The 46,525-nt window shown below is 42.6% G+C and carries 26 protein-coding genes (1 of these 26 only partly in view); 16 read left to right on the top strand and 10 right to left on the bottom strand.

Annotated elements, in window-relative coordinates:
* Window positions 1–30 precede the first annotated feature (30 nt).
* The 4 genes from G563_RS0106895 (at window position 31) to G563_RS0106875 (ending at window position 12,028) form a co-directional block, all read left to right on the top strand.
* Complete coding sequence (locus tag G563_RS0106895) at window positions 31–7,515, top strand: Ig-like domain-containing protein (protein ID WP_037326043.1); 7,485 nt, start codon at window positions 31–33, stop codon at window positions 7,513–7,515.
* 5 nt (window positions 7,516–7,520) lie between these two features.
* The gene (locus G563_RS0106890) at window positions 7,521–8,528 is read left to right on the top strand and encodes a PorP/SprF family type IX secretion system membrane protein (RefSeq protein WP_028664670.1); all 1,008 of its coding nucleotides are present in this window, start codon (window positions 7,521–7,523) and stop codon (window positions 8,526–8,528) included.
* A 96-nt stretch (window positions 8,529–8,624) separates the two neighbouring features.
* Window positions 8,625–11,012, top strand: coding sequence for an OmpA family protein (locus G563_RS0106885; RefSeq protein ID WP_028664669.1), 2,388 nt, complete (start codon window positions 8,625–8,627; stop codon window positions 11,010–11,012).
* 182 nt (window positions 11,013–11,194) lie between these two features.
* On the top strand, window positions 11,195–12,028 hold the full coding sequence (locus tag G563_RS0106875) for a 1,4-dihydroxy-2-naphthoyl-CoA synthase (RefSeq protein ID WP_028664668.1): 834 nt from the start codon (window positions 11,195–11,197) through the stop codon (window positions 12,026–12,028).
* Window positions 12,029–12,157: 129 nt separating this feature from the next.
* Here the strand turns inward: G563_RS0106875 and G563_RS0106870 are convergent, their stop codons facing one another.
* The 3 genes from G563_RS0106870 to G563_RS0106860 form a co-directional block, all read right to left on the bottom strand.
* A complete protein-coding gene (locus G563_RS0106870; protein ID WP_037326041.1) occupies window positions 12,158–12,709 on the bottom strand; it encodes an HPP family protein in 552 nt (183 codons plus the stop codon).
* A 445-nt stretch (window positions 12,710–13,154) separates the two neighbouring features.
* On the bottom strand, window positions 13,155–14,390 hold the full coding sequence (locus G563_RS39130; protein WP_051210803.1) for a LuxR C-terminal-related transcriptional regulator: 1,236 nt from the start codon (window positions 14,388–14,390) through the stop codon (window positions 13,155–13,157).
* Between the two features lie 270 nt (window positions 14,391–14,660).
* Window positions 14,661–19,520, bottom strand: a complete 4,860-nt coding sequence (locus tag G563_RS0106860) for an SdrD B-like domain-containing protein (protein ID WP_157585123.1) — start codon at window positions 19,518–19,520, stop codon at window positions 14,661–14,663.
* 624 nt (window positions 19,521–20,144) lie between these two features.
* Between G563_RS0106860 and porU2 the strand changes: the two genes are divergently transcribed.
* Entirely contained in the window at window positions 20,145–25,088 is a 4,944-nt protein-coding gene (gene porU2, locus G563_RS0106855; protein WP_169579728.1) for a putative type IX secretion system sortase PorU2, read from the top strand.
* On the opposite strand, the gene G563_RS0106850 is transcribed toward porU2, so the two are convergent.
* From G563_RS0106850 to G563_RS0106840, 3 genes are all read right to left on the bottom strand, one after another.
* Window positions 25,077–26,132, bottom strand: a complete 1,056-nt coding sequence (locus G563_RS0106850) for an acyltransferase family protein (RefSeq protein ID WP_169579727.1) — start codon at window positions 26,130–26,132, stop codon at window positions 25,077–25,079. The two genes, porU2 and G563_RS0106850, sit on opposite strands and share 12 nt — an antisense overlap.
* Window positions 26,133–26,173: 41 nt before the next feature.
* On the bottom strand, window positions 26,174–27,907 hold the full coding sequence (locus tag G563_RS0106845) for a T9SS type B sorting domain-containing protein (RefSeq protein ID WP_051210802.1): 1,734 nt from the start codon (window positions 27,905–27,907) through the stop codon (window positions 26,174–26,176).
* Window positions 27,908–28,002: 95 nt separating this feature from the next.
* Window positions 28,003–28,734: an esterase family protein gene (locus G563_RS0106840; protein WP_028664661.1), complete on the bottom strand. Its 732-nt coding sequence runs from the start codon at window positions 28,732–28,734 to the stop codon at window positions 28,003–28,005.
* Window positions 28,735–28,868: 134 nt separating this feature from the next.
* On the opposite strand from G563_RS0106840, the gene G563_RS0106835 reads away from it, so the two are divergent.
* Together G563_RS0106835 and G563_RS0106830 are read left to right on the top strand one after the other, a co-directional pair.
* A complete protein-coding gene (locus G563_RS0106835) occupies window positions 28,869–30,278 on the top strand; it encodes a high affinity choline transporter 1 (RefSeq protein ID WP_028664660.1) in 1,410 nt (469 codons plus the stop codon).
* Between the two features lie 246 nt (window positions 30,279–30,524).
* Window positions 30,525–31,154, top strand: coding sequence for a hypothetical protein (locus G563_RS0106830; RefSeq protein WP_028664659.1), 630 nt, complete (start codon window positions 30,525–30,527; stop codon window positions 31,152–31,154).
* Here G563_RS0106830 and G563_RS0106825 read toward each other — a convergent pair whose 3' ends face one another.
* Window positions 31,155–33,431, bottom strand: coding sequence for a tetratricopeptide repeat protein (locus G563_RS0106825; RefSeq protein WP_028664658.1), 2,277 nt, complete (start codon window positions 33,429–33,431; stop codon window positions 31,155–31,157).
* A gap of 712 nt (window positions 33,432–34,143) precedes the next feature.
* Between G563_RS0106825 and G563_RS0106815 the strand changes: the two genes are divergently transcribed.
* Window positions 34,144–35,559: a DASH family cryptochrome gene (locus G563_RS0106815; protein WP_028664657.1), complete on the top strand. Its 1,416-nt coding sequence runs from the start codon at window positions 34,144–34,146 to the stop codon at window positions 35,557–35,559.
* 54 nt (window positions 35,560–35,613) lie between these two features.
* Here the strand turns inward: G563_RS0106815 and rocD are convergent, their stop codons facing one another.
* Window positions 35,614–36,858, bottom strand: coding sequence for an ornithine--oxo-acid transaminase (gene rocD, locus G563_RS0106810; RefSeq protein ID WP_037326038.1), 1,245 nt, complete (start codon window positions 36,856–36,858; stop codon window positions 35,614–35,616).
* A 174-nt stretch (window positions 36,859–37,032) separates the two neighbouring features.
* Here rocD and G563_RS0106805 point away from each other — a divergent pair, with 174 nt between their 5' ends.
* The 5 genes from G563_RS0106805 (at window position 37,033) to G563_RS0106780 (ending at window position 42,161) form a co-directional block, all read left to right on the top strand.
* The gene (locus G563_RS0106805) at window positions 37,033–37,494 is read left to right on the top strand and encodes an Lrp/AsnC family transcriptional regulator (RefSeq protein WP_028664655.1); all 462 of its coding nucleotides are present in this window, start codon (window positions 37,033–37,035) and stop codon (window positions 37,492–37,494) included.
* A gap of 165 nt (window positions 37,495–37,659) precedes the next feature.
* Window positions 37,660–39,120 (top strand): gluconokinase, encoded by a 1,461-nt coding sequence (locus G563_RS0106800; protein ID WP_028664654.1) that lies wholly within the window; start codon window positions 37,660–37,662, stop codon window positions 39,118–39,120.
* A gap of 91 nt (window positions 39,121–39,211) precedes the next feature.
* Window positions 39,212–39,736 carry a thioredoxin family protein gene (locus G563_RS0106795; RefSeq protein ID WP_028664653.1) on the top strand — a complete coding sequence of 175 codons (525 nt, stop codon included), beginning with the start codon at window positions 39,212–39,214 and terminating at the stop codon, window positions 39,734–39,736.
* A 112-nt stretch (window positions 39,737–39,848) separates the two neighbouring features.
* The gene (locus G563_RS0106790) at window positions 39,849–40,643 is read left to right on the top strand and encodes a PhzF family protein (RefSeq protein WP_028664652.1); all 795 of its coding nucleotides are present in this window, start codon (window positions 39,849–39,851) and stop codon (window positions 40,641–40,643) included.
* 339 nt (window positions 40,644–40,982) lie between these two features.
* Window positions 40,983–42,161 (top strand): acetyl-CoA C-acyltransferase, encoded by a 1,179-nt coding sequence (locus tag G563_RS0106780; protein ID WP_028664651.1) that lies wholly within the window; start codon window positions 40,983–40,985, stop codon window positions 42,159–42,161.
* Between the two features lie 181 nt (window positions 42,162–42,342).
* On the opposite strand, the gene G563_RS0106775 is transcribed toward G563_RS0106780, so the two are convergent.
* Window positions 42,343–42,726: a RidA family protein gene (locus G563_RS0106775; RefSeq protein WP_028664650.1), complete on the bottom strand. Its 384-nt coding sequence runs from the start codon at window positions 42,724–42,726 to the stop codon at window positions 42,343–42,345.
* 239 nt (window positions 42,727–42,965) lie between these two features.
* Entirely contained in the window at window positions 42,966–43,682 is a 717-nt protein-coding gene (locus G563_RS0106770) for a pyridoxine 5'-phosphate synthase (RefSeq protein ID WP_028664649.1), read from the bottom strand.
* Between the two features lie 206 nt (window positions 43,683–43,888).
* On the opposite strand from G563_RS0106770, the gene G563_RS0106760 reads away from it, so the two are divergent.
* From G563_RS0106760 to G563_RS0106750, 3 genes are all read left to right on the top strand, one after another.
* Complete coding sequence (locus G563_RS0106760) at window positions 43,889–44,599, top strand: esterase family protein (RefSeq protein ID WP_028664648.1); 711 nt, start codon at window positions 43,889–43,891, stop codon at window positions 44,597–44,599.
* A gap of 81 nt (window positions 44,600–44,680) precedes the next feature.
* Window positions 44,681–45,754, top strand: coding sequence for an ATP-grasp domain-containing protein (locus tag G563_RS0106755; RefSeq protein ID WP_028664647.1), 1,074 nt, complete (start codon window positions 44,681–44,683; stop codon window positions 45,752–45,754).
* A gap of 63 nt (window positions 45,755–45,817) precedes the next feature.
* On the top strand, window positions 45,818–46,525 hold the 5' portion of the coding sequence (locus tag G563_RS0106750) for a carboxylate-amine ligase (protein WP_028664646.1). 390 nt of this gene lie beyond the right edge of the window; only the first 708 of its 1,098 coding nucleotides appear in the window; it begins with the start codon at window positions 45,818–45,820; the stop codon falls past the right edge of the window.

Below are 46,525 nucleotides of genomic sequence, written 5' to 3'. Positions count from 1 at the left end.
ATTGTGTTGAGAGATTCGTTGCCAGTAGGTATGAGTTTGAATGACAACGATTGGACCGCATCGGGTCAGATAGCTACGTTGAATATGCCGATTGCATCATTGGCACCAGGTGCAAGCACAACAGTAGACATCACCGTAATGGTCAATGCGAATTTTGCAGGCTCAAGCTTGACGAACTACGCACAGATACAGGATGCTAAAGACAAGAATGATAATCCAGTAAAAGACAAGGATTCAACACCGGGCAATGGCTTCACGAAAGGTGAAGACGATGACGATGATGAACCAATTACGATTGGTGAATGTCCTATACCTCCAACACCTACCTGTGGTGGAACCGCCGCCAATACTTGCCCAAGTCTTTGTGTCAATTTGAATGATTACATTCAGAGTGATATCCGTACCCCTGGTGGTAGATTTGAATGGCGTACAGGACCTAGACCAACAGACCCAATCGTAGCAGATCCTACAAAAGTATGTGCATCAGGCAAATACTATTTGTTTGAAGTAGCAGCTTGCGGTGTATATAGCAATGGAGCGCATGTAGATGTTACCATCACTTCTTGCTTCGCTGACTTGACTTTGGCTAAAACAGTCAATAACAGTAATCCAAGCCAAGGCGATACCATTACATATAGCATAGCAGTCACTAACTTAGGTCCTAATGTAGCTACTAATGTAGAAGTGAAAGATACATTAAATGCCGGATTGCAGTATGTATCAAGTAGCTCAGGTTTAGTTTTGAACGGGGGCGTACTAGTTGGAAGTATCAATTCGATTGCCGTCAATCAAACTGTAACATTGACTTTCAAAGCAAAAGTAGTAGGTACTGGTACAATCAAAAACTTCGCTCAAGTAACGAAGTCTGACCAACCTGATCCGAACTCTACGCCTAATAACGGAGGTAATACTCCAAATGAAAATGATGAAGATGATGTAGACATCACCGTAAAAGTGCCATGTGCTATTCCTCCAACCCCAACTTGTGGTGGTATGGGCGAAAATACGTGTCCTGACACCTGTGTGAATCTTAACACCTTTATTCATAGCGAAATCCGTACACCTGGTGGCTATTTCGAATGGTACACAACTTCGAATCACCTTCCTGGAACGAAAGTTGCAGATCCTACAAAAGTATGTACATCAGGCCAATATTACTTATTTGAAGTGGCAGCTTGTGGTACATACAGTAATGCCGCCTTGTTGACACTGACCATCAAATCATGTATAACCCTTACCGATTTGTCGGTAGCGAAGAGTGTTCTCGAAGCTGGGCCTTACACGGTAGGTCAGACCATTACTTATAACGTAATCGCTTCTAATAATGGGCCTATCAGTGCTACAGGAGTAACCGTAAATGATGTACTCCCTGCCTCTCTTACTTTTGTAAGTGCAAGCCCTGCAGGTGAATACAACAACGCAACAGGAGTATGGACAGTTGGTAGCCTAGCAGTAGGAGCCAATCGTACATTACAAGTTCGTGCGACTATCAATGCCGTAGGAGCTATCACTAATACAGCAATTGTAAAAGGGCCAAACAACGACCCAACTAAAGCTGGAAATGATACTTCACGTGTAATTATCAGCGTAGACTGTGTGAAACCAGATAAGCCAGTCTTGGCATGTGCTACTACCAATATCTGCGCGGGAGATAGTACTACCATTCATGCACTCGGTTGCACAGGAGGTGTCATAACTTGGTCAAATGGTGCAACAGGTACAACTATCGTTGTGAGACCAAGTCAAACAACTATCTACACGGCAACATGTAAGAAAAATGGCTGCGAAAGCGATCCCTCAAATGCTATCTCAATACATGTAAACACTCCAACTACGCCAGCAATAACAGCAAGTCCTTCTACGACAATCTGTGCAGGTAGCTCAGTGGTGTTGACGGCTGCAAATTGTGCAGGTACAATCAGATGGAGTACAGGGGCTACAGGTGCACAAATCACCGTAACACCTGAAGTCACTACTAGTTACTCTGCAATTTGCAAAATTGGAACTTGTGAAAGTGCACCTGCATCTATTGCTATTACAGTGACGCCTGGCGGGCCTGTTCCTGAGGTAGTTTGCAGCACCGACAAAATCTGTCCTGGTGAAAGTGTAACACTTCAAGTAAACAACTGCGCTGGTATTGTAGAATGGTCAACGGGTGAAACTGGAACAGCAATCGTAGTATATCCAACTCAGACTACTACTTACTGGGCAGCATGTAACCTCAATGGTTGTAAAGCACGCTCGAAAGACTACACCATCAAGGTGGTTCCTGTAGCTGCTCCAACTGTGACTGCAAGTTCTTCAACAGTAATCTGTAACAACGGAAGCGCAACTCTTACAGCAGCCGGTTGTGAAGGTGAAGTCCTCTGGTCAAATGGTGCTACTGGAGCAAGTATTGTAGTAAGCCCAAGCGCTACAACTAGCTATACTGCTATTTGCAAAGTAGGAAACTGTACAAGTGAGCCTTCATCTCCAGTGACTATCACTGTAGGAAACCCAACTCCAGTAGTTGTAGCTGCGTCTAAAACGCTTATTTGTGCCGGCGATAGCACAGTATTAACCGCAAGCGGTGCATGTGCAGGTACCATTGTATGGTCAAATGGCGCCACTGGAAGCAGTATTGTAGTAAGACCTGCATCTACTACGGAATATACTGCTATCTGTAAAGTGGGAACTTGCGAAAGCTCGACTATTAATAAAGTAAAAGTAACTGTAACTACCTCAGGTCCTGCACCAACAGTAGTGTCTTCTAAACCAAGCATCTGCGCTGGGGATAGTGTGACGCTTACCGCATCGGGCTGCGCTGGAGCTGTAGTGTGGAGTACTGGTGCAGTAGGAGTAACAAGCATTGTTGTTAAGCCGAGCACTACTACTACTTATACTGCCTCATGCCGTGCCAATGGCCAATGTGATAGTGCACCTGGTAGCGTAACAGTGACGGTAGGTAATAACACTACACCGCCATCAATTACCGTAAGTCCTTCTGAATCAGTATGTGCTGGTAGCACTGTGACTTTGACGGCGAGTGGTTGTGTAGGTGGTACAATTACATGGAATACAGGCGCTACTACGTCGAGTATATCTGTTGTGGTAAATAATACTACTACTTATACAGCAATCTGCAAAATCGGTAACTGCTCAAGCAACCCTGCTTCTGCTACCGTGATTGTAGTACCAGCACCTGAAAAACCTGTAGTAATATGCAGTACCGACAAAGTATGTCCTGGTGAAAGTGTAACTCTACAAGTGCCAAACTGTGCAGGTATCGTACACTGGTCAACCGGAGAAACTGGCGAAGCCATCGTAGTACATCCAACTATAACAACTACCTATACGGCAGTATGTAAAGTAGGAGACTGCTCAAGCCCAGTATCAGCTGATTACACTATCAAGGTTATTCCAGTACCTGTACCAACAGTTTCTGCAAGTCCAACTTCTATCCAAGCGGGAGAAACTTCTATCTTGACAGCTTCTGGCTGTGACGGAGAAGTGACTTGGTCAAATGGCATGGTAGGGGCTAGTATCGTAGTTAATCCTTCTGAAACTACTTCATACACTGCTACTTGTAAAGTAGGTAACTGTACAAGCTCTGCTTCTGTACCAGTAAAAGTGACTGTTGGAAATTGCGTAGCACCTCAAATTACTGCTAGTTCAGCGGTTATCTGCGAAGGTTCTAGTGTCACTCTATCGGCATCTGGATGTGAAGGTGGTAATATTCAATGGTCAAATGGTAGCACTGGAAACAGCATTACTGTGAACCCAATTGGTACCACTACTTACACAGCGGTATGTCAAAAAGGTGATTGCACTAGCAGTGCTTCAAATGCAGTAAGTGTAGTAGTAACAAAAGTAAATACGCCGACAATCGTGACTTCTGCTACTCACATCTGTAAAGGTGAGCAGGTATCGTTGTCTGTTTCGGGTTGTGCAGGCTCAGTATTGTGGTCAACTGGTGCAAATAGTGCTTCAATCACTGTAACGCCAGAAACTACTACTAGCTACACAGCTATCTGTAAAGTAGGTGATTGTGAAAGTGCTGCTTCTGCACCGCTTACTATTGTAGTGGGCGTACCAGATGCTCCAACTATCCAAGCATCTAAAACCAACTTGTGTTTCGGTGAATCAGTAACATTGACTGCACAAACGGCTTGCGCTGGTTATATCCAATGGTCAAATGGCCAAATCGGAAGTTCAATCACGCTCGTACCTGCTGCTAGCACTATTTATGTAGCTTACTGCTGCAACAATGAAAATTGTAAGAGCGTAGCTTCAAATACGGTAAACGTGACTGTGGCACCGAAAGTAACAACCCCACAAGTAGTAAGCTTAGCTAATGTGTGTCCTGTAAAAACGGTAGATCTTGCATCTGCTGTGAAAAACTACACCGCTGGCTCTGGCTTAACGATGGAGTTCCACGTAGGAAATACACCAAGCTCAGCAGTTGTGACTAATCCTTCGGCTGTAGGAGTGACAGGTACTTACTATGTATTCTTCCGCTCGACTACCGGATGCTATAGCGAGGGTGTGGCTATCCATGTGTTGATTTCGTCTTGCGAAACTACACCTTGTGAAACCAATCCAGCTACCGCTGATGCAGGTGCTGATGCCTCTATCTGCGCTGCTCTTGAGTACAAACTCAACGGTAAAATTGGAGGAGTAGCTACGAGCGCCATCTGGACTACTAATGGCACTGGTACATTTAGCAATCCGCTTGCTTTGGATGCAACTTACTATCCGTCGTTGGAAGATTTGATTAAGGGTGATGTGATACTTACTCTTACTACTAACGATCCTGACGGTAGCGGTAATTGCCAAGCCGGTAAAGATGAACTCAACCTAGTGTTTGAAGGTATCAAGTTTAGACCTCAAATCGTCATCAATGGTACAGTGAAAGCAGATACATTGCCACAAACAATCACTATCTGCCAAGGTGATACCGTCAAGTTGAGTGCTAGCGAACAGCAAGGCTATCAAGTGAAATGGTTTAAAGATGGTCAGGTGTTGTTCCCTGCTTCTGACAAGAAGAGCTGGGATGTAACCGAACCGGGCACTTACTATTACGCATTGGTAGATGCAAAACGTTGTTGCTCAGTACCATCTGCCTATATTACGGTAGTAGTGAAAGCACTTCCAACCCCAATCGTGAAAAACCTACGTAATACTTGTCCAAGTACTACTGTAGATTTGACCACAGCGTTGGACAACAGCGGCAATTACACCGTTCAATTTAAGTCTGCAGCCGAATTGGCATGTACGTGCCTAGTAGGCACACCAGAAGCTGTAGGGGCAGGTACTTATTATGTGGTCTACAAAAAAGACGGTTGCTACAGTGCACCAGCCGCTATCGAAGTGAAAATCTTTGATTGTGCTACAGATACGCTCCGCTCTGATCTAAACGTCGTGAAGAGTGTAGACAAAAATGTGGTAATGCTTGGCGAAGAAGTAACTTATAATATAGTTGTTTCTAACTATGGCCCACATGATGCAACAAATGTAGATGTCCGTGATATTATGCCGTCTGAACTAGAAGTGCTTTCAACTTCAGGAATGACCAATACAAACGGTGTCTTATTGACTCGCATCCCTGTTCTCGCTGCTGGTGATAGTGATACACTTACTGTGGTCGCAAGAGCTAAAACCTCAGGAACCCAAGTGACTAACAGAGCTGAAATCAGCTATGCAGATCAAGTAGATCCTCAGACAGACAACAATCGCTCTTCTGTAAGCATTGTTGTGAGCGACGGAACAGTAGCACCAAGTATAGGAGTAGCTTTAGCGGTGGATAATATCGAACCAAAAGGTAACGGTGATAGCACTAACATTACTTATGATGTTACTTACAAAATCACTGTCAAAAACGTAGGAAACGTTCCATTGACTAGCCTTCAGGTAGTTGACAGTATTACTCACGCTTTTGCGTCTCCTGTTACTTATACAGTAGTAGGTACGCCAACCGTCAGTGGAAATACTACAGCTACAGCTAATGCTGCCTACAATGGTACCACCGATAAGAACTTCTTAACGCCAGGTACTTTGGAAGTGGGAGAAGAGGCTCAAATCTATGTAACCTATAACATAGTACCTCATGGTAACAATGGACCATTCTTAGGTAGTGTAGTAGCATCAGGAAGCCACAACAGTGTGGTTGTAAGCGATATTTCTAATAAAGGAACTGTCGTAGATCCTCCAGCTAATACCTCTACTCCAGTGCGTTTCGATTTGCCAAGTGCGTTGATTGGTTTGTCTAAGTCAGTAGGAACGCCGATAGTTGTAGGAGATGGTAAATTTAAAATCCCTTATACTATCAGTGTGACTAACTTGGGTACAAGCGATCTTACTAAAATTCAGGTAGAAGATGATTTGGGTCTTACTTTTGGCTCAAAAGCTGTCATCGTTGGCAAACCTTTGGTAACTGCAGATGAAGGATTCACTGTAGACTCTACCTACACAGGTCAAGGGCTACTTACCAAATTGTTAGTGGATTCGTTAAGCGTACTTCCAAAAGGCAAAACCCGTAGTGTAGAATTGGCGGTTATTGTTTCGCTTTACAACCCTGATTCAGTAACTACCTTCAACAACATAGCGATTGGTAGAGGTATAACAGGAGCAGGTGTAATGACCGCTGATACTTCGACTACAGGTAATGACTCTGACCCAGACAATGACCTAGACCCACGTAATAACAGTGAGTCAACGCCAGTGTCTCTCAACTCAACTCCTGGAAATGGATTGCTCGGATTGGCATTGTCAATCAAAGATACCCTCCGCAAAGGAGACGGTAGCTTGAATGTGACTTACCGCGTGATTTTGAAAAACTATGGTGCAGGTACGTTGACCAATGTTCAAGTGACTGATTCGTTGACCAAAGTGTACAGCTCATTGAATGGGGCTAGCTACCAATTGGTAGGTACACCTACTGCCAGCGATGTAAGTACCTTGCGTATCAATCCTGATTTCGACGGAGATCGCGATGCAAATCTCTTGATTGCTGAGCAGAGCCGTTTGGCAGGTGGACTTACCGACTCGTTGTTCTTTACAATCAATGTAACTACCGACGGGCGATTGACACCATATCAAAACCGCGTGTTGGGTACGGCGTTAGCAGGTCAAAACACAGTTTCGGATTACTCAACCAATGGTTTGAATCCTGATCTGAACGGTGATAATGACCCAACAAGTTTGGCAGAAGCTGAATTTACGCCAATCGTGATTATCTCTGACGGTGGATTGTTTATCCCAGAAGGCTTCTCTCCAAATGGTGACGGAATCAACGATAAATTTGTGATTCGTCATCCATCTGGCACGAAGATTGTTCTAGAAATATACAACCGCTGGATGAATCTGGTATATCGTAACAATGATTATCAGAATGATTGGGAAGGTGGAGCAAACGTAGGCGTAGGCAATAGTAACCAAGCGGTGCCTGTTGGAACATACTTCTACAACGTTATTCTCCTCGACCAAAATGGCGGTGAAATTAAGAAGTCAAGTCGATTCATGACCATTAACCGCTAATCACGATGACCAATATCATCAAACAAAAGTGTACGATGTTGCTGCTGCTGATCTCTTTGATCGGCAGCAGTAAACTCTGGGCTCAGCAAGACAAAATGTTTTCGCAGTACATGTTCAACATGATGGCCCTTAATCCTGCTTATGCTGGAAGTCGAGATGTGCTCAGTGCGACAGCCCTCTATCGTAATCAATGGGGAGGAATGCCAGGTGCTCCACAAACCGCTACTTTTACGATTGATATGCCCGTGAATCGTGAAAGAGTAGGACTAGGTTTGCAGCTTTTCAACGATCAAGTAGGCCTCGAAAACTGGACAGGAGCCATGCTTTCTTACGCTTTTCGTATCAAAATGGGCGAACGTTCGACCTTGGCTTTGGGATTGCAAGGTGGTGCTATGAATTTCCGTTGGGATTTGGCAAAAGCAAATCTAGGAAATAATTTGTCCGACCCTGCTTTTGCAAGCAATGTGTCTAAAATTCTACCTAACTTCGGTACGGGTATCTATTTAAGCAACGACCGGTCTTATATTGGGGTTTCGGTACCTTATCTTATCGAAAACAACCTCTCTGATTATGATTCAGGTGAGCAGCGTGCTAAAATCCGCCGGCATTTTTATGCCACCGCAGGATTTGTAGTCGGGCGTAACAATGTCAAACTCAAACCTTCGATGATGGCGCGTTATGTAAATGGAGCTGGGCTTTCTCTTGACGGAAACGTCAACGTCTGGTTCAATGACCGTATCGCTTTAGGTATGTCGTATCGTCACAACCGTTTTACGACTTACGCTGGCCAAATTCAGGAAGATAAAGAAGGCAATGCCCTCAAAGGTGATGCACTAGTTGGAATGATTGAAATACAGCTTTCAGATCAGTTTCGTTTGGGGTATTCATACGACTGGACGCGCAACCGACTCAATCAGGAACGTAAATTTTTGAGCATTCCTACCCACGAGATAATGTTGCGTTACGAATTTGGCTTTAGCAAGAGCAAAATTCTCACTCCGCGTTATTTCTAAGGGATTATTTTCGACGATTCAAAGGTATATTCTTCATGCTGGGTTTAAAACCGACAACGGAGAGTATACCTTTTTTCTTACCCAAATTTCTGAATCATGAAGACCTATATTTTTCTAATTGCACTGGCAGTAGCGATTTGGGCAAAAGATGCGCATGCACAGTCCTCTCTAAGCCAAGCCAACCGCCAATATGAAATGATGGCTTATAGTAAAGCCATTGAGTTGTATGAAAATGCACTTAAACAAAACTTACAAGATACAGTCAAACTCAATACACTCCTAAAACTAGGACATAGCTATCACCAACTCAGAGATACCCCAAATGCCGAGCGCATTTTTCGATTGGCGATGGGAGAGGGTAAAACCATACCTCACGAACATGCTAGTTCTTATTTGTATTTTGCACAAGCACTTGCCAGCAATGGTAAATATGATGAAGCCAAGGAGATTTACGAACGTTACAGCCAAGCTCAACAAGAAGACCAAAGAGGGAAAGATTTTACAAAATTATACTCAAATGTAGGCAAACTCTCAAAAAATGCCACTAGCTATGTAGTACAATCCCTAGACAATATCAATACTAATCGAGCCGAATTTAGCCCCGTTTATTATAAAAAAGGACTCGTATTTGTATCGGCACGCAACGAAGCCGTAAACATAAAAAGAGTGTATGGATGGAACCAAACGGCATTCCTAGACTTGTACGAAGTGCCAGATTTGTCCATTGTCAATTCTTCCAAAACTAGTAAAGTAGGTGGGTCAGCTGGTGCAAACCGGACCCTCGCAAAAAATAAAGGTGTATACCTTCTGGGGTCGGACGAATATACCTCTCCCACTGCCAATGATACCAAAATCCCTGCTACTTATCGTTCGCTCAATGACAAAAATCCTGAACCACTGCAGGCACCTGTCATCGAGTCACAAAACATGGGAAAAGCACTAAATTCTAAATATCATGAAGGACCCGTAGCTTTTTTCAAAGACGGTAGCAAAATACTATTTACTCGCAACAATTATTTAAATGGAAAATATAAAACCAGTAAAGAAGGTATCAACAAATTAAAGTTGTACTCTGCCGAATTGAAAGGCAACAATTGGGAAAATCTACAAGAGTTACCTTTCAACAACGATGAGTATTCGGTAGGGCATCCTACTTTATCCAAAGATGATCAATTGCTTTATTTTGTATCTGATATGCCGGGAGGTTTTGGTGGCACTGATATTTATGTCAGTCGCAACGAAAATGGTAACTGGTCAACTCCTGTCAACTTAGGGCCGTCTGTCAATAGCCAAGGCAATGAAATGTTTCCGTTTGTAGACGAGCAAGGTAATTTATACTTTGCTTCTGACGGACTTGCTGGCATGGGGGGCTTAGATATATTTTATGCCAAACTCATCAATGGTGTCATGGCTCGTAAACCTACCAACTTAGGAGAACCTATCAACTCTACAAAAGATGATTTTGGATTGATTACCGATGCGGAGCGTAAAAGTGGCTTTTTTAGTAGCAATCGCAAAAGAGGTGGTGAGGATGATGACTTGTTTCGTTTCGAACGGGTAGGTCCGCTCAACCCTTGTCAAGAAACACTCGTACACATTATTGATGCTGCTACCAAGGCGTCGTTGGCGAGTGCAGCCGTGGAAGTAGTCAGCAAGAGTGAAAGCGAGCCGGGTACCAAAACACTCTATACCGACAAAGACGGTAACCTCAAAATTTGCCTTGATTCAGAAACGGATTTTGTATTCAAGGCCTCCAATGAAGGCTACGTTAACAATGCACGCAACTTCACAACTAAAGACCTAGATGCCACGGAGTTAGTGCAATTAGAAATTCCATTAGATAAAGTCAAACCCAAAGCACCTCCCGTAAAGATGTTTACGTTAAGAGGGCTAGTGACAACTCAAAAGGACCGGAAGCCTATTTCAGGGGTGAAAGTTTTGTTACACAACGAATGTGACGGCTCTACCCTAGAGGCAGTTACGGATGCCAACGGTGCTTATGAGTTTGAAGTACCAAGCGGATGTGACTACTCTATAGAAGCTCTTAAAGACAACCTCGCCACTATGGGTACCAAAGTGAAAGGTGAAGAGTTTTCAGAAGCAAATATCACCATGTTTGAAAAAGGAGATGTTATCAAAATTGATAATATTTACTATGACCTCAACAAATGGAATATTCGTTCTGATGCCGAATCTGAATTAAATAAATTGGTGGGCTTGATGAACAAGTATCCCAAAATGAAGATTGAGTTTGGGTCTCACACTGATAGCCGTTCTTCTACCAAATACAATAAGACCCTTTCGACAAAACGGGCCAAAGCCGCTGTGTCGTATATTGTAAAGCAGGGCGTTTCGTCAAAGAGAATTATCGCAGCAGGCTATGGTGAAGAAAAACCTGTCAATAAATGTAAAGACGGGGTGTCTTGTAGTGAAGAAGAACACCAGCAAAATCGCCGTACGGAAATCAAAATCTTAAGTTTGTAAAATAAAGTTTTAAGGTTGCTCACAAAACAGAAATCTCTTTGAGGTTTCTGTTTTGTTTTATAGTTACTTTTTGAGCTTCAAAGCGTCTTATTAAAAGGTTCAAATAGTGTTTGATTGAAAGGTGGAAGTTGTACTGACTTCTGCCTTTTTTATTTTTACTTTTGTAAAAAAAAAACATTATTATGCCCAACTGGACTACCGTAAAAGAGTATACCGATATTACTTACAAAAAATGCGATGGCGTGGCACGTATTGCCTTTAACCGCCCCGAAGTTCGCAATGCCTTTCGCCCTCATACCACCTTTGAGTTATTAGATGCTTTTGCCGATGCTACTCATGATCCCCACATTGGTGTAGTGCTACTTTCGGGCGAAGGGCCTTCGCCCAAAGATGGCGTGTGGGCATTTTGCTCTGGCGGAGACCAAAAAGCTCGCCAAAAAGGGGGGTATCGGGCCGAAGACGGTCGTGATCGTCTCAATATCTTAGAAGTACAGCGACAGATTCGCTTTATGACCAAGCCCGTTATCGCCGTAGTACCGGGCTGGGCAGTAGGAGGGGGGCATAGCCTTCATGTGGTTTGTGATTTGTCGCTAGCAAGCAAAGAACACGCTATCTTCAAACAGACAGATGCCGACGTGGCGAGCTATGATGCTGGCTATGGCTCGGCTTATTTGGCACGCATGATTGGTCAAAAGCGCGCTCGCGAAATATTCTTTTTGGGACGTAACTACTCCGCACAAGAAGCCTATGAAATGGGCATGGTCAATGCCGTAGTACCTCACGACGAACTGGAAGATACCGCTTTTCAGTGGGCACAGGAAATCCTCGGTAAAAGCCCGATGGCAATTCGGATGTTGAAATTTGCTTTCAATCTCGTGGATGACGGACTAGTGGGACAGCAGCTTTTTGCGGGAGAGGCTACCCGTTTGGGCTATATGACCGAAGAAGCCGAAGAAGGACGTGATGCTTTCCTCCAAAAACGAAAACCTGATTGGGATAAGTTTGAACGCTATTGATGAACATAACTACCGAAGTTAAGTTTATACTACTCTGTATATCTCCTTTCTTCTGTGGTTTAGAATAAAAATTTTATGAAAAAGCAGAAACCACAAGGGCTTCTGCTTTTTTGTTTTGTATATCTCCTCCTACCTATATTTCCTTTCCCAGATTTTGTACCAATTTTTGTTTTTAGGATAAGGACGATGACCTGCGCGGTTGTTGACCACTAGCGCTACTAACAATAAAATCAAAACCCCGGTCAGTACTGGATTCAGTACATATAAATAACCCAGTGAAGTGATTTTGGGTGAACCTAAGTTGGCAATCAATGCAGTAGCGCCACCAGGTGGGTGCAGTGTCTTGGTGATTTGCATTACAACGATTGAAACCGACACTGCTAAGGCCGAAGAAAGCCACAACTCATGAGGGATTAATAGATGTGCCGTAACTCCTATGAAGGCACTTATCACATGGCCGCCGATGAGATTGCGAGGCTGAGCCAATGGGCTATTCGTAATACCATACAGCAAGACAGAGGTAGCCCCAAAAGAGCCAATCAAGAAAAGATTATCGGTAGAACTTATCTTATTTTGATTGAGAAAGCCAATCAAACCTATCCCAATAAACGACCCGACGAATGTCCAAAAGTGGTCTTTAAAATCGATGAGCGTTTCTTTATAAATGACATAGCGTGCCATGAGCACTTGTCTTTTAAATCTTCTTTTCAACGTTCAAAAAATCAATGGATGGAGGAATACATTTACTATCATCAAACCTGTGTGAAAGGATGATAGTTCGCAATTTTATCAAAACTTTAATAATTAGAATAAAACAAGTTTGTAAAAAGAGCGTTGATAGATATACGTCCCGCTATATTATAGGTAAAAGGCTTAACGCAGGATGATTATAAAATAAAAAAGCCAGTGGGTTAGCACTGGACTTTTTTGAATTGCTCAAACTAGGTGATGATTAGGATTTTAAGTTAGGTTAGGTAGTTTGTTGATTCATCATAAGGTCGTCTAGTAAGGTAAAGAGTGAAGGTTGCCAAAGTTCTTGTATTTTCTTTAGAATTACACCCCCCCAAAGGGTAGTTTTATACTAAATATTGAAGACTACCCCAAAGGGTAGTCTTCAATATTAGTTTTATTTGTTTTTGAGACGGACCAAAAACTCTTTTCTATCTTTTACTTCAAGGAGCAAATAGATGTTTTTGATGTGATATTTGACGGTGTTTTCTGAAATGAAGAGCTTCTCCGCAATTTCTTTGTTAGATAATCCCTTAGCAATGAGTTCTAGCACTTCTTGTTGCCTTTGGTTAAGTAAGTCGAGACGTATATTTCTAAACTCATTGCTAGGCTGATGGTAATGCTCGTCGGCGTATTGTTGAAGTGAAGACTTCATGTTCAAGAACTCACCTTCTAAGCGTTTCCTTTTATTTTTTTGCTGCCAAAAAGCATAAAACGCCCCCAAACATAAAATACCAAGTAGCACAGAAGCAGCAATGATGTATAAAATTTGACGATTTTTGGCTTTAATTTTTTTTTCCTGCAAACTGGTTTCAAGGTTTTCTTTCATTAAATTGACTTCTGCCAGTCGCTCATTCTTTCTATAGATTGTATCAAGTTTGTCTATCTCATCTTGAAGTTGACCCATTGCTGCAAATTCTTTATTGCGTTTGTAGATGTTGCGTAGTTCTTCTTTAGCATAAATAGCGTATTTAAGTATACCGCACGAATCTGCATAATGGAGTGCTTTGTGGTAGTTTTCTAAAGCCCTCGAACGGTCCCCCATTTCTTCATAGAGCTGCATCTTTTTGACGAGAGCCATTGGCAAGTCACACATCGATACACCTTTGATATTTGCAATGGCAAGATCATAAGTGGCTTCTGCTTTAAGGTAATCTTTATCCAAAAACTGGAGATAAGCACGCTGCATTTGGAGTTTAGCGATGAGTTCGTTGTTGAGGTGCTTGAATGAATTGGCTTCCAAGCCGAGCAATAACGTATCGGCCTCAGGGTATTCGTGGATGTCAAAATGAGCTAATGCGCGCTGAGCATTGATTTCGGCGAGGTATTTGCCGTCATGGTCTGAACTCTTGATTTCTTTATAGGCTTTGTCAAGGTAATGGAAAACAGACGTATAGTCAAAGAGCCGCTTGTGCGTGTACGAAAGCAAACGATACACGTGATAACGGTCGTGGGCGGTGAGTTTGTTGTTGTGTAATTGAGAAAGTAAAAGTTCTTGTGATGCTTTAAAATTAAGTTTATTGTTAAAATTATATACTTGATCTTCAATTGATTTTACATCTATGGTTTGCGAAAATAGCGAAGTAGAAAAAGCTAACCCGCAGCATAATATAGTTGATATAATTATTCTCATAGCGCTTAGTAATTTTCTGCAAACTAATAAAAATTGAAAAAATAAATAGAGATGCAAGTCAGATTAGATACCAAATAGATTAAATAATTCGATAATTTGCCCATGTATACTCTTAAAGGTATAAAATTTATATCCCGATTCTACAATTGCATTGTATTTTAAGAGAATGCTGCTGGTAAGGAAGATGATAACAAGGCAACATCATTTTATACAAAAAATCCGAATCAAAGAGATTTTGATTCGGATTTTGGAAAGAGGAAAGTTAATATTTTAGAGACTAGTTTTTTTTGTCTTGTGAATAATGACCGGTATACACAAATCAGCAGGACAACAGTTGTCGCTAGGTTCGATGATAACAGGGCAGCACCCTTCTACAGGGCAGGTATTGTTGGTAGCCGTAAAAGTATAAGAACCTGTTTCGCTGAGTAGCACTTCATTGCCTTGGGCTACAGATGCAGAACCATCATCTTTAAACCACACTACGCCCGTATAATGAGCCGGTAGATTAACTTGTACTTTTTCGCCAACACACAATTTGAAAGGAACGCTAAAGCACTGACGGTCTAGATCATCTTCTGTCTCAGAGTTGTTGTTGGGAGTGGAGTCTTTATCAGGTTGGTCAGTCTTACTGATTTCGGCTTTGTTGAAGTGAATACCTTCTTGAATTACCTTAATTTTGTAAGTAAGAGTGACAGTATCACCATTGGCGGCTATGTTGCCGATGTTCCATTTGATGACCTGATTACTGATGCTAGCCGTACCGCGCGAAGCATTGAAACTACCTACTATAAACGCCACACTACTAGGGATAGAATCCGTCACTTCTATGCCCGAAGCATTGTTAGTAAACTCATTCCATACTTTGATGGTGTAGGTGAGGGTGTCGCCAATATGGGCAATTTTGCGGCTGATTGACTTGCGAAGGGCTAAATCTACTTGGCAGTCGATAGCGGTGACCACGATAGCCGTGCGGGTTTGCTCAACACAGAGAGGACTTACCTCCGTAAGTTGAACATAAAACGTATCTGTAGCTGATACAATGCCAGAGGGTTTGAAGGTGAGGCCGGTGGCTACCACTTGGTTGCTGCCACTTCGGTACCATTCGACCCCTGCATTGCCCACCACGTTTACGGAAAGTGTTGGGATTGTATCTCCAATACATACGCTGATATTGGGGGTAAGTACAGTTACCTGAGGACAGCTGCAATCAGGCGCTACAACTGTAGTGTCGAATTTGCAAGTAGCTGACAAACTATCAATAATAACAAGATTGACACCATTTGGAATACCTGCCACGGTGTAGTTGTTGGCTGAGGTGCTGGTAAGGGTTCCTGCATTTACTTTGAGGCTACCGTTGGGGTTAAGCACTGCAAAGCTTACGCTGTATAATGGCGTAGTAGGAGAGCACGAAGGCGCACTTGTGATAGTCCAAGTAGGTGCTACGCATGGTTTTACCAAGGCCGCATCGATGGTCGGATTGTCTTTGTCAATACCAGTACCTAGTGGATTAATGACAATTTTAGGGCTAAAACCTGTGGCTGAATCAAAATCAGAATCGAGTGCATCATCTCCACCTTTGTTGGTAGAGTCTGACAATATACAAGCTACAGGAAGGCTTTGCGTGACAATTTTGACATAATAATCGCCCGCCTCAAGATTAGTAAATTCGTATTTACCATTGCTATCAGTCGTATCGGTAGCAATCGCTACACTGGTAGTGCTACCTTTGTAAAGCTCCAAGATTACACCTTCTACGCCTTCTTCTCCACTATCTTGGATTCCATTGTTGTTAAGATCTTTCCATACAAAGTCTCCGATACTTCCTTTGGGTGAATAAAGTGCGCCGTCGATAGTTGGATTGTCTTTGTCGATACCATTGCCAAGTGCATTGATACTTACGATAGGACTGGTTGCAGTGGTTGGATCGAAGTCCGAATTGAGACTGTCTGGTACGCCAGCAGTTTTGTATTGACTACTGATAGTGCAGCCCTCTGGAAGAGACGAAACGAGTATTTGTACTTGATAATCTCCCGTTGCGAGGCTGTCAAAGTTATAGTATCCGTTGCTATCGGTGGTATCAGAGCCAATGACAGCGCTATTTTGTAACAATAAAACAATTACATCTTTCACGCCGGGCTCAAGGGCATCTTGGCGACCGTTGTTGTTGAGGTCTTTCCAAATAAAATTCCCTAGGCTACCCAGTGGGCAGATTGTTTTTGGAAGAATAATGGTCGTGTCTTTGTAACAACATACACCATTATAAAGTCTTACCGTGAAAGTATCAGCAGCAGAAGCGGGGTTAGGTAAATTAGTAATCACGATACTATCGCCCGTTATTGCGGTAGCATTGTCGTATTGATTTCCCGAAAATACACTTCCGATAGAATACGCAAATTTGTTGGCACATTTGATATTCGTGAAGCGGATGCTTGCATCGTTGTTGGGTTGACCGGCGCCTGTGCAAGTAGCAGTTTTTACAGAAATGGTTTCGTTGTAAGGTAATATGCAGTAAAAGCCAGCATCAAAGGTGTGATTGACAGAACCCTCCGCTCCAGTGGTGATAGTGATAGATGGATAAGTGCCTGCTGTGATAGTGCTTACTGCGGCATCGCTGTCAATCAAATCATTGCTGCCAGCATTGACTTGCGTTAGGATAAATTTCCCTAAGCCAGCAACCGTTAATGTATCGCCTGAGGCATTGACTTGATTTCCGGTTCCAAACACAATTTGATAACTAGTGCTCGGCAACAAAACAGTGTCTGCATCTACGCCTAGCCATGTGCCGCTACCGATTTTAGATTTACTACTGAAATAATATTCGCCAGTGAGATTTGTGGTGGTGGTTGCGATGAGGGTATTGCCTTTGTATAAAGATACATTGACGTCTTTCAGCGTTTTTTCACAGGGGTCTTGAATACCGTTTTGATTGGCATCTATCCACACACGGTTACCAACTTCTAGATAATTGGGTAGTAAACATGTTACTTCTAAATCTCCTAGACCAGTGGATTTTCCAAAAGTCCCACTTTCGTTGTTGGTATTATAAAGAACAAATCCCATCTCAGGACCAGTAGGAGATAAGCCCGTAGTATTGCTGAGATAGCGTACTCCACCAGAGAAGTTTGTACCTGTTTGATTTTGGTCTACAGGGTCCATTGCGGTCATGATTACTTGCCCTGAACCAGGCTTTAAAGCCAATGCCCCAAATCCAATTTCGGCATGGGTAAGGCCTCCGTTGCCTCCTAAGAAGTCGTCATTGTAAAACTCTCCAAAGCCAGGCCCTTGGTTATTGTTAACGCCTGCCCCGTTGAATCCAGGTACTTTTCCGTCATTCTCTAAAATATAGGTTCCATTCGTAAAAGCAGCCCTTAAAATATCACCTCCTGACAATCCTGTATAAACGCCAGTACCCGAAAGAGGATAGTTGTTGTATCCTGATTGAAGTCCCGTGCGGTCACCTAAACCCAATACCATTGAACCATCGATATCAAACTCAATATCGGTAAGCATAGGCTGAGGGTGAAGGATACGAACGAAAGCCCCATTGGTAGTGTTGCTGTTGATATCGTTAAAGTTGTCGGTCCAAGGATACCAGCCTACTCTATCTACTACCGCAGGGGTAGAGTTGATCAAAACAGCTCCTTTAGGATAAGTAAGTGGAAAATCAAAAACTTGAGTAAATGTAGTCCCATCAAAGGCCGTGACATAACCCCGTAGATTAGATTTTGTAGAGGAAGATGCATCGCATACCGAACCTACGTACACTTTTCCTTTGTACACTTTGGTAGCGAAGGGGCGCATAGTACCATCTACACATCCAGGGTCAGGAATGGCCCAGGAGCCAGCCAAAGTAGGATTGTTGGCTACGCTTATATCTAATTTGTATAGTTTTTTGTCATATAAATTTACAAAATAGAGCGCTTGGCCATCTTCCGAAATTTCTAAATCGCCTATCCCTACTTTGCCAATCAATGCAAACGATACCGAATCGTTGCTAGGCTGTGTTGGGTCATTCAATAGCCCTCGGCTGGCGTTGGTTATGCCAAACCAAGGGTCACTAGCACTACTTGCTCCTACATTGATATTGAGAGGAGAAGCAGATACATCTATATAATTTGAAGTAGTGTTGGTTGCCATGTCGGTGACATAAATACCCCCTAGCCCTAAAGGCCCAAGCCCCGCGTGGCGCTTCAAACTTGCCGAGGTGTAAGTTTTGTTGGTGTATTTGTCGTACGCTACTCCCCAAAGCGTACCTACGGTTTCGGCCTTTGCTAATACCGTAATCTTTAGCATGTCTTTAGGCCCAGACGTACCGTAGTCGAATGCAACCAGAGCATCCATTTGTCCACTATTGCTACCCACTTCCGGGTTTCCGGATACGTAGCAAGGAACTACTATTTTGGGCGTAGTTTGGCAAAAATCATTATTATCCAATACCCCTAAGTCAATATTACAATTAGGTGCATCTACAAACTGAACTGTAGTACGCCCATCGGCTCCATGTATGGTACCTTGTCCTGCATAAGAAGGCAAATTGCTAAATTCGACCCTGATGGGATAATTGGCTTGGGGAATATCAAAGATGTATATTCCAGAAGCATCGGTAGTAGTAGTATAAACAGTGCCATCACAAGCGGTGGCTGTGACGGTGACATTGGCGATACCGTTGATTTCTCCCGCATCTCTTAGCCCATTTGCATTATAGTCACTAAAAACTACCCCACCAGCGTGGGTACCATCACAGACTAACGGTGGACAAGCGCTTGGAATCGTCACCACCTCAGTATCTGTACAGGCAGGAAGTGTCGTAAAATGGGCGGTAAGATTGCTATTGGTACCCGTAGCGTTGACTTCAAATGCAACTACCTGAGGGGATACAATTGTCTGATTGCCTTTGATATTTGTGGCGGGGTAGCTTACTTGATAAGTACCCGGTTTTATATATCGCTTTTCACTACCGAGCGCCACTTCAATACTATCCCCTGCCGGAGGGTTTTCCCAAGAAACTTCTATACTTAATGTGACTTTACTTTGATTGTTTACGTAATAGCAATTAGAAACGGTTACTTTATTGATATTAATACCACATTGCTGAGCGTAGAGAGGAGAGACAAAAGCTAAGCCTACCACAATCCCCAAACATTTAAAGAGGCATAATGCCAGGCGAAAAAATGGAAATGAATCTTTTTAGGGAGAGAGGAATAATGGCGAGATAGATTCATAATATATGTTTAATAAATTAGGTAAATAATGAATGACAGCCGCTTAGTAGCATATCCTTTTTGGTGCAAAATGTATACCATTCGTATTTTTTATAGCTTTAAAAAGGAGTAATGTCAATTTTTTGTTGGAAAAATTAAATTTTAGGATGTTTTTTTTGGGAAGTTTTATGAACACAATAATCAAGCCAAACCAGAGAAGAATAATTGAATGTTTGGGATATTATTATTTTTGCAAAGGTTAATCGCTTTTTGAGAAAGTAAACCTAGTTAAATGCAAAATTTAACTTCAAAATAACTAGTAAAGTAGCGAAAAAGAGAAATTTATGAATTAAAAATATATTCTTAAACGGTAGTATTGTGTTTATTTTTTGTCTGATTAGGAAATTTTATGTTATTCAAGAAAAGTATGTCAATTAGTGGCTTTTTATAGATATGAAATAAACTGTTTTAATGCCCATCATTGTTTGGCCAAATTTGTCATTTCTTAGGCATGTGGCTAAATTGCATTTTCAAATCAGTAAAATACAATCAAATGCGAGTTCGGTTAGCGGTCTTATTTTTTAGTTGCTTCTCTCTTTGTTTTACCTCTCTCTTTTCGCAGGTTCGGTATGGTAACGAATGGATCAATCCCCAACAAACTTATTTTAAGATTCCTATTGCTAAAAAAGGGTTGTATCGCCTGACATCTGCCGAGCTCAGACAAGCCGGTGTGCCCACAACCACTGTTAATCCCAAACAAATACAATTGTTTTTTAGGGGTGAAGAACAAGCCATTTATATTGAAGGAGAAGTCGACGGGCGTTTGGATGAAGCTGATTTTATTGAGTTTTATGGGCAAGCCAACGACGGTACGCAAGACTCTCTTCTTTATATCCCTCATAGTGCGCAGCCGCACAAAATCTATAATTTGTACAGTGATACCACGGCTTATTTCCTGACTTGGAGGCTAGATACGCAAGCAGGCAAGCGAATGGGGTTTTATGAGGAACAAAATACGGCCAATCTCACCCCTGAAGGCTATCACTTGGAAGATTTATGGGTGTCAAATATTGCCAGTTATTCTTACGTAGGAATGTCAGAAGGGCTTATTTATCCTTTAGGAGCATCGGTAGGGGCACAGCATTCTTATTATGATTATGGTGAAGGATGGTCGGGGGTAGAACTTTACAAAAATGCGGTGATAACTAAAAAATTGACCCTTGAAAATCTACTCCGAAATGGCACCAAGCCGCAACTCGAACTGCACTTGATGGGGCGCGACCATCGGCAGCATCTTATAGAAGTGAAAGTAGGGGCTGGAAGTATTGCCAATAAGCTCTTGGATACTTTGCGTTTTAATTTTCAATATTCGACTCTTTTCCGAAGAGATATTGATTTGGCAGATGTGTCGGTAGATAGTAATTATGTATCAGTGTCAACGGTGTCGCGCGGGGTTACGCCAAATCAACCCGATGATGTGTATAGTATTACTTATTACCGGGTACGTTATGCGCAACGGTTTGATTTTGGCAATAAAACCCAGAAGAGTTTTTATTTGTTGTCTGCCAATACTGGCAAATCGTACGTTGAGATTCCTAACGCTTCGCCTCAGGTGAGATTGTTTGATGTCACAGACCCAAATAATCTCATAAGGGTAGGAGCCACTTTTCAGAACAATACTCTCAAGGCTATAGTGCGGGGTACTTCTAGTTCTAAAACACTTTTTGCAACCCGCGAAATCTTATCAGCTCCGCGTATTGAGCGAGTTAGATTTCGGACTATCGACCCTGCCAAAGCCACCTATTTGCTGGTGACTCATCAAACTTTAGCGGCGGCAGCGAAGCAGTTTGCGGGCTATCGGGCTTCGCCGAGCGGTGGAGGGTACGATACCTTGACGGTAGATATGGGTTTGCTCATCAACCAATTCAACTATGGGGAATTTAGCCCTTTGGCTATTCGGCGATTTGTGCAATATATGGCCGATAAGGGCAATCCCCGGTTCTTGTTTATCATCGGACGTACCGAGCAAGTGGACCTCAACCGAAGTCAAAGCTGGCGAACTGCCCGAGATATGGTGCCGACTTTTGGGTGGCCCGGGTCAGACAATCTCTTTTCTCACGGTTTAAAAGGGCAAGCGCCCCTAGTGGCGGGTATTCCTACGGGGCGATTATGGACAGCATCTCCGCAAGTAGTGTTGGATTATTTAGAAAAAGTAAAACTCCACGAAGCTACACCCATGAATGCCCTCTGGCGCAAAAATATTTTGCATCTCAGTGGTGGGACAGATTCTTTTGAACAAGGACAATTTTTGCAAATCATGAATGGATTTAAGCAAAAAGCCCAACAACAATACTTAGGCGCACGCGTCACTACCATTACCAAAAAAACAGATGAGGCAGTAGAGTATGTGGGTATTGCCAATGAAGTAAACGAAGGGGCAGGATTGATTACGCTTTTTGGACACTCAAGCTTAAGCGTCACAGACATCAACATAGGAAATGTATCAAACGATGTGTTGGGCTTCAGAAACAAAGGACGTTATCCGCTTGTTTATGCCAATGGTTGCGTACTTGGCAATTTTACTTTTACCGAAAATACCTTCCCCATCGACTGGATTGGAACTAAGGATAGAGGGGCTATTTTGTTTTTAGCGCATTCTAACCTAGCTTTTGTGTATTCACTAAGGGATTTTGCAAATACTTTTTACGATACCTTTCTGGGAGATACTACATTTTTAAACCGACCTTTTGGGGAGGTTCATCAACAAGTGATTCGTAAAACCCTCGCAAAGTATCCCAACGACCCCATTTATCAGGTAGATGCCCAGCAGATGAGTTTACAGGGTGACCCTGCAATCATACTTTTTCCCACCAAGCACCCCGATTATACCCTCAATAGTCAAGGTATCGGTATCAGAGATAAAAACGGAGGTGCGGTAGGAGCACTGAGCGATTCGCTCAAAGTACAAATGGTAGTATCTAATCTTGGTATATATCGAAAAGAAAATCTACCTATTCGCCTTTTACGAACTACTCGCGACGGAGCCGTACGGATATTTGATGCGGTGTATCCGGCGGTAGCTTATCAAGATACCCTGCATATGTATATTCCGCACGAACGCACACAAAGTGGCCTCAACCGTTTTGAGGTGGTGATAGACCCAGAAGGGACTTTGTCAGAAATGGATAAGCCCAACAATACCGCTGCTATTGAAGTGACGCTTCCGGCGGTGGGGGCGTATCCATTGTTTCCGGCAGAATACAGCATTATTTCTACAGCTCAAAACGGTCAACCTCAAGTCCAGCTCGTAGCCCAGCAAATAGAAAACACCACTCGTGCTTATGTTTTTGAATTAGATACCACTGCTCGATTTGATAGCCCTTACAAAAAATCGCAAACGGTGACTGCCGCACTCTTACCGTCATGGAGCCTACCACTTTTGACGCGCGACTCTACTACTTATTATTGGCGTGTAAGATATGGCGATGTTTCATCCTCTTCTGACAATGTGTGGAGTGAAAGTTCGTTTACGTATATACACAATAGTGGGGAAGGATGGACGCAACGACAAGCGCCTCAATTTGTAAAAGCAACTCCTTTGGATGTGCATTTATCGGTGTCGTCTAATCCTACTTGGAGTTTTAGCTCTTTGTCTGCTCCAATCAAAGCCGTGGTGGCCGGAAACTCCGTAGGAGGATTCAATCAAGGCTACAGGGTGTCTCAACTTTCGATTAGTGATATTTTGTTTGTTGCAGACGGAAATTGCTCTACTTTCCAAGGTTCCAATGCAGAAGCCAACATGGTGATGACCGCTCTTCGAAAAGATAATCTTCAGGCATATTCGGTGATGCCGCAACTCAATTGCGGCAATCCCCCTTATGCTATGAACACCCTGCGCCAAGCAAATATTATTTCTAATCAGCTTTTCAGCCGTTGGCTTGATGCTGTGCCAGAGGGGGATTGGATTGTGATGATGACCGTGGGAGCGGTTCAGTTTAATCTGTGGCCCGCTTCCGAAATGGCGAAGTTGGTAGAACTTGGCTGGACAAATGAAAATCTGGCTAAGTTGAGAAACCCTTCGATGTTTATATTTCAAAAAGGAGGCAAAAAACCCGCCCTTGAACTATCGGTTGATCCCAATGAAATCGCTCCTTCTTTACGTACGCTTTCTTTGGACAATTATACCCTAAAAAGTACAAAATCTCGTGGCTCCCTTGTGTCTTCATTGATTGGCCCAGCCAAAAGTTGGAGTTCTCTCAAGTATCAGCTCAAAGTGCTTCCTCAGCGGCATCGAGCATCGCTCCAAATAATGGGCGTAGACTTAGAAGGTAAAGAGACAGTCTTGCCCCTGGCGCAAGGAGCTTACAGCGTAGATTTGTCGCAGGTAGATGCTACTCGCTTTCCATTTTTAAGGCTCAAATTGGATTTGGAAGATGATGACTTATCGGCGCCATTGCCCGCGCAACTACAAAATTGGGCGGTCAATTACACCTCAGTAGCCGAAGGTGCCGCTTCTGCCAATGTCAACGGCACTATTGAGAAGCAAGAAGGAGAAACAATGACGGTCAAAGTAACTTTCAAAAATATATCAAAGGTTGCGTTTCAGGATTCGGTGATAGTACACCAAACGCTCTTTGGCCCTAAGGGTGCTCCGCAAGTTAGTGAACGAAAACTGGGACGTTTATTACCTAATGAAGAAGTAGGGTATGACATTGTGTTGCCGACCATAGGGCGTAGTGGAGACAATCGACTGTTGGTTAATTTTAATCCTCGACGCCAACCTGAGCAAAATTATTCTAACAATGTTATCAACCTGCCCATTACAGTGATACCTGACCGAACGCCGCCCGTGCTAGATGTCGTATTTGACGGGCAGCGTATTCGTAATGAAGAAATCGTGTCGGCCAATCCCTTGATTGTGATGCAGATGAAGGATGAAAATCGTTTTTTGTTTAAAAATGATACCTTAGGCATTAATGTATTTTTACAGCGACCCAATGCGCCCGATTTTCAACGTATCGTTTTTGATAACAATATCCTGAAGTTTACTCCTGCCAATGCCCAAAATTTGTACACGGTATCGTACCGACCGGGTGTTTTATCAGATGGCTTGTATCGGTTAAGAGTACAAGGCGCTGATGCGTCCAGCAATCCAACGGGTGTTTATGAAATTGCTTTTAGGGTTATCAATGAACAAAAAATAGTGACAGTTTTGACTACCCCCAATCCTGCAAGCAGTTTAGTGCGCTTTTCGTTTACGGTTACAGGGCAACAAGCCCCGGATAAAGCTTCTCTTTCTATTACAGACATCAACGGACGTATTATTAAAGAGATTTCAATAGTACCCAGAATTGGGGTCAACGAATGGATATGGGAGGATGCCGGAGCGTATCCTTCGGGTGCGTATTTTTATAGGTTACTAGTTCAAAAAGAAGGCCAAGAACTCTCATTAGAAGAAGGCGTGAAAGTATCTGGTAAACTGTTGTTAATCAGATGATTTTGCATGTTTGATAATTCCCTGCTGCAACGGTTTTTCAATAAAAAAATAGAAAACCATTGCCAACATCCAGAGGAGAATAAATTGCCCTAGTTTTTGGGTAGTGATAAAACGTTGTATCACTACCGGAAAAGGCCCCAAATGAATGAGATAAAAAGCGTAAGAAGCTTTGCCAAGTAGCACAAACCATTTGTGCGAAAGCAACTTATGAATAAAGGTGGCCTCTTTTACTAGTCCTGTGAGAAGAAGCCCTAAGCTCAACGGTAAGCATATATTGTAGAGAATCCATTCAACCTGAAAAGCGGGAAAATGATATTCATCAATCGCCATCACATACATGCCTACGATGGCCACAGACAATAAAATTCCCAAAATAGTGGCATATCTTGGTTGATGAGAAGTGGAAGCATGGCTGCAAGACAAGGCTATGAAGATTCCTACGCTAAATTCAAAAAAGCGCCCTAATAACGTATAAAAACTACCAAAAGCGAGATTTGGAGAGTAGAATACGCAGAGAGAAATCAAAAAAAACGCAAAAAGCCCAAGAATTTGTATCCATTTTTGTTGGGTGACTATCCGAATCCACCACGGCGCAAGTACATAAAACCCTACTTCTACCGTCAATGACCAGCTTTGTGAGATTCCTTGAAATGCTAGACTAGGAAACCATCCTTTAAGTAGAAATACATGAGCCCAGAAGTCTGACCATGAGAGAATAGTGAGGCCATTTTTGAAAATAAGAATTGTATAAAGCAATAATAGTAATACCCAATACAGTGGAAAAATACGGGCAAACCGAGCCACATAAAAATCTTTTAGAGAGAAGGTTGACTGCGGCCATCGTGAGGCATAATTCCACGTAATAACAAAGCCGCTCAGTACAAAAAATAAAGTAACACCTATGTATCCTTCTTGGGCGATTCGGTGTAGCCAAGTGTTGGCAGGAAAAGGATTGTAATGATGAATATATACCAATGTAGCCGCTACTGCTCTTAAACCAGTCAGAGAAGGAAGGTAGCTAATGGTGTTTTGGGAAATATTCAAATCAAAGTATAACAATTGGTATTGAGCGAGCAAAGATAGTGCTAAGGAATTAACGCTACAGCTCCTCGGTACATATTCGTTTCGCCGTTTCTGAATTCTACCAAGATTTTGTAAGCATATACTCCCTCTCGTATTTTTCCTAAATACTGACCATTCCAGCCATAACTAGCGTCGGAGAAGGGAAAATTTTCGGCCTTAAAGACTGTTTCACCCCAGCGGTTATAAATAACCATTTCTTTGATGATTTTGACACAAGTATTGCCATATACAAAAAATACATCGTTTTTTTGATCATTGTTGGGTGAAAATACATCGGGAATGTAAACATTACAGGGCAATACCGATACTACTACTTTCTGGGTTTGTTGGCAAATCTGACTTTCATTTTTGAACAAAATAGTATAAGTAGTGCTAGAGCTAGGATGAGCCCAAGTGGTATTACAGGTAGGACATGAAAGCCCCGTAGCAGGACTCCATTGGGTAGTAAAGTATCCTGACGGCTCAATACTTGTTTCGAGCAAAACACTATCTCCTTGCACAACCGTCTGAGGTTGTGGTACGATGGACTGCATTTTTTCTACTAAAAGGGTAGTGGTTATGATACTATCACAGCCCGAGGCTCGTCGGATAGAATTGATGTAAGTACCCGTTTTTACATACATAGAATCACCCACTCTTATGTTTTGCCCTTCACAAATCGTAAAAGATTGCGAATGTCGGGCGGTGGGGATAATTTTTAGGTTGAGTCTGATTGTGCTGTCGCAGACATTGGCACGTCGGATGGTGTTTACATAATTTCCCGTGGTGTTGTACACTCTATTGTCAACAGTGTAAGATTCACCTTCGCAGAGGGTAAGATTGATAGTGGTATCGGCTTGATAAAACTTTACTTGATAATCTAGCTGAAATTGACAGGATTCATTGAACTTGTCGAGGGGTGAGATTTTGACCGAATATACATCTCCCAAATTAGCTTTAATCCGAATGGTAGATTGGGTTTGGCCGTCTTGCCATGTATAATTTCCAAAACCTTCGGGAGCTTTTACGATCATATAACCTTCTTCGTCGGGACAAAGTGAGGTCGGTTTGATTTCTGCTTTGAGACATTGTGCATCAAAATAAGCATACCCATAGTGCCGCATTTCGGTACAGCCATGAGCTGTTACTTCCACATTGATAGTGCGGCCGATGTAATTGCGTAAATCAATGGCGCCCGTACTCCAATTTCGATATTCTATATCGCCTTGTTTTTTAAAGCCTTCAATAATACCGCCCTTTTGGAGTTGTGCATTAAAGGCATTACAAGTCAGAGGTTGGCCGTTGCTATCCGAAATTAGAATGTTGAAACCTGCTTTTTCGTAATCTTGGTGTCGGTTGTCGTTTTGTAGCACTACCGCAAACTGGTATTGAAATATGGGTCTTTCGGAATTGACCACAAATGAAGTCTTGATACGGTCAAAAGTACCGCCCTGTACGGTGTTGCCAATCCGAATAGAGTGGGTACTTCCGGGAGCTACCATTGGGATTTTTTCGGCAGTAACTTTTGGGTCCGCTCCATCATTGGTTTGGGTGATATAATGGCGGTTGTTGACCGTACCTGTAATTTCATTGATAAAATTGACTTTCTGATTAGATGAGTTGAGTGAGCCATTGGTGAGTACCCATCCTAAGGTGCTGCCTGTTTCAAAACCAATATTGGTACAATCTACTTGTTGACTATGCACATAAAATGAAACATGGAAAGCAATTCCAATAAGGGTACAATACCTTTTCATAGTGCATGTTTAGGGTTAAGAAAGATTCTAATTACCCTTTACGCAGCTACAATAGGAGCTGTTGCAGCACCTGAGAGTTGAGCAACATTATTTTTTCAAAACCTTGATTCGAGATAATAAGGGAGCATTTTGTGCCAAGTTGGCCAATCATGTGGAATATCATGTCCCCAAATATCCAACTCATGTGGGATGGATTTGGAATGAAGAATGCTCGACAAAAGACGCGAGGCATCGGGGTCTTCGTAGCTACCCGAACCACTCAGCAGGTGAATATGTTTGCTGGCTCTGTATTTAGACAAATACGCTTCATCCTGTAAGTTGCGTAAGTAATGCACGGGTGAATTGAAATAAACATTGTCGTCATAATGCCCCTTGGTGTAAGCGGTAAGATCGTAGCAGCCGCTCATGGCGATGACCCCGTTGATTAAATCGGGGCGTCGGAAAAACAAGTTGGCCGAATGTAAAGCCCCAAAAGAAGCTCCCGCTGCAATGATAGGCGTTTCTGGGCTAGTTTGGCTCTTGATATAAGGGACGACCTCATTATAGATATACTCGTTGAATTGCTGGTGTCGAATACCTTTGGCGTGTCCGCTCATGTGAGGATTCATCCAGCTTTCAGTATTGATACTATTGACACAAAACACCTTTACTTTACCTTCGTCGATATACTTACTAATACTGTCAATGAGGTGTTGGCGCTCATACTCTAAGTAATCTGAGGCCGCAGTTGGAATCATCAAAAGCCCAAATCCATAATGACCATAAACCGCTATTTCGGTGTGTTTCTGGAGGTTGGGGCTATACCAATTGTCTAGTTCGCGTTGCATACAGTGGGGATTGGGATAAAAAAGAAGCCAGAGATAATAAGCACCAAAAACAACCCTCTGACCGACAAATAGATAAACTTTGTCAAAGTTCGCAAAAGGATTTATTTTTGACAACCCCTAATTTACTTTCTTCCATGCTCATTTTTGCGATTTGTTTTTATCTTCTTATCAACCTAGGAGTAGGCCTTTGGGCCTCCAAACGAATTCACAACACCGAAGATTTTGTATTGGCAGGGCGGAGGCTGCCTATGGCCTTGGCTACGATGGTTACTTTTGCTACGTGGTTTGGCTCCGAAACTATGATGGGTTCTCCTTCTCATTTTTTGGAAGGAGGTTTTTTGAGTGTGATCGAAGAGCCGTTTGGGGCGGCCTTGTGCTTAGTTTTGGTGGGCGTATTTTTTGCCCGTACTTTTTATCGATGGAATATTATTACCTTTTGTGATTTCTTTTTGATACGTTTTGGCAAAACTGCCGAATTTGTCTCTGCTGCGATGATTATTCCTTCGTATTTTGGATGGATTGCGGCGCAGTTTGTGGCGATGGGCATAGTAGGGCAAGTTATTTTTGGGTTGCCTTTAGCCACTGGAATTTGGGTGGGGGCATGTATGGTCATGGTTTATACCTTGACGGGAGGCATGTGGTCTATTTCCATTACTGATTTTTTGCACAATATCATTTTGATTATTGGATTGGTGGTATTGGCGGTGATATTGTTTACCAAAACAGGCGGTATTGAACCTGTTTTGGCACAGCAACCCGAAGGTTTTTTTAGAATGGTGCCTAAAGAACACAGCCTGCAAAGCTATGCGGAGTACTTGGCGGCGTGGATTACGATAGGATTGGGTTCTATTCCTCAGCAAGATATTTTTCAAAGAGTAATGGCTTCCAAAGACGCCGACACCGCCGTGAAATCATCGATTTGGGCAGGGGTTTTGTACCTTACGGTGGCATTACTGCCACTTTTTATTGCATTGGCATCCAAATCGCTATACCCTCAACTCATGCAAGGAGATACCAAAATGATTATTCCTAATATGGTACTTCAACATGCTCCTATGTGGATACAGATTTTGTTTTTTGGGGCGTTGATTTCTGCTTTGTTGAGTACGAGTAGTGGCGCTATTTTGGCACCTGCGGCGGTTTTAGGCGAAAACTTAGTCAAACCCTACTTTCCCAAACTTCCCGATGCCAAGTTGCTTTTGGTGATAAGAGGAGGAGTCGTATTGGTGACTTTGTCATCGATTTGGATGGCACGCTCTCGCCAAGATATTTTTGAATTGGTGGGCGAATCGTCGGCTTTTAGTTTGGTGTCACTCTTTATTCCTTTGACTTTTGGATTGTACTGGAAGCGTGCCAACAAGGCAGGTTGTTTGGCTTCTATGATTTTGGGATTAGGGGTCTGGATGGGGTGTGAGTTTGTATGGGAAACTACTTTTCCCGCGCTTTTGTATGGTACACTTGCCAGTTTGTTGGGAATGCTTGTAGGGTCATGGCTGACTCCGCCCCAACCTTTATTGTCGCCTACGCTGAAGAAATTAGACTAAAATGGTACCGTTTTTCTCTATTTATGTCTTTTAATACGAGATTTATTTTTAAGTTAAAATATATACTTTTTTTTACATAAATGACTCAATAGTATGTTTTGAGTGCGAGTTTTGGCACTTTAAAATCTTTTAGGTATGTCTTTTTTTTGTTTTAAAATAGTCGTATAAATTGTTTTATAATATGTCTAATATTGGTATGGTTTTGGTGATGCTCTTTTTAGATGTTTACTCCTGATTTTTGTAAAGATGAAAAAAGAGATGATTCCTGTGTTGAAGAAGGCACTCAATGTAAAGAAGCGCCGTCAGCAGCTACCCATGCCCAGCGATATTGAAGATTATGTATTTAGTTCGGATAGCCCTGGTTTGTTTGACTCAGCACAAGATAATTTTGTACTGAGTCAAAGTCAGAGTATCAGACACTTGAGTGGTAAATACGAACGGTATTATATTGACGATGAACGTAAAATTATTGTAAAAGATTTAGTAAACATTGGTACTGATGGCCGGGTTATTATTCGATCACTGAATGGGATTTTCAGGGGGATGGGCACTTATTTTAATAATACTACTTTGGCCATCAATGTGATGGCTATCAATGATGATGAGGCTTTTTTTTCGCAATTGTTAGCGTATGTTGGCCGATTTGGAAGCGATGAGCTTGAATGTTTATTTGCGATTGCTTCTACCCTCGATAGCCGTAATATTCCCATAGGGCGCCTGGAGGTTTTGGTTCCTTCTGATACTTTTGGTGTACTTCCCGAATATATTAAAGTAGATTCGCAAGCATTTTTTAAACTCAATTATAAGTATCCGCAGCTCTATAAAGTGTTACAAACGCGCCAATTACATTCTTTTGGAAAAGTGGTTTGGGAATAATCAGATTTTGGGGCATTTGGTCTTCCCTCTATTACGCCGCGAAGCGGGCTTGAATCGTAGTTGACTTTTGGAAACGGCGTAGCGGCCATTACCATTTTTTGCAAATACATTTCCTCCTCCTTCCATCGGGATGAAATCCAACGAAGGTAAAAAAACAAAATCATCAATAGGGTTGGCTTTGATGTCAAAAAGCGGGTCGCCAGGAAAATGATAAGTTTCAAAATCGTAATCAAATAAGAAAATAGTAACGTAGCCGTCTGGACTGTATTTTAGGCTGATATCTTTGGTAGGCATCAATTTAAAAGCTCGCTGTAAGTCTGGCCTACGGATAAACTTGTCTTTGTAGTGATCGTGGTAAAGCTTGGCGCGATTGTAGAGATAAATGGTGTTGGCAGTGTCATAACTAATCGCAATATCGAGATAGTGGGCAGCAAAATCTTTTCGTTCTTGGTTTCCAAAAAGCACCCCCATATTATTGATGGCATGTTTGCTCAAGTAAAGTTGATAATGCTCAATAGCAGAAGCTTCTTCTTTGCGATTTTTGTATACGTTGCCAATATTGACATGATAGGCTTTTTTTGTCGAATCTACTTCCAATCCTTTTTCAAAATCTTGCATCGAAAGCATCGAATATTTGGCTTCTTCGGCTTGGTTGCGCTGATGACGTTCGCGGAGTGACATATACGACCGCACAATCCCACGGTTATTGTGCAGCATTGCTACGCTTTTTTTGCGTAGTAGGCTATCATAGAGTACTTTGGCGCGGTCTATGTCGTCCATGTTGAGATATGAAATCGCCAAACCATTGGAAGCGTTGATATTGCTAGGGTCAAGACTATGAGCTTTTTCAAAATCGGCCATTGCGTCTTCATATTCAAGGCATTTGAGGTAGATATTGCCTCGATTGACGAGCATCCGAGCACTTGCTTCTTCGTTGGCTTTGATACCTCTTTCGAGCCATTTGAGGGATGATAAAAAATAACCTTCGATGCGTAAATATTCGCTCATTGCCAGACAAGGCAAAAGCCCTTTGCCCGACAACCTGACAGCGGTCTGTACGTCGTCTTTGGCAAGTTGGGATTGATTGGTATATAAGCGACAAAATGCCCGTGCTGCAAACAAATCCGCATGATTGCGATTGCGGTCGCTAAGAATATCGCCCGCTTGGTCGAAACAACATACCGCTTCCCCAAAATTGCGCAAGCGATAATATACCATTCCTAGCCCAAGCCAAGCGCTTTTTTGAGTGGAGTCCAAATCGAGCGAGCGTTCAAAAGCTTTTTGAGCTTGCCGTTGGCCGTTGGTTCCTACATAAGCAAAGCCCAGTCCAAGCCAAGCCTCGGCCGTGCCGTTGTTGCGACAAGCTGCGTCATATTCTAAGACGGCAAGCTGGTATTTACGTTGCCGATAGAGGGCATGACCCAAGCCCAAATGCGCTGAATAGCGATAGAAAGGGTCTTTGGTAGACAAGTATTCTCTGTAAAGAATTTCGGCTTTGTCGTATTCGTGTTGGGCCAAATGAGCATTGCCGCGCTGTATCAATAGACGTGGCCCAGCGGCACGTTTTCCGGTACGATTTGCAAATTTTTCGGCTTTTTCGTAGAGTTTTTCAGCTTGCTTGTACTCTCCTAATCTGAACAATACGTTGGCAGTGAGTTCGTGAAACTCGGCAGCTTTGGCAAATCCAAACCTTTTTCCCCAGTTTTGTGCTTCTTGCAAATCCCCCAAACGATAGTTTGCCAAAGCAATATTAAAACAAAGAGTATCAGTAGGATGCGCAAATCCCCAAGTAGTCAAGCTTTCTTGAAGGTGACCTTTTTGGGCTTCCCATACCCCTTTATTGTGCAAATACTTCTTCCCAACGCCAGTTTGGCCCATGAGTTCGAGGGCTGCATCGTAATTTTTCATCAGACCCGTTACCAGTGATAGGTTGTAAAGCAAGGTATCATTGTGGGGCGACATTTCGTTGGCTTGTAAGAAAAGTGACTGTGCCGTGTGATATTTCATCTGATAAGCTTGCTGTACACCGCCATTATTGAGTTGTTTGAAGCGTTTATCAGAAAATTGAGATGGGAGATTTTTGGGAGCAACAATCGGAGGAGGGATGGGGCGTTTTGCTAAAGCAATAGTAGGTTCTATTATCAACGCTTTTTGCTGATTGGTAGAATCGGAAGTAACACTCCATGCTGGAATTATCAGCACAAACCAAACAACAAAAAAACTAAGTAGCAGCCTCTGATACGACATCACTATTCCTAGATTTGGGGTAGCATACATTCCTTCTAAAACACGAACCGTGCCATTTTAAATGCTTTTAGAAATACAACCTATTGAGGTGGGAGAGGCTATCAGCAAAAAATAATGTAAAGGATTTTGTTAGGATAATAAGTAAAAGTACGAAACAAAACTTTTAAAATCAAAAATGTCATTTTTGAATAATCAACAATCCATTGTTTGACATATTAAAATGAAGTGAAATAGTATTATTATGTTTAGATTAGAAGAAAGTTTAATGTGAATCTAAATGTTTGAATATGAGTGTTATGGTGGGGCAAAGAGTACCAGAAAGGCTTTTTTGTATAATATAAATGTCCTATTTTAGGGGTAAGGGTTATTTTTTTGAATTATGTTTTTTTAGCTGACGAACACAAAAATAACGGTGATTAGATGAGATTAAAGAGTATAATTATTTGAAACTATAAGCGGATTTAAGTTTAGGATAACATGCCACAGTTTTATCAATTGACCCTTGTTTTCTTTTAAAATAGAATCTAATTTTTTATTTCACAGAAAAAATGCATCCCCAAATGATTTTGAATGGCATTGTTTTTGTCATTTTGGTATGGTAGAGACGTTGCATGCAACGTCTCTACATTGGATGTCTCCGCAGACGTTGCATGCAACGTCTCTACAAATAATAACCGCAGTTTTTGTAGAACCTAAATGGGATAAACGTAGTTTTGGGCATAGAAAAACAAAAGTTAAGTCTATGCCCAAACGCATTATATATTGGTTTCGCAATGATTTGCGCCTACACGACAATGAAGGCTTTCTAAAAGCTACCCAAGACGCAGATGAAGTGATACCTCTCTACGTTTTTGATACTCGTCAATTTGAACAGATACAACCGCTCGACTTCCCTAAAACGGGTCAATTTAGAGCTAAGTTTCTCCTAGAATCGGTTCAAAACTTACGTGACAATCTCCGTAAAAAAGGAGGGAATCTCCTCATAAGACAAGGAAAGCCCGAGGCTATCATCAGCGACCTTGCCCGTGGATGGGAAGTAGAGGCTATCTACACCAGCAAAGAAGCCACCCAAGAGGAAACCGACGTAGAAACCTCTGTATCAAAAAAACTAAAAGTATATAATATTGATTTTGAGGTTTTTTGGGGGGCTACTCTCTACCATCCGCGCGACTTGCCTTTTTGGGTTTCGCGTTTGCCTGACGTTTTTACGGATTTTAGAAAAGCCGTTGAAAAACAATCCACAATCAGGTCTATTTTTCCTGAGCCTATTTCACTCAAACTTCCCGAGGGATTGGAAGCGGGCAAACTTCCTGAAATTTATGAGTTGATTCTTTTTTCATTGTTTCCAGAAGTAGACCCCCGGACTGTTCTCAATTTTAAGGGGGGAGAAACGGAAGCACTCCTTCGACTTCAATCCTATGTATGGGATACCGACCATATCAAAACGTACAAAGAAACCCGCAATGGGCTGATTGGGGCTGATTATTCTTCCAAGTTGTCACCGTGGCTGGCTTACGGCTGTGTTTCACCTCGTCAGATTTATGAAGAAATCAAGCGATACGAAGCCGAACGCGGGGCCAACGACTCCACGTATTGGCTCATTTTTGAGCTTATTTGGCGTGATTATTTTCGATTTGTAGCTCTCAAATATGGTCCACGGCTTTTCAAACCAAGTGGTATTCAATACAACCTCGAATTGCGCTGGAATCACGACCGTGAGCTGTTTGACAAGTGGGTTCATGGTCAAACGGGTGTTCCTTTCATAGATGCTAACATGCGCGAGTTGCTGCTGACGGGTTTTATGTCAAACCGAGGCCGTCAAAATGTCGCTAGTTTTTTGGCTAAAGACTTGGGAGTGGATTGGACTTGGGGAGCCGCTTATTTTGAAAGTCAATTGGTTGATTATGATGTTTGTAGCAACTGGGGGAATTGGAACTATGTAGCAGGAGTGGGCAACGATCCCCGCGAAAATCGTTACTTCAACCCTCTGACGCAGGCTACTAAATATGATCCCAAAGGTGAATATGTAAAAAGGTGGTTGCCCGAATTAGCCAACGTCCCTGCCGAATGGATTCACAAGATAAGCTCCCTCACGCCCCAACAACTTCAAAAATATGGCGTGAAATATTCTAGTCCCATTGTAGGGGCTGGTCAATAGCTTGCAAAATCATAAAAACTTTTGACAGGCGCAGGCCTGCGCCTGTCAAAAGTTTTAGACACTAAATTCTAAAATTACTTTTTCGATTAAGTCACAGGCTTCGTGCAGTTGCGTTTCTGTAATCACCAAAGGCGGTGCAAACCGTATTTTGTTGCCGTGAGTTTGTTTACAAAGTAAGCCTAAGTCTTTGAGGCGCAGACAAATATGCCATGCCAAGGGGCTTTCTTCGTCGGTATTGATAACAATTGCATTGAGCAATCCTTTGCCGCGTACCTCTTGAATTAAAGAGGCCTTGGTTTGAATTTGGCGCATTCTTTCCCTAAAAACTTCGCCTAAATATTGGGCATTTTCTGCTAGTTTCTCATCTTTCACTACCGACAGGGCGGCCATTGTTACGGCAGCGGCAAGGGGATTGCCGCCATAGGTTGAGCCGTGCTGTCCGGGCTTGATAGTCAGCATGATTTCGTCGTTGGCAAGCACACACGATACGGGATACACGCCGCCTGAGAGTGCTTTTCCCAACACCAAAATGTCGGGTTTGACCTCTTCGTGATCACAAGCGAGACGTTTGCCCGTACGCCCAATTCCTGTTTGCACTTCGTCAGCGATAAAAAGCACATTGTATTTGGTACAAAGCGCACGTACTCCGCGCAAATATCCTTCGTCAGGAACTACCACCCCGGCTTCGCCTTGAATAGGCTCTACCATAAATCCCGCGATGTTGGGGTCTGATTGAAAAATTTGTTCCAAAGCCGTCAAATCATTATATGGAATGATAATGTAGCCCGGTAAAAACGGCCCATAGTCGTCGGTGCTATCGGGGTCGGTAGAAGATGAAATTGCTGCTAAGGTTCGTCCCCAAAAATTGCCCGCTGCGTACACTGTCTTGGCTTGGTTTTGAGGAATTCCTTTGACCTGATAACCCCATTTGCGGGTGAGTTTGAGGGCGGTTTCGCCTCCTTCTACGCCCGAATTCATCATCAATACTTTATCGTAGCCGAAGTATTCACACAAAAACTTTTCACATTCGCCCAATACAGAATTGTAAAAAGCACGGGAGGTAAGGGTCAATTTTTGAGATTGCTGTATCAAAGCCTCAACAATCCGAGGATGGCAATGTCCCTGATTGACTGCACTATAGGCTGAAAGAAAATCGAAATAACGGTTTCCTTCTACATCCCATACATAAATCCCCTCCCCTCGGTCGAGCACCACAGGGATGGGTTTGTAATTGTGGGCACCGTAGTTTTTTTCGAGGCCTATCAAGTAGTCGGAGTGAGTATATTCGGTGGCAGTCATGATAACAAAATGTAGTTGGTAACTAATGTTTAGTATTCAAAAGAGCAAAATAACTTTTTATAAATACTTTATAAGTTATAATTATTTTTATTGAGTATAATTTTGTTATTATTGACTTAATATTAGTTAGAAATAAGAAAAATAAACTTTTGTTTTTGTGTTTTATCGTTTGTTATGGAAGAACCTTTAGATGAATACGACCGCTTGATTCTCAAGCAACTAGAACGAGATGCACGTAAAGCATATTCGGCGATTGCTGATGATTTAGGAATTTCAAATACGATGGTTCACCAACGTGTAGGAAAGCTCCGCCGAATAGGTATCCTTAAAGGTACGACTGTAGTAGTAAACGAACGCAAATTAGGATATGAATGGGGGGCGTTTACGGGAATTATGCTAAAGGAAGATTCTGATTCTGAGAAGATTATTGAGGAGTTGAAGTTGATACCTGAAGTGACAGAGTGTTATTATATTACCGGAAAATACACGCTCTACATTAGGATTGTGGCACGCAGCAATGAGCACATGAGGCGGGTATTGTACGACAAAATAGACCACATACCGGGCGTTCTCAAGACTGAATCATTGATAGATTTTGGAGCGGCTTTTAAGCGAAACGTACCTATTGAAGAGTAGGTATAGACCCTTTTTATCTTAATTTTTGAGCAAATGTTTATTATAGTTAAGGTCGGATAGCTTGACCCAAACTATTATTTGGGTCAAGAAGGGTGTTGCGTCGCAGACGCAAATCATATAAGTTGAACAATTACCTTTTTTATGAAATTTTAACTTGTCAATTTTGTGCAAAATGTTTGGATAGGTATAGACATTGGAACCACCAATGTAAAAGCGATTGCGATGACGGAGCAAGGCGAGATAGTGGCGCACTCGACAGCCTCTTGTGTGACTTATCATCCTCGAAACGGCTATGTTGAGCAAAATCCCGACGAAATTTTTGGGCTTTTTGTGGATGTGATTCGTCAGGTAACGGATATGTTACGGAACCAAAATCGCTCCGTAGAAGCCGTTAGTTTATGTTCGGCGATGCATAGTGTCATTGCCTTGGATGGGCGCAATCGTCGATTGTCGCGGTCGTTGCTTTGGGCCGACAATCGCAGCAAAACTCAAGCCGACGCGCTGAAAAAAGATCCTATTTTTGATAAACTTTACCCACAAGTTGGGATTCCTGCGCACCCTTATGCACCACTTACCAAGATGCTGTGGTTTAAGGAGAAACAGCCACAAACATTTGATAATATCAATCGTTTTGTGTCCCAAAAAGAATACATTTGGTATAGGCTATTTGGTAAATTCCAAATTGGATACTCGATAGCTTCGGGTACAGCCCTTTTGGACAATCGACGCCTCAAATGGTCTGATCTTGCGCTTCAATACGCGGGTCTTTCTGCTGATTATTTATCAGAAATTGTGGATACCTACCACCAAGAAAAACTTATTAAGCCTAGTCTTTGCAAAAAATTAGGGCTTCCTTCGGGAACTCCTTTTGTAATTGGGGCGGGCGATGCGTGTTTGGCCAATTTGGGTTCGGGAGCTTTAGAAAATGGCGTCTCTACCCTGACGATTGGTACGAGTGGAGCGGTAAGACAAACCTCCTCCAAACCTTCGAAAGACCCTCAAAAAAGACTTTTTACCTATGTCTTGGACGATACTCACTACGTCTCGGGGGGACCTACCAACAACGGAGGCAATGTACTTGAATGGCTTTCAAAACATCTACTCCACAAAGACCCCACTGAGCTGTTGAGCATGGCTGAAAGTGCGGCGGCAGGGTCGCATGGATTGTTGTTTGTGCCTTATTTGTTGGGAGAAAGAGCCCCTGTTTGGGATGCGAGCGCCAAGGGGAGTTATCAAAACTTAACTTGGCAACACACACAAGCGCATTTGGCGAGGGCTACCCTTGAAGGGATTTTGTATAATCTCAACCAAACGCGTCATATCATTGATGAACAGCTTACTAAAACCAAAGAATTACATGCTAACGGTGGTTTTACAAGGTCGGCGTTTTGGTTGCAGTTGGTATCGGATATTTTTGGGATTCCGGTACGAGTCAATGAAAGTAATGAAAGCGGATGTTTAGGGGCTATTTTGTTGGCAATGAAGTCATTAAAAAAAATAGATACTTTAGAAAGTGGCGTACATCAATACGTACGGTACGCGGATACTTACCATCCCGACCCCGCCAAAATTCGTTTGTATCGTAAAATGCAGCAGCAATTTGGACAACTTTTAGCTCATCGGTAGGGAATGTTGAGAAAATATGGCGCGGTTTTTGCGAAGGAACATTTTACAATAAGTGTTTGTTTACGAGTAGTCAAACTTTTGAAACGAAACCATGAAAAAAATAGGAATTGTAGGGCTTGTGGCGCTAATGCTAGTGAGCCTCATGGCACTCAAGCCAAAAAACTCTAATGTAGAAGAAACTAAAATCAAATGGGTGACTTTGAGCGAAGCCTATAAATTAAGCCAAAAACAACCACGTAAGGTGTTTATTGACTTATATACCGATTGGTGTGGATGGTGTAAGGTTATGGATAAGAATACCTTCAAAAATGCGGAAGTGGTGGATTTTGCCAACAAAAAATTCTACGCCGTCAAATACAATCCTGAAAAAGATGCCGATGTGATGCTCGGAAAAGTATCTTTCAAAAACATGATGAATGGCAAAGTGTCGGGCTATCCTACTACCGTCATTTTGGATGAAAAAATGAATTTGATTCAACCTGTATCAGGCTATTTGGAGCCACGGTTGTTTCACCAAGTGTTGGCTTACTTTGGTGACAACAATCATACCAAAGAACCTTTTAAACAATTTCAAGAAAAAACGTATTCTAATAAATACATCGCTAAGAAAAATTAGTTGGGCAGAGCTGTAGAGGGTGGTGTAATAGATGTTGATTTAAGTTTTGTGCTTCTGCGGCGAACTACCGTAGAAGCATAAGTGTTTCATAGACAGTACCAACTCATTTTATATGCAACTTCCTTTATACCAACTAGACGCCTTTACAAATCATGTTTTTGGAGGTAATCCTGCCGCTGTAGTTCCACTTTCTTCTTGGCTTGCCGACGACACCATGCAGGCGATTGCGGCCGAAAACAACCTCGCCGAGACAGCTTTTTATGTTCCCACAGAGGAGGGGTTTCATATTCGCTGGTTTACGCCTACGGTAGAGGTGGACTTGTGTGGGCATGCCACGCTTGCTACGGCCTACGTGATTTTTAATTTGGACAATTATCCTCATGATACAATCCGTTTTGATTCGCGTAGCGGCGAATTGAAAGTGACTAAAGAAGGCGAGTGGTTGGTGTTGGATTTTCCGGTGGATATGCTCCACAAGCAACTTCTGACTCCACCAGCTTTGTTAGAAGCTTTGGGCGAGATTACGCCTGTGGATATAGTAAAGGGTAAAACTGATTTTTTGGTGGTATTAGAAAGCGAGTCATTGGTGCGTAATCTGGACATTGATGTGATTGTCTTATCTACCGTACCTGCCCGTGGGGTAATTGTGACAGCCAAAGGTGATGAAGTGGATTTTGTATCGCGATTTTTTGCGCCACAATCAGGCATTGCCGAAGACCCCGTTACGGGTTCGGCGCATACAAGTTTGACACCTTATTGGGCCGAAAAACTTCAAAAAGATGAATTCGTAGCGCTTCAAGTATCTCCACGAGGTGGCTATCTCAAAACAAAATTGAGAGGGGAGCGCGTAGATATAGCAGGTCAGGTGAGATTGTATCTTAGAGGAACCATCGAAATAAACGAGTAAGTGCTCACTCCTGATAAGGAGTAACATTGCTTCTTTACCTAATACACAAAAAAGTGATTGATTTGACCACAAGACTAAGTGTAGCAATATGCTTGGTTTTGTGGTTTTTTTGTTAAAAACATTGCGATGTGCTGCCCCATTTTTCTTTTGACCTGACCATTAGGATATTTTCAATACCTGCTCTCACTCCTGTAGTTGTTTGGGAAGATGAGGCGTTTGCAGAAATAAAGGAAAAATTTTCGTTTTTTTTAGAAAAATGTTATGCTTGCAGAGTACTTTTTGCGAAAAAATTGTTTGTTTTGTAGTGAATAGTTCAAACGAAGCAATAATTCTTAACACATGAACGCATACATTGTAGCTGGTTATCGTACAGCAGTGGGAAAAGCTCCCAAAGGTGTTTTTCGTTTTACTCGTCCTGATGATTTGGGCGCGGAAGTAATCAAGCATATGATGACCCAACTTCCTCAACTCGACCCCGCACGCGTAGATGACCTTATTGTAGGAAATGCAGTTCCAGAAGCAGAGCAAGGGATGCAAATCGCCCGTTTTATATCTTTGTTAGCACTTCCCAAAAGTGTTCCAGGCTTTACTATCAACCGTTATTGCGGGTCAGGGGTAGAGGCGATTGCGATTGCCGCTGCCAAAATTCACGCTGGTATCGCCGATTGTATTGTAGCGGGTGGGGTAGAGTCGATGTCGATGGTACCAACTACGGGTTGGAAAACGGCGCTTAATTATGAAATCGCCAAAGAACACGCCGATTATTATATCGGCATGGGACTTACGGCTGAGCAAGTAGCCAATCAGTATAAAATCAGCCGTGAAGACCAAGATGCTTTTGCATTTGCTTCCCACCAAAAAGCACTAGCGGCGCAGAAAGAAGGCAAATTTGATAGTGAGATAGTGCCTATTACGGTCAAAGAAACTTATTTTGACCCCAATAGCGGCAAAAAGAAAAATAAAGAATATGTAATAAGCAAAGACGAAGGTCCACGTGCAGATACTAATCTGGAGGCATTGGGCAGACTAAAGCCCGTATTTGCAGCAGGCGGAAGCGTCACAGCCGGCAATTCTTCGCAGACTTCCGATGGGGCGGCTTTTGTAGTAGTGATGTCCGAACGGATGGTCAATGAGCTGAACCTAAAGCCGATAGCACGAATGATGTCTTATGCGTCAGCAGGAGTAGAGCCGCGTATTATGGGGATTGGCCCTGTAGCAGCAGTGCCTATCGCGCTCAAGCAAGCGGGATTATCGTTGAACGATATTGACCAAATAGAATTGAATGAGGCTTTTGCAGCGCAATCTTTAGCGGTAGTGAGAGAATTGGGCATCGATCCCGCCAAACTCAATCCCAATGGAGGGGCTATTGCATTGGGACACGCCTTAGGGTCAACGGGGGCTCGGCTGTCGGTGCAGTTATTTAACGAAATGCGCCGTCGTCAGCAGAAATACGGAATGGTAACAGCCTGCGTAGGCGGCGGCCAAGGCGTAGCGGGTATTTATGAGTTTTTGAACTAATATGACTTCTCCGAAGTCGTTTGCTTTTGGTAAGGGCCTTGTTAGCTAGCTACAAACCTTTTGCTTCTCCGAGGCAGGACTACCTTTCTAAAAAACGGCTTCGGAGAAGCCCAACTTTTGTAGCATAATGTGTGCTCTCCACGCAAACGACTTCGGAGAAGTCAAATATGAGGTTTTATTTTTAGTCTTTTAGGGCAATAACCGATATTTCTACATTTACATCTTTGGGCAAACGAGCCACTTCTACCGTTTCGCGGGCGGGATAATCGCCCGTAAAAAATTGTCCGTATACTTCGTTTACTTTCCCGAAGTTGTTCATGTCTTTCAAGAAAATACTGGTTTTTACCACATTCTCAAAGCCTAATCCCGCTTCTTTCAGAATGGCTTCTAAGTTGCGCATCACTTGCTCTGCTTCATCTTCGATACTTCCCACTACGAGATTGCCGGTGGCGGGGTCGATGGGGATTTGTCCCGATACGTACAGGGTATTGCCTGCTAATACAGCTTGCGAATAAGGGCCAATAGGGGCAGGGGCGGCGGCGGTCAAAATGATTTTTTTCGACATGCTATTGTAAGAGGTTTGAAGGAAATAATGCTTCTAAGTTTTGAAAAGTATATTGTGAAATCATAACTACTTAGCAAGATGCTCCGCGCGGGCGGCCGCGTAGGCCGTAAGCCCTAAGCTTTTTATTAAGAATGGTTTTGCATAAGCAGCGATTTTCCGCTGTGATTGCCTATAAACATCGCAAAAAATGCCTACTGCTTAACGCTTATTGCCTACGGCTCAATAATTACGCAAAATCTTTATTCTAACTCACGCAGATACATCTGTATGGTGTTTTCGAGGCCATAATAAAGTGCATCGCAAATAAGCGCATGACCAATCGAAACTTCATCTAAATACGGAATTTGTTCTTTCAAATACCGAAGATTTTCAAGACTTAAATCATGGCCTGCATTCAGGCCCAACCCTATTTCGTGTGCTACTTTAGCGGCTTTTACGTAAGCTTCTACGGCTTTGGCAGGATTTTCGGGATAGTCAGCTGCATAGGGCTCGGTATATAATTCTACGCGGTCGGCACCACAGATTTTGGCACCTTCTACCATTTTTTCGTCGGGATCTACAAAAACCGATACTCGAATACCCGCTTCTTTGAAAATACCTACCAAATCCGTTAATCTTTCGCGATGGGTGATGGTATCCCAGCCGGCATTGGAAGTGATAGCACCGAGGGCGTCAGGCACGAGTGTGACTTGCGCGGGTTTGGCTAGAAGCACGAGTTCGATAAACTTTTTTTCGGTAGGATTCCCCTCAATGTTGAACTCAGTGCTTACGACTTCTTTTAAATCCAACACATCTTGGTATCGAATATGACGCTCATCGGGGCGCGGGTGTACTGTAATTCCTTGTGCTCCAAAACTTTCGCAATCGAGCGCTGTTTTTACTACATTGGGATTATTGCCCCCGCGAGAGTTGCGTAGCGTGGCAATTTTGTTGATATTTACACTAAGACGGGTCATGGTAAATAAAATGGTTATGATATAGCATCCAATCCAGCAAAAATGCACTTTGATGAATGCTTAGCTTTCTAACTTTTAAGTTTTGATAATGGTTTCAAAAGTAGAGGGAAATCCACTTTTACACAATTTTTGAGTGATAATCTTGTAATTCTCGGTTTTTATATATATTTCGACAAAATATTTCTTTATCAAACACTTTATCAACCTTGAAAGAAACATATCAAAAATGGTATTCGCCCACCTTAGGCCGTGATATTGAAATGCTGGTATTGGGGCATTGGGGCTATCCTATTCTATTGTTCCCTACATCGATGGGGCGTTTTTATCAAAACAAAGACGCCGGCTTAACAGAATCAGTGAGGTGGTTTGTAGAATCTGGAAAAATCAAATTGTATTTGATCGACGGTATTGATAAAGATAGTTGGTATGCCAAGCACCTGACTCCGGCCGTACGAGCTCACAATCATGCTGTATATGATCGCTTCTTAAATGAGGAGCTAGTACCCGCAATGCGTTATGAAGCCAATGTTGACAAAATCGCCGTCGCCGGCTGTAGTTTTGGAGGCTATCATGCGCTCAATTTTGCTTTCAAGCATCCCGATAAAGTAGCCTATCTGTTTAGCATGAGCGGGGCTTTTGATGTCAGAAGCTTTTTGGAAGGATACACAGATCATACCGTTTATTTCAACAATCCCGTCGAATTTATCCCCAACGAAGAAAGTTGGAAGTACAATCATATGAAGATTGTGCTAGGCACTTCTGAGTGGGATATTTGTCTTAATGATAATCTTACAATGTCGGGTATTTTGAAAAATAAAGGTATTCATCATTGGCTCGATGTAAGAGGTTGGGAAAAACACGATTGGCCGCTTTGGAATCAAATGTTTCCAGACTATATCTCAAAAATGGGACTCTAACCGCAGGCTTCTTACCCCATAGAAGCTTGTACAATCTAACAAACTAAAAATTTCCCCTTGGGGTAGGGGGCTTTTACATGTATGAAAAAAATTGGAATACTTCACGGAATGGAAAATACTTTCCCACAGGCTTTTGTGGAGAGAGTCAATGAGTTAGAGGGCACCGACATCGTAGCTGAGCCTGTGCTTATAGATAGAGTAGTACAAGGAGAACCTACCGATTATGCCGTTATTATTGACCGTATATCACAAGATGTGCCTTTTTATAGAGCGTACCTCAAAAATGCGGCTCTTTGTGGTACGGCAGTTATCAATAATCCTTTTTGGTGGAGTGCCGACGAGAAATTTTTTAATAATGCTTTGGCCGTAAAATTGGGTGTGCCTGTACCTAATACAGTCTTAATGCCTTCAAAAGAGCGCCCTACCGATACCACCGAAACTTCGTTTCGCAACCTCAAAATGCCAATGGCTTGGGGGGAGATGTTTGAGTATGTGGGTTTTCCTGCCTATATGAAACCACACGCAGGCGGAGGGTGGAAAAGCGTGTATAAGATTCATGATATGGACGACCTTTGGGCCAAACACGCCGAAACCGAACAATTGGTAATGCTTCTTCAGAGTGAAGTTACTTTTGAGGATTATTATAGATGTTATTGTTTGGGAGGAAAATACGTGCATATCATGCCCTATGAACCCCGAAATCCGCATCATTTGCGCTATGCCACTCAGCCTAAAACTACGGGAGAAGCACACAAAAAATTGATTGCGACGATTACCGATTACGTACTTCGCCTTAACAAAGCGTTGGGCTATGATTTCAACACCGTAGAGTTTGCCGTACACGACGGGATTCCTTATGCCATTGATTTCTGTAATCCTGCTCCCGATGCCGACATTCATTCGGTAGGGCAAGAAAATTTTGATTGGATTGTGGACAATGCCGCCAAAATGGCCATTGAAAAGGCCAAAGCCCACAAAGACGGTAAAATGAACCTGACTTGGGGAAGTTTTGTGCGCACTTCTGCCATGAATCTGCCTATCACAAACCTTGCTAAAGGAGATGTAGAGCAGACGGAAGAAAAACCTAAAAAAGCCCCTGCTCCTAAAAAGGCAAAAGCAGAGGAACCTGCTCCCGCCAAAAAGTCTAAAAAATAATATTCAGACTCCAGCCCTAGCAAGGAATTTCCTTGTTAGGGTTCTAACTCTACTTTCTAGCCTATGTCTATGTTTACAATCGGAATCGAAGAGGAATTTCAGACCATCGACCCTGAAACACGGGCGTTGCGTTCGCACATGTCAAAAATCGTGGAAGACGGAAAAATCATCCTGAAAGAACGAGTGACGGCCGAAATGCACCAATCGGTGGTAGAAGTAGGTACCAATATCTGCACTAATATCCAAGAAGCTCGCCAAGAGGTGACTTACCTCAGAAAGATGATTATTGACTTAGCGGCGCAGCAAAATCTTAAAATTGCGGCGGCGGGCACGCATCCTTTTTCAGATTGGCAAGACGAACTCATCACGCCCAATCCACGCTACGACAAACTCATTGAAGAAATGCGTGATGTAGCTAGAGGAAATTTGATTTTTGGGCTGCACGTACATATCGGTATCCCCGACCGCGATACGGGGGTTAAATTGCTGAACTCGCTTACCTACTTTTTACCGCATATTTATGCCCTCTCTACCAACTCGCCCTTTTGGTGTGGACGCAATACGGGCTTTAAATCTTATCGGTCAAAGGTTTTTGACAAATTTCCCCGTACGGGTATTCCTGAATATTTTGAGACGGCGCACGATTATGATGATTATGTCAATCTTTTGGTAAAAACAGGCTGTATCGACAACGGTAAAAAGATTTGGTGGGATATGCGTCTGCATCCTTTCTACAATACCATCGAATACCGCGTGTGTGATATACCAATG

The sequence above is a fragment of the Runella zeae DSM 19591 genome (assembly GCF_000423565.1).
Lineage (GTDB): Bacteria > Bacteroidota > Bacteroidia > Cytophagales > Spirosomataceae > Runella > Runella zeae.
This window is presented reverse-complemented; position numbering and strand designations above follow the sequence as displayed.

Excerpts from the sequence above, each read along its gene's own strand:
- G563_RS0106775 (WP_028664650.1), bottom strand. The coding sequence starts at position 42,726 with ATGTCGAAAAAAATCATTTTGACCGCCGCCGCCCCTGCCCCTATTGGC.
- G563_RS0106890 (WP_028664670.1), top strand. The coding sequence starts at position 7,521 with ATGACCAATATCATCAAACAAAAGTGTACGATGTTGCTGCTGCTGATC.
- G563_RS0106790 (WP_028664652.1), top strand. The coding sequence starts at position 39,849 with ATGCAACTTCCTTTATACCAACTAGACGCCTTTACAAATCATGTTTTT.
- G563_RS0106770 (WP_028664649.1), bottom strand. The coding sequence starts at position 43,682 with ATGACCCGTCTTAGTGTAAATATCAACAAAATTGCCACGCTACGCAAC.
- G563_RS0106835 (WP_028664660.1), top strand. The coding sequence starts at position 28,869 with ATGCTCATTTTTGCGATTTGTTTTTATCTTCTTATCAACCTAGGAGTA.
- G563_RS0106805 (WP_028664655.1), top strand. The coding sequence starts at position 37,033 with ATGGAAGAACCTTTAGATGAATACGACCGCTTGATTCTCAAGCAACTA.
- G563_RS0106840 (WP_028664661.1), bottom strand. The coding sequence starts at position 28,734 with ATGCAACGCGAACTAGACAATTGGTATAGCCCCAACCTCCAGAAACAC.
- porU2 (WP_169579728.1), top strand. The coding sequence starts at position 20,145 with ATGCGAGTTCGGTTAGCGGTCTTATTTTTTAGTTGCTTCTCTCTTTGT.
- G563_RS0106885 (WP_028664669.1), top strand. The coding sequence starts at position 8,625 with ATGAAGACCTATATTTTTCTAATTGCACTGGCAGTAGCGATTTGGGCA.
- G563_RS0106870 (WP_037326041.1), bottom strand. The coding sequence starts at position 12,709 with ATGGCACGCTATGTCATTTATAAAGAAACGCTCATCGATTTTAAAGAC.
- G563_RS0106815 (WP_028664657.1), top strand. The coding sequence starts at position 34,144 with ATGCCCAAACGCATTATATATTGGTTTCGCAATGATTTGCGCCTACAC.
- G563_RS0106825 (WP_028664658.1), bottom strand. The coding sequence starts at position 33,431 with ATGTATGCTACCCCAAATCTAGGAATAGTGATGTCGTATCAGAGGCTG.
- G563_RS0106875 (WP_028664668.1), top strand. The coding sequence starts at position 11,195 with ATGCCCAACTGGACTACCGTAAAAGAGTATACCGATATTACTTACAAA.
- G563_RS0106795 (WP_028664653.1), top strand. The coding sequence starts at position 39,212 with ATGAAAAAAATAGGAATTGTAGGGCTTGTGGCGCTAATGCTAGTGAGC.
- G563_RS0106755 (WP_028664647.1), top strand. The coding sequence starts at position 44,681 with ATGAAAAAAATTGGAATACTTCACGGAATGGAAAATACTTTCCCACAG.
- G563_RS0106845 (WP_051210802.1), bottom strand. The coding sequence starts at position 27,907 with ATGAAAAGGTATTGTACCCTTATTGGAATTGCTTTCCATGTTTCATTT.
- G563_RS0106895 (WP_037326043.1), top strand. The coding sequence starts at position 31 with ATGAGTTTGAATGACAACGATTGGACCGCATCGGGTCAGATAGCTACG.
- G563_RS0106780 (WP_028664651.1), top strand. The coding sequence starts at position 40,983 with ATGAACGCATACATTGTAGCTGGTTATCGTACAGCAGTGGGAAAAGCT.
- rocD (WP_037326038.1), bottom strand. The coding sequence starts at position 36,858 with ATGACTGCCACCGAATATACTCACTCCGACTACTTGATAGGCCTCGAA.
- G563_RS39130 (WP_051210803.1), bottom strand. The coding sequence starts at position 14,390 with ATGAGAATAATTATATCAACTATATTATGCTGCGGGTTAGCTTTTTCT.
- G563_RS0106830 (WP_028664659.1), top strand. The coding sequence starts at position 30,525 with ATGAAAAAAGAGATGATTCCTGTGTTGAAGAAGGCACTCAATGTAAAG.